Raw genomic sequence first — 56,832 nt, 5'->3', positions numbered from 1 at the left:
GGCGACACGGTCACGCTCGTGGAGGGCGGCTCGTTCTGCGTGTGCCAGTGCGGCGGCGACATCGTCCCCGGCGGCGCGCAGGGCGTCTACCACGCCGACACCCGCCTGCTGTCCCGCTGGATGTTGCGCGTGGACGACCATCCCGTCGAGCCGCTGCAGGTCATCATGGGCGAGCCGTACCACGCCACCTTCCTCGGCAAGGCCCGGCCGCGTCCCGGATGGGCGGAGAGCACGCTGCTCGTCGTGCGCGACCGCTACGTCGGCGGCGGGCTGCGCGAGGACCTCACGCTGCGCAACATGTCCGAGGAGGCCGCGGGCTGCGTCGTGTGCGTGCAGGCCGGCGCCGACCTGGCCGACCTGTTCGAGGTGAAGTCCGAACGCAGCTGGCCCGCCGAGGACGTCGAGATGAACCCCGGCGAGCGCGGCATCGAGGTCTACTCGCCCAGCCGCGCCCGCGGCGCCAGGATCGCCGTCGAACCGCCCGGCACGCCGGTCGTCACCGCGCCGGGCCTGCTCACCTTCGACGTCGTGGTGCCCGCCCGCGGCGAATGGCACGTCACCGTGCTGGTGACGCCGGTCCACGAGGGCGAGGAGTCCTCGGCCCGGTTCCCGGTCGCCCATCCCCCCCACCACGCCGAGCCGGCCCGCCGCCTGGCCGAGTGGACCGCCAGCACCCCCGTCCTGGAGAGCACGAACGCCGCTCTCGTCGAGGCCCTGGCCCGCTCCCGCGAGGACCTGGGCAGCCTGCGCCTGTTCGACCGCGACCATCCCGACGAGCCGCCCGCCATCGCCGCCGGCGCCCCCTGGTTCATGACGCTGTTCGGCCGCGACTCGCTGCTGACCTCCTGGATGGCGCTGCCGCTGGACCAGACGCTCGCCCTCGGCACCCTGCGCAGGCTGGCCCGGCTCCAGGGCGCCAAGGTGGACGCGCTGTCGGAGGAGGAGCCCGGCAAGATCATGCACGAGCTGCGCTTCGGCGTCCAGGACGGCTCCTCGCCGTACGGCGGGCGGGCCTACTACGGCTCGGTGGACGCCACGCCGCTGTTCGTCATGCTGCTCGGCGAGGTGCGCCGCTGGGGCGTGCACCGCGAGGCGGTCGAGGAGCTGCTGCCGCACGCCGACGCCGCCCTGGCCTGGATCGAGGAGTACGCCAGCCGCGACGGCTTCGTCTGGTACCAGCGCAAGACCGACCGCGGCCTGGTCAACCAGGGCTGGAAGGACTCCTTCGACGGCGTCAACTTCGCCGACGGCACCATCGCCCGCCCGCCGATCGCCCTGGCCGAGGTGCAGGGCTACGTCTACGCCGCCTACCTCGCCCGCGCCCACTTCGCCTGCCAGCAGGGCGACGAGGCCGCCGAGCGGCGCTACGTGCAGCGGGCGCGGGCGATCAGGGAGGCGTTCAACGAGCGGTTCTGGCTGCCCGGCCCCGGCTACTACGCCATGGGCCTGGACGGGCGCGGCCGGCCCATCGACGGCCTCGGCTCCAACATGGGCCACTGCCTGTGGGCCGGCATCGCCGACGAGGACAAGGCCCGGCAGGTGGCCCGCCACCTGCTCTCGCCGGAGATGTTCACCGGGTTCGGGGTGCGCACGCTGGCCTCGTCCATGGGGGCCTACAACCCGATGAGCTACCACAACGGCTCGGTGTGGCCGCACGACAGCGCGATCATCGCCGCCGGGCTGATGCGCTACGGCCACGTCGAGGAGGCCCAGCGCATCGCCGTCGGGCTGCTGGAGGCCGCGCACGCCTTCGGGGGGCGGCTGCCGGAGCTGTTCTGCGGGTTCGGCAAGGAGGAGTACGCGCGGCCGGTTCCGTACCCGACGTCGTGCTCGCCGCAGGCGTGGGCCGCCGCCGCGCCCATCCAGCTCCTGCGCACGCTGCTGCGGCTGGACCCGTGGGTGCCGTACGGGAAGCTGTGGCTGGTCCCGGCGCTGCCCGAGGGGTTCGGGGAGGTGACGATCAAGGGCATGCCGGTGGGCGACTCCAGGGTCGGCATCCGCGTCAGGGGCGAGGACGGCACGCCGCTGGTGTCCGGCCTGCCCGACGGCGTCGAGCTGGTCACCGAACCGCGCTGCCCGATCAGCGGCGCCTGCCGCTCCGGCCCCGCCCGCAGGGCGCACGGCCTGCCGGCGCTGTGACGACCGGACCGACACGGGGGAGGTGCTGGAATGACGACGGAGTTCGAGGACGACTGGGAAGGCGCGCTGCGCATCGTGATGGTCGCTCCGCCCTGGGAGGAGGTGCCGCCGCGGGCCTACGGCGGGATCGAGCAGATGCTCGCCGACCTGATCACGGGCCTGTCCGCCCGCGGCCACGAGGTGACGCTGATCGGCGCGGGCAGCACAGGTCTCCCGGCCAAGTTCCTGGTCACCTACCCCGAGGCGCCCTCGGAGCGGATCGGCGAGGGGCTGCCCGAGGTGCTGCACGCCGCCCAGGCCTGGCGGGCGCTGGAAGGGCTGCCCGCCGACATCGTGCACGACCATTCGCTGGCCGGGCCGCTCACCGCCCTCGGCCGGGCGACCCCGACCGTGGTCACCTGTCACGGCGATGCCGGCGGCGAGCTGGGCGAGGTGTACCGGGCGCTGGGCGAGCACGTCAACCTGATCGCCGTCTCCGACGCCCAGCGCGCCGACGCCCCCGACCTCAACTGGATCGCCACCGTGCACAACGCGCTCGACACCGCCTCCTTCCCCTTCCGGGAGCACAAGGAGGACTGGGTGCTGTGGCTGGGCCGCTTCAGCCACAGCAAGGGCCCGCACCTGGCCATCGACGCCGCCCGCGCCGCGGGCCGCCGCATCGTGCTGGCCGGCAAGCTCACCGAGCCGTGCGAGCACGTCTACTTCGACGAGCACGTACGGCCGCGGCTCGGCCCCGGCGTCACCTACCTCGGCGAGGCCGACGCCGGACGCAAGCGCGAGCTGCTGGCCGCCGCCCGCTGCATGGTCTTCCCCATCCAGTGGGAGGAGCCGTTCGGCATGGTGGTGATCGAGGCCATGGCCTGCGGCACGCCCGTCGTCGCCATCGGCCGGGGAGCGGTGCCGGAGATCGTGGTGGACGGCGTGACGGGGTTCGTCCTGCGGGAGGCGGCCGAGCTGCCCGCGGCGATCGAGGCGGCCGGGCGGCTCGACCCGCGGGCCTGCCGCGCCCACGTCGAACGGAATTTCGGCGTGAGCGCGATGGCCGCGGCCTACGAGGCGGTCTACCGCCGCATGCTGGCCGCCCCCCGACCGGCGGGGCTCACCGACGAGCCCGCCGGGCGGTGACCCCGCCGGTCAGCCGGCCGCCGGCACGGTGTACTTCGCGGCCAGCTCCGACACCGCCGCCTCCTTGAGGACGACGGCGCCGCCCACCGCCTGCTTGTCGGGCTTGACGACGTAGGAGGCGCGCGAGGCGGGCCGGTCGAAGACGCTGAAGTCCATCGGCGTGCCGCCCAGCCCGGCCTCCCACGACTTCTGCGACCGGTGGGCCGCGACGATGCCCGCCCGGCTGAGGTCCTTGGCCTGGCACGCCTTGCGCAGCGCGTCGCCGACGATGACCGCCGCGGTCCACCCGGCCGCCACGCCGCTGTCCAGGGGCTGGCCGGCGTACTTGGCCCGGTAGTCGGCGATGAGCTTGGCGTAGGCGGGCAGCGGCGCGCTGATCGGGGCGCCCGCGGTCACGTAGAAGAAGTCCTTCAGCAGCGCCGGCGCGGCCGGGGTGGCCAGGAGCTGCGGGCTGTAGGCCGAGTTGCTGCCGACGAACGGCACGTCCATCCCGGCGGCCACGGCCACGCCGACCAGCGAGGCCGCCTGCCGCGGGCCGACCGAGACCAGCACGGCCCGCACGCCCGCCTTCCTGAACGCCGCCACCTGCGCGGTCATGTCCTGGTCGGTCGCCTTGATCTTCTGCTCGACCAGCGTGAGCCCCAGCTCGCCGGCGGCGTACTTGGACCCGGCGAGGGCGCTCTCGCCGTAGTCGCCCTCGAAGTACAGGTGGCCGATCCGGTCCCCGGCCTTGACGCCCTTCTCCTTCACCAGGAAGTCGACGGCGTTGATCATGTCCACGTCGTAGGTGGTGCCGGTGACCTGGATGGCCTGGCTGCCGAGCAGGCCGGTGGCCCACGCCATGGGCAGGGTGAGGATCTGGTCCGCGGTGATCCGGTCCTTGAGCGCGGTGACCATCGGCGAGCCGATGAACTGCGGGATCGCGGCCGTCTTCGGCGCGACCTCGGCGTAGGCGGCCATCGCCTTCTGCGCGTCGTAACCGTGGTCGCGGACGATGGTCTCGATCTTCCTGCCGCAGACGCCGCCGCCCTGGTTGACCTGCTCGAAGTAGAGCTGCTGCGCCTGGGTGAGGCTCTTGCCCAGCGAGGCGTAGGGGCCGGTCAGGTCGGTGAGCAGGCTGAGCGTGATCGTGTCGGCGGTGACGCCGGGGCCGGTCCTGACGCCGTCGCCGCCGGCGGCGGTGGCGGTCGCCCGGCCGCCGCCGGTGGCCTTGCCGCTGGCGCAGGCGGTGGCCGCCAGCCCCAGCGCCAGCAGCGCGGCCAGGACGGCCGTGCGGTTACGGGACATGTGAGCTCCTGGTCTTCGGGGACGGATCCGGTGACGGTGCAGCGGACGGGCGGCGCCGCCGTGACCGGCCGCGCAGGGCGCGCGGCAGGCCGAGCAGGCCGCCCGGGAGGAAGAGGACGACGGCGACGACGGCGGCGCCGTACAGGATGCGGGCGGCCTCGGCGGGGGACAGGCCGCCGCCGGAGCCGGACGGCGACACCAGGGGGATGGCGTCGCCGTAACGGGTCAGCAGCTGCGGCAGCAGGGAGACGAAGACGGCGCCGAGCACCGCGCCGCCCACCGAGCCCAGGCCGCCGATGACGATCATCGCGAGGTAGTCGAGGGAGAGCAGCATGCCGAAGTAGTCGGGCACGGTCCGCTGGAAGACCAGGGCCAGCAGCACGCCGGCCAGGCCGCCGTACATGGACGACAACACGAAGACGCCGGCCCGGTAGCGGGTGACGGGCACGCCCATCACCCCGGCCGCGATCTCGTGGTCGCGGATCGTGTTCAGCGCCCTGCCGGGCCGCCCGCGCAGCACGCCGCGGGCGAACAGCGCCGCTCCCAGCAGCGCCAGGCCGCCCAGGAACCACAGTCGCTCCAGCGCGCCGAACGGCACGTCCATGACGACCAGCTCCGGCCCGTCGGCGAAGGCGAATCCGAAGATCTCCATCGCCGGCACGGCACGCCCGTTGAACCCGCCCGTGACCGGCCCGGCGTTGAACAGCAGATGCTGCCCGCCGAAGATCAGCGCCAGCGTGGCGATGCCCAGGTAGGCGCCCTTGAGCCGGCCCGCGATCGGGCTGAACAGCCCGCCGGCGACCCCGGCCAGCGCCACCGCCAGCACCGCGGCCACCGGCGCCGGCAGGCCCAGGCCGCCCAGCGACGCGGTGGGCTCGGCGGCCAGGTAGACGTAGGCGTAGGCGCCGACGGCCAGGAAGAACGCGTGGCCCATGGACAGCTGCCCGGTCGCCCCGGTCAGCAGGTTGACGCCGATCGCGCCGATCGCCGCCGCCATCGCGAACAGGCCCGCCTGCAGCCAGAACCCCTCCAGGTAGAAGGGCACGGCGACGAATACGGCCAGAGCCACCAGTGACCCGACGGCCCTAGACACGGGCCCGCTCCCGCGTCCCGAACAGCCCGGCGGGCCGCAGCAGCAGCACGACGACCATGACGAGGAACGGCGCCACGTCGCCGATCCCGCGGCCGAGGAAGGCCAGGTCGTTCTGGTAGCCGGTGGTCAGTGCCTCGGTGACGCCGACGATCAGGCCGCCGGCCAGCGCGCCCGTGGTGGAGTCCAGGCCGCCGAGTATCGCGGCGGGGAAGGCCTTCAGCGCGGCCAGCGAGGAGCCGCGGTCCAGGCCGGGCGTGGGGAAGACGCACAGGAACAGCGCGGCCACCGCGGCCAGCGCCCCGGCCACGGCCCACGCGCTGACCGAGACGCGGCCGAGCCGCACGCCCATGAGCGCGGCCGTCTCGGGGTCCTCGGCGGTGGCCCGCATCGCCACCCCCCATCCGGTGTGCTTGAACGCCAGCAGGAACGCCGCGATCAGCACCCCGGCCACGACCAGCGCGACGACCCGGGTCTCGGCGACCGTGACGGGCCCGAGGCGCAGCACCCGCGAGCCCCACGGGTCGCCCATGGCCAGCACCTCGGTGCCGATCCGCCGGGTGAGCTCGGTGGTCAGCACGATGTCCACGCCGATGGTGACGATGGCCAGCACGCTGTGCGAACCGGCCTTCGAGCGGCGGATGACCAGGAACTCCACCAGCGCCCCGATGACCGCCGCCGCCACGACCCCGGCCAGCAGCGCGGGCCAGAAGCCGAGGTGGGGGTGCAGCCGCGCCACCACGTACCCGCCGGCCAGCAGCAGCGAGGCGTGCGCGAAGTTCACCACCTCGCTCGCCTTGAAGATGACGACGAAGCCCAGCGCGATCAACGCGTAGACGGCCCCCAGCGAGACCCCGTTGACGAGCAGCTCCACAAAGGTGATCACTCGCTCTCCTCCACGCCCAGGTACGCGCCGATGACCGCCGGGTCGTTCTGCACCTCGGCGGGCGGCCCGTCGGCGATGCGGCGGCCGAAGTCCAGGACGGTCACCCGGTCGGCCAGCCGCATGACCATGCCCATGTCGTGCTCGACCAGCAGGACGGACAGGCCAGGCTCTCCCGTACCGACCTGATCAGCCCGGCCATCTCCAGCCGCTCGCCGCCGTTCATCCCGGCGACCGGCTCGTCCAGCAGGAGCAGGCGCGGTTCCATGGCCAGGGCCCTGGCCAGCTCGACCCGCTTCTGCACGCCGTACGGGAGCAGCCCGACCGGCGTGTCCAGCACCGCGGCGAGCCCGGCGAAGGCCGCGATCTCGGCGACCCTGGCGGCGTGGGCGCGCTGCTCGCGGCGCGCGGCCGGCAGGCCGAGCCCGGCGGAGACGAACCCGGCCCGGGTGAGCCGGTGGCGGCCCAGCAGCAGGTTGTCGCGCACCGGCTGGTGCGGGGAGAGCGCGATGTTCTGGAACGTGCGGGCGACGCCGAGCGCGGCGATCCGGTGCGGGCGCAGCGCGGTCAGCTCGCTCCCGCCGAACCTGACGCTGCCCGAGGCGGCCCGGCAGACGCCGGACAGCACGTTGAAGCAGGTGGACTTGCCCGCGCCGTTGGGGCCAATGAGCGCGTGCACGGTGCCGGGCGCGACCGTGAAGCCGACGCCGTCCAGCGCCGTCAGGCCGGCGAAGCGGACGGTCACATCGCGCACCTCCAGGGCGGGCATACCATCCGGTTGGTATGTCGGGGTCACGCGGACCACCTCGACAGCCCGGCCCTGGCCCGCGGGGCCGGGGCGCCGTCGTCCACGCCCAGGTAGCGGCGGCGCACCTCGTCGCCGGCGGCCAGCTCGGCCGCGGGCCCGGCCAGCGCGACCGCGCCGACCTCCAGCACGTACGCGTGGGAGGCCAGCGACAGGGCCGTGGCGACGTTCTGCTCGACGAGCAGGATCGAGGTCCCGGCGGCGTTGATCGCCCTGATCGTGGCGGCGATCGTGGCGGCCGCCCGGGGGGCCAGGCCGAGCGTCGGCTCGTCCAGCAGCAACACCGACGGCTCGGCCATCAGCGCCCGGCCGATGGCCAGCATCTGCTGCTCGCCGCCCGACAGCAGCCCGGCGCGCTGGTGCGCGCGCTCGGCCAGGACGGGGAACAGCTCGCGCACCCGCCGCCGGGCCCGGACGGCGGCCGCGCGCGGCGTGCCCAGGCCGCCGGCCCGCAGGTTCTCCTCCACTGTCATGCGGGCGAACACCCGGCGGCCCTCGGGCACGTGCGTGACGCCGCGCCGCACCACGGCCGCGGTCGGCTGCCCGTCCACCCGCGCCCCGGCCACGGTGACGCCGCCGGCGGCGATCCGGCCCCGGTGGAACCGGAGCGTTCCCGAGACCGCCCGCAGCAACGTCGTCTTCCCGGCGCCGTTCGCGCCCAGCACGGCCACCACCGCCCCGGACGGCACGCTCAGTGACACGCCGTCCAGCGCCCGGACGGGACCGTAGTCCACCACCAGACCGTCCACGCTCAGCTCGGCCATTCGTCTTCCTCACAGGACCCCATGGCGGCCCACCCAAACCGGCGGGCGGGGCCGCCGTCCAGATGCGGCGGCGAAGTCGGGCTCGCTGCCCACCGCGGCCGGGGGCCCGTTGTGCAGCCGCACAACGCGAGGTCACAAAACGCTACAGAGCCTTGTTCTGGAACGGCGGCCGGTGGCAGCCTCGGGGAATGCGTCCCCCTACGGTCGTGGACGAGGACGTCCGCCAGACGTTACGCACCGCAGCCAGGGCACTGCTCGAACGCCTGCCCGAACTGACCGGCGAGCTGGTCGCCAGGACGCGCGGCGGCGACGACGTCTACAGCGCCTGCGTCCCCTACGACGAGCACTGGAAGAGCACCCTCGAAGGCGTGCGCCTGGGCCTGACCGCGATCCTGCAGGAGCCGTCCGAGCGGCGCGACCTGGTCTTCACCCGGTCGATGGCCCAGCGCAGGGCCGAGCAGGGCCTTCCGCTGGAGTCGCTGCTGCGCATGTACCGCCTGGCCGGCCAGGTCACCTGGTCGGCGATCGTGGACCACATGGAACGCGAGCGCCCCGAACGCCTCGACGTCCTGGTCCGCGCCGCCAGCCACGTCTGGCACGCGATCGACCGGCAGTCGCTGGTGGCCTGCGACGTCTACGCCCGGCGCGAGCAGGAGATACTCGGCCGCAGCAAGGAACGCGTCAACGCGCTGCTGGACGCCCTGCTCGACGGCAGCGCCGACGCCGGGGTGGTGCGCGCCGCCGCCGACTCCCTCGGCCTGCCCGAACGCGCCCGCTACGCCGTCGTCACCGTGCGCTTCCCCGGCGGACGGCACCACGACGACGTCCGGCTGCCCGCGACCCTGGGCGCGCTGCGACTGCTGTGGCGCATGCGCACCGGCCACGAGGTCGCCGTCGTCGCGCTCGGCCGGGCCACCCTGGACGACCTGTGCCAGGAGCTGAGCCTCATCGTCAGCGGCGTGGCCGGCGTCAGCCCCGTCGTCACCGGCCTGGACGAGCTGGGCACCGCGCACGAGCTGGCCTCCCTCGCCATGCGCACCTGCGCCGACGGCGGCCCCGAGATCGCCCGCCTGGACGAACGCGTGCCGGCCGTGCTGATGATCAGCCGGCCCGGCGTCACCGGCCACCTCGTCGAAGGCGCGCTCGGCCGGCTGCTCGCCCTCGACCCGGCCGACCGCGACACGCTGCTGACCACCCTGGAGACCTGGCTGGCCTGCGACGGGTCGGCCGCCAGGGCCGCCGGCCGGCTGTTCTGCCACCGCAACACGATCATCAACCGGGTCCGCCGGATCGAGCAGCTCACCGGTCGCTCGCTCACCCGCCCGCGGGACATCGTGGACCTCGCGCTGGCCCTGGACGCGGTCCGCCTGCTGCCCCCGCCCGCCGGGTGAGCGCCGGACGGGCCGTCTCAGGGGGCGACGGACGGCGTCAGGCCGCCCGCGTGCACCAGCGAGATCGTCCGTTCCAGGTCGGGAGTCAGGTAACGGTCGTCGCCCAGCGGCGCGACGTAGCGCCTGAGCTCGTCGTGCAGGGCACGGGTCGCCGTCCCGAGCGGCAGGCCGGCCATCCTCGCCGCGATCAGGTCGATGCCCTGCGCCGCCATCAGGTACTGCACCGCCAGCACGATCTCCAGACGGTCGAGGTTCGCGTGCAGGTCGCGGGCCGAGGCCATCGCCATCGTGTTGTGGTCCTCCTGGCCGTCCTTGACCGGACGCGACAACGTGCCCGCCGGATGGGCCCTGACCTGCATCTCGGGGACCACCGCCGCGGCCACCGACTGCGCCTGCACCATCCCGGAGTTCAGGCCGACGCTCCCGCCGGCCAGGTTCGCCGGCAGGCCGTAGCTCCAGCGGGGCGACAGCAGGCGGCCGGACAACTCCTGCGACAGGACGCCGAGGTCGGTGATCTCGGCGTTCAGGCTGTCGGCGAGATGGCCCATGATCGAGCCGTCCCAGTTGCCGCCCATCACGAACTCGTAGCCGGGGCCGCGCTCCCGCCGGAAGACCAGCGGGTTGGAGGCCGAGGAGTTGGCCTCGCGGGCCAGCGTCCGCCGGGTGGCGGCGAGCACCTGCCGCAGCCCGGCCATGATGTGCGGGGCCGCGCGCACCGAGACCGCGTCCTGCACGCGCGGGGTGTAGTTCGCCGGGTCGAGCCGCCTGCGGCCCTCCTCGGTCATCCAGCCCGAGCCCGCGACCATGGCCCGCAGCCGCGCCGCGACCGCGTCCTCCTCCGGGATGTGCCGCTCGCGGTGCGTGCGCGCGTCCAGCGAGCCGCGCTCGGCCCTGATGGCCTCCATGAACAGCGCGAAGGCCCCCTCCGCCTGGTCGGCGAGCACGGTGGCCCGGTGCACGGCGTGCATCAGCGTGGCGGCCAGCACCGTGCTGCCGCTGACGATCGGCAGCGCCTCCCCGGCCTGGAAGGTGAAGCTCGCCGGCAGCCCGGCCCTGGGCAACATCCGTGAGGCCGGCCCGGTCTCGCCCCGGTAGTGCACCGGCGCGTCCTCGCCCAGCGCGGCCAGCCCGGCCGCCGCCTGCGGCTGCAGGTCGCCGGTGCCGAGCGAGCCGATCTGCGGCATCACCGGCACGACCCCGGCGTTCACCAGGGACAGCAGCCGCTGCGGCACCTCGGGCCGGACGCCCATCTTCCCCCTGGCCATCTGGTTGGCCTTGAGGACCAGGGCCAGCCTGACCACGTCGTCGGGGAAGGCCGGGCCGACGCCCGCCGCGTGCGAGCGCAGCACGTTGCGCTGGAACTGCTCGGCCTCCTCCGGCGAGAGCGGGCGGTCCTTCAGCGGGCCGAGCGCCTGGTTCCAGCCGTACACCCGCTGGCCGCTCAGGGCCGCCAGCGCCCCCGCCCGCGACTGCGCCATGCGGGCCCGCGCGGCCTCCGACACCCGCGCCAGCACCGGACGGCCCGCCAGGATCGCGAAGGCGTCCCGCAGCGCGAACCGGCCGCCGTCCAGCACCAGGTTGAGCACCGGCGCCCGCGCGAGCGCCGGGGCCGCGACCGGCGCTGAACCCGGTGCCGAACCCGGTGCCGCGCCCGGAGGCGGGGCCGGGACGGCGACGGCCCGCTCCGGCACGCACACCGCCGCGAGCAGGCCGACACCGGCGGCCATTCGTCCTACTTTGCTGATCGACACGGCCCCCGGCCCCTTCACGACGAAGATCCACTCCGTTCGGTTATAACCGGCCGGACGGACGGCGCCGGACACGGCTCCGCACCGGGGGACGAGTGCTGACCGGCCCTAGGGCAGGCGCTTACCTCCCGTCCTGGACGCCACCGCGATGTGCGGCCGCCCGGTGATCGGATGCGGCCCCACATGGGCCAGGACGCCGAAGACCTCCTCGATGAAGGCCGGGGTCAGCACCTCCAGCGGCGGCCCCTGCCCGGCGACCCGGCCCTCGCGCAGCACGACGATCCGGTCGGCGTAGGCGGCGGCCTGGTCCAGGTCGTGCAGGGCGGCCAGCAGCGTCAGGCCGAGCGAGCGGATCAGGTCCAGCAGCAGGAGCTGGGAGCCGACGTCCAGGTGGTTGCCCGGTTCGTCCAGGATCAGCAGCGGCGCCTCCTGGGCCAGCGCGCGGGCCAGCAGCACGCGCTGCCGCTCGCCGCCGGACAGCGTGGTCATCAGCCGGTCGGCCGCCCAGTCCATGCCGACCCGCTCCAGGGCCGTGGCGACCACCGCCCGGTCGCCCGCGCTCTCCCGGTCCAGCGCCCGCTTGTGGCTGTGCCGCCCGGCCGCGACGACCTCGGCCACCGAGAACCCCTCTCCGGCCGGGTTGTGCTGCGGCAGGACCGCCCGCCGCCGCGCGGCGTGCCGCGGCCGCATCCGCCACAGGTCGTCGCCGTCCAGCCGGACGACGCCGCCCGACGGGCGCAGCGACCGGTAGACCGTGCGCAGCAGCGTGGACTTGCCGCTGCCGTTCGGCCCGACCAGCGCCACGAACTCGCCGGGCCCGGCGCTCAGCGTGACGTCGGTGACGATGGGCCGCGCGTCGATGCTCGCGCTGACGCCCGCGAGGTCAAGCCGCATCGCCGCCGCCTCCCGCCCGCCGCCTGCGCAGCAGCCACAGGAAGAACGGCACGCCGAGCCCCGTGGTGAAGATGCCCACCGGCAGCTCGTTCGGCCGGTCGGCGATCCGCGCCGCCAGGTCGACCAGGACCAGGAACACCGCCCCGGCCAGCAGCGAGACCGGCAGCACCCGGCGATGGTCGGCCCCGACCACGAACCGGACCATGTGCGGGACCATCAGCCCGATGAACCCGATGCCGCCGACCACGCTGACCACCGTCGCCGTCAGCAGCGACCCGGCCGCCAGCAGCCCGATCCGCAGCGCGGCGACCGGCACGCCGATCGCCACCGCGGACTCCTCGCCGGCCAGCAGCGCGTTGAGCGCCCGCGCCTGCGAGGACAGCCAGGCCACGCAGCACACGACGAGCAGCGCGGGCACCCCCAGGTCCGCCCACGACGCCCCGGCGACGCTGCCCATCAGCCAGAACATCATGCCCTGCAGCTCGGTCGGGTTGAGCTGGAGCTGCACGAACGTGGTGGCCGCCGAGCACAGGTAGCCGACGGCCACGCCGGTCAGCACCAGCCACGAGTCCAGCAGCCTGCCGGAACGCTGGGACAGGACGTACACCACCAGCGCCGACAGCAGCGCGGCGGCGAAGGCGGCCCCCGTGACGCCGAGCGCGCCGGTCAGCCCGGCCAGCGCCCCGCCCCCGAGCGCGGGCACCAGCACCGCCCCCAGCGACGCCGCCGACGACACACCCAGCACGTACGGGTCGGCGAGCGGGTTGCGGACCAGCGCCTGCAACGCGACCCCGGCCACCGACAACGCGGCCCCGGCCAGCGCCGCCAGCAGCGCCCGGGGCGTGCGGATCTCCCACACGACCTGCGCCAGCAGCGGATCGGCCTGCTCGCCCCGCCCGGTCAGGTACGCCCACACCACCCCCCACACCTGGTCCGGCGGCAGGTTCACCGACCCGGCGGAGATGCCGATCACCAGGGCCACGACCAGCGCGGCCCCGAGTCCGGCCAGCAGGAACCCGGTCGCCCGCCCGGACACCGCGTGCGGCCGCCGCGGCGGGACGGGGACGGTGCGGCGCGGCGGCGCGGTCAGCGTGTCAGCCACCGGGATGCACCACCTTGGAGATCTTCTCCACGGCCCAGGCGTTCAGCGGCCCGAGATAGACGCCGTCGGAGACGACCGTGAAGGTCCTGGACCTGGCCGCGGCCCAGTGGGGGTAGGCGGCGAACAGCTTCGCCGCCGCCTCCTCGCCCTTCTCCTCGGGCGTGAACAGCCCGACGACCAGCACGTCCACCTCGGCGGTGGCGAGCTGCTCGCGGTTGAGGGTGCGCGTCATGTCGGCGGTCTGGCCGGCGAAGGCGTTGACCCCGCCGGCCGCCCTGATGACGTCGTCGTAGATGCCGCCGGTCATCACGGCGGGCAGCCCGTTGGCGTTCATCATGGCCATGCCGGGATAGGCGATCAGCACCTTCCTGGGCGGCAGCGCCGCGACGCGGGCCCGTACCGACTCCACCCGCGCCCGCAGCCGCCCGATCAGGTCGAACGCCTCGCGCTGCACGTCGAACACCCGCCCGAGCAGGCTGAGGAACTCCAGCGAGGAGTTGATCGACTGGTTGCGGTAGGCGCGCTTCTCCTGCTCGGTGGCCGCCGGCTTGCCCATCGCGCAGTTGACCGGGTTGACCAGCGAGGTGATGCCGGCCGCGGCGAGCTGCTCGCGGGTGGCGAAACCGCGGGCGGGGTCGAACCCGCCGGACCAGGTGGAGACCACCAGGTCCGGCTTGAGCTTGAGCACCTGCTCGGCGGGCACATCGAAGTTCTTGTTCATGGTCAGCCCGCCGGTCGGCAGCGCCTTGATCCGGGCCGTCATGGACGGGTCGTCGGAGACGCCGTAGCTCTGGGCGTTGGCCAGGATGCTGCGCTCCAGCCCGAGCAGCAGGAAGCTCTCCACCTCGCCGACGCTGGTGCCGTTCAGGATCAGGACGCGCTGCGGCGGCCGGCGGAAGGTGACCCGCGTGCCGCAGTTGTCGAAGGTGAGGGGGTAGACGGTCCGGCCGGCGGCCGCCGGCGCGACGGTGGCCGCCTCCGTGGCGGCGCCGGTCGCCGTGGGCGCGCCGCAGGCGGCGGCCAGCAGCACGAGCGCGAGCGCCGCGGCCCGGCGGGTACGGGAAGGTCTCATGGGTGATGTCCTCTGAGTCGAGTCCGGAGGCGCGCACGCCGGACCGGCCCCACGGCGGGGGCGGGCACGGCGACGAGCCGGGATTGTCGTCGGAGGAACCGCGGCGGACGGGCGCGCGAAGGACCGCGGGCGCGCCTAGGCGGGCAGGCCCACGACCGTCGGACGGACCGGCCCTCGCGGCTCCGGTCCACCCGCGGGCGGCCCCCGCAGCACCAGCACGTGCCGCAGGAACACCCGCACGCGCGCCGTGACGTCGTCGCGCCCGCCCACCGGTGTGCGCGCCGGCGCGGCCCACCCGGCCACGACGAGGAACAGCACCAGCAGCGGGCGCAGCACCCACCCGGCCAGCTCGCGGACCAGGGCGCACAGCCCCGACTCCACCCAGCGCAGCCAGACCGACGTCAGCAGCACGCTCGCCGCGTGCACGAGCAGCATCCCGAAGCCCGGGGCGCCCGTGTCGTGCGCGTGAACCACGTCCACGGGGGTGGCGGCCGGTGCGGGATGGTCGCAGCTCAGGGAGAGCAGAAGGTGCAGGACGACCTGCGAGGCGCCCGTCGCGGGCACGATGGCGGGCAGCGTGCGCTCACGCCCGGTCAGCGCCAGGGCCGGCGCGAGGACCAGCAGGAACCCCGCCAGCAGCGCCCCGGGGTCGAAGCAGCCGCCGCCCGCCAGGTGGGCGAGCGCGGCCAGCGCGGCACACGTGCCGGCGAAGCTCGCCGCACGCAGCCACCGCACCAACGACCATGGACCCATCGAGGCCAGATCCTCCCACACGCCCGGCTCGCCCGTCCCTCACGGGGTGCGGGGCTGGGGGAGGGGTGGGCGCGGGCTGGGGCGGGGTGCTCACCGGTGGGGTGGAGTGGGTGGGCGCGGGCTGGGGGCCGGGTGCTCATCGGTGGGGTGTGCGGCGTGGCCGGGGCGGCGTACGCTCCGGTTGTGACCCTCCGGTTGACCGCTCCGCCGCCCGACGACCGCTCGACGACGAGGGCTCCGTGAGGAGCCGCACATGACCGGCCTCGGCCCGCGCGCCGTCCTCGTCCCCGACCTGGGCGAAGACCTGGCCCGCGCGGTGGGCGAGCTGGAGAGGCTGCTGCTGGTGCTGCGCGCCGCCGAGTCCGTGGGCTCGCCGCTGCCCGGCCCGCTCGCCGGCGGGATCGCGCTGACCGCGCTGCGCCGGCTCTGGCGCGCGATCGGCCCCACGCAGGGCAGGCGCGCCGCCGCCGCCCGCCTGGCCGGTCGCCTGTACGCTCCCGGCGGCCGGGTCGAGCACGTGCCGCTGCGCCTGGTCGACGTCGACCCGCTCGACGTGGCCACCCTGTCGGCGGCCGCGGTGGCGCTCGGCCTCGGCGCGGTCGGCAAGGGCGTGGTCCGCCAGGCCCTCGACGCCGTGTGCACCGGCCTGCCCGCCACCGAGCTGGTGGCCTCCGCCGCCCGGTTCACCGGGCTGCTCGACCTGGCCGACACCGCCGACTCCATCGTGCTGCGCGAACGGCTGGCCGCCGCCGGGCCGGGCGCCGACGTCGTCCTGACGCCGGAGGCCGAGCGCGCCTACCAGGCCACCGCCGGCCGCCTCAACACCATGTGGCCCGCCACCGGCACCGCCGCCTCTCCTTGAACCGCGCGGCTCACGGCGTCTGGGGAGCGGCGGTGGCCCGGTCGTGCGTGAAGGGCCTGGGCAGGCGCAGGCGGGCGCGCAGCGGCAGGCCCGACGGGATGAACGCCTCGGCTTGGAGCGCCGCGACGCCGATCCTGGGCAGGTCGCGGGCGTTCGGGTAGACGACGAAGCGCGGCTCCCAGATCGGCCGGAACTTGGCGTTGAACCGGTACAGCGACTCGATCTGGAACCAGTGGGACAGGAAGACCAGCACCGACCGCCAGGCCCGCAGCACGGGCCCCGCGCCGAGCCGGTCGCCGCGGGCCAGCGCCGAACGGAACATCGCGAAGTTGAGCGACACCTGCGTGATCCCCAGCGACGGCGCGGCCTGCAGCGTCTCGGCGATCAGCAGCTCGTTCAGGCCCGGGTCGGCGTCGCGGTCGCGGCGCATCAGGTCCAGCGAGACGCCCCGGCTGCCCCACGGCACGAAGTGCAGCACGGCCTTCAGGTCGCCGTCCTTGCAGGCGGTGGCCACCAGGCACTCGGCGTCGGCGGGGTCGCCGAAGCGGCCGAGCGCCATCGAGTAGCCGCGCTCGGTCTGGGTGCCGCGCCACAGCCCGGCGGCCCAGCGGATGCCCTCCTTCTCCTCCTCGGGCACGTCGCGGGCGCGGCGCACCCGGCAGACGTACCCCGCGCGGCGGGTGCGGTTGACCATCTGCCGCACGTTGCGCATCGCGCGGCCCTCCAGCGTGAAGCCGTCGACCTCGACGATCGCCTCGTCGCCGATCTCCAGCGCGGACAGCCCGGCGACCTTCGTCCAGACCTCGCCGCCCGTCTCGCCGCAGCCGATGACGGCGGGCACCCAGGCGTGCCGCCGCGCCTCGGCCATGAACGCGACGATCGCGGCCGGCCACGCCTCGCGGTCGCCGATCGGGTCGCCGCTGGCCAGCATCACGCCGGAGACCACCCGGTAGGCCACGGCCGCCTTGCCCGACGGCGAGAAGATCACGCTCTTGTCCCGGCGCAGCGCGAAGTAGCCCAGCGAGTCACGCTCGCCGTGGACGTCCAGCAGGGCGCGCAGACGGCGTTCGTCGTCGGCGGTCAGCTCGGCGGCCGGCCGTTCCGGACGCAGCGCCAGGTAGAGCGTCGTCACGGCGGTCAGCGCGCCCAGCCCGACGAGGGAGAAGTAGACCAGGTCGGAGACGCGTTCCACGGTGAACGTGACCGGTCCCTCGATGCCCGCCAGCCCCAGCGCCACGTGCTCCAGCCGCTCGGCCACGCCCGGACGTCCCACCAGCGCGCCCGGCCGGACGCTCACGATCAGGTAGCCGAGCGCCAGGTCGATCGCGCCGAGCACGAGCAGGTTCCACAACGCCCGCCAGCGCGAGCGCGGGTCGGGCAGCGCCGTGAACTCCCGCCTGCCGGCCACCAGCACGGCCAGCAGCACGACGCTGATCGCGGCGGTCACCGGCCGCAGGTGCAGCACGGCCATGACGGCGCTCACCGGCAGCAGCACCACCACCGCCCGCCAGGCCCGCACCTTCCCCCGGCGCAGCGCGTGCGCGATCATCACCAGCATGATGCCGACCACCAGCGACGTCGCCCGCGCCACGGTCGTCACCGTCCCGGGCAGCAGATCCGACCACTGGCCCATCCGCGTGTGCTCCAGCCGCGGCGCCACGGCCTTGGCGATGTCCAGCAGGCCGATGACCAGCGACGCGTAACCCGCCAGCGCGGGGATCCAAGGACGCTTCACAAACACCGATTGAAGCTCCTGCCGGTTAATCTCGCCGTTAACCACGCGCTTACGCCGGCCGGGATATTCCTGCTGTTCATGGGACTGACCTCGATCGCGCTGCTGGTGACCGCCGCGGCGCTCGCGGTGGCCGGGCTCGCGGCCACCGTCTGGGTGTGGCCGCGGCTGGCCGGGCGGGGCCTGCCGCCGGTGCTGGGCCGGGCCGGCCTGCTGGCGGGCTGCCAGGCGCTCACCGTGGCGGCGCTCGCGCTGCTGGTCAACTACTACTTCGGCTTCTACGCCTCCTGGGCGGACCTGCTCGGCGCCGACACCGGCGCCGGCCAGATCACCGTCGCCGGGGCCGCGGCCGGGCTGCGGGTGCTGGACAGCCGGGCGGTCCCGGGCGGGCGGATCGAGGAGGTCGTCCTGCCGGGCGCGACCACGCGGCTGAGCGAGGAGGCGTACGTGTTCCTGCCCTCGGCCTACTTCAAGGACCCCCGGCGCAGGTTCCCCGCGATCCTCGCCCTGACCGGCTACCCCGGCGACCCGCGCAACCTCATGACCCGCCTCGACCTGCCCGGACGCCTGGCCCACGCCATCGGCCTGCACCAGGTCGAGCCGGCCGTCCTGGTCATGATGCGGCCGAGCGTGGTGCTGCCGCGCGACACCGAGTGCGTGGACGTGCCGGGCGGCCCGCAGGCGCTGACGTACTTCGCCACCGACGTCCGGCAGGCCGTGACCGCGCACTACCGGGCGGCGGCCGGCCGCGACTCCTGGGGCGTGCTCGGCGGCTCGACCGGCGGCTACTGCGCGCTGAAGCTGGCGATGAGCCGCCCCGACGCGTTCTCCGCCGCCGTCTCCCTGTCGGGCTACTACAAGACGATCGTGGACGGCACCACCGGCGACCTGTTCCACGGCGACAAGGCGCTCGCCGACCGCAACGACCTGATGTGGCGCCTGGCCCGGCTGCCCGCGCCGCCCGTGTCCGTGCTCGTCACCAGCAGCAGGAAGGGCGAGTCCGACTACCTGCCGACCGAGCGCTTCCTGAGCGCCGTCAAGCCGCCCATGCGGGCCTCGTCGCTGATCCTGCCCAGCGGCGGCCACAACTTCAACACCTGGAACCGGGAGCTGCCGCAGGCGCTGCCGTGGCTGGTCCAGCAGCTCGCCGTGCCCGCCGCGGCCCCCTAGACGGGCACCGGATCGGGGCGGGGTGGTTCGTCCGCGCGCCCACGGGGGAGTAGATCTCTCCGTGACCGACGTGTACGCCACCGCCGCAGACCTCGACCTCGCCCCGGCCGGGTTCGTCCGGGCCATCGAGGAGCTGCCGCTGGTCGACCACCACGTCCACGGCGTGGTGCCGCGCGACCTGTCGCGCACCGCGTTCGAGGAGCTGATCACCGAGTCCGACCGGCCGGTGCCGGAGTGGATGACGCAGTTCGACTCCCAGACCGGGTACGCCATCCTGCGCCACTGCGCGCCCGTCCTCGGCCTCGAACCGCACTGCACGCCGGAGGAGTACCTGGCCAGGCGGGCCCGGCTGGGCGCCGGCGAGGTGAACCGGCTGCTGCTCGGCGCCGCGAACGTGGCCCACTACCTGGTCGAGACCGGCTACCGGGGCGAGGAGCTGGTGGGCCCGTCCGGCATGGCCGAGCTCACCGGCGCGCCCGCCGACGAGGTGGTGCGGCTGGAGACGGTGGCCGAGCAGGTCGCGGCCGGCGGCTGCGACGCCTCCTCCTTCGCCGACGCGTTCGCCCGGCAGCTGTGGGAGCGCACCGGCGGCGCGCGCGCTCTCAAGAGCGTCGCCGCCTACCGCCACGGCCTCGACCTGGACCCCGAGCCGCCGAGCCGGGCCGAGGTCACCGAGGCGGCCGGGCGCTGGCTCGGGTCCGGCGGCGGTAAGCTGACGGAGCCGGTGCTGCTGCGGCACGTGATCTGGGCCGGGATCGAGCGAGGGTTGCCGATCCAGTTCCACACCGGCCTCGGCGATCCCGACCTCGACCTGCGCCGGGCCGATCCGCTGCTGCTGCGCGGCCTCGTCGAGCGCGCCGAGCCGACCGGGGTGCCGCTGGTGCTGCTGCACTGCTACCCCTTCCAGCGGCACGCGGGGTTCCTCGCGCAGGCCTATCCCAACGTCTACTTCGACGTGGGGCTCGGCGTGACCTACACCGGGGCCCGCAGCGTGGCGCTGGTGGCCGAGAGCCTGGAGCTGGCGCCGTTCGCCAAGATCCTGTTCTCGTCGGACGGGTGGGGGCCGGCCGAGCTGCACCACCTCGGCGCGGTGTTGTGGCGGCGGGCGATGGCGCGGGTGCTCGGCCGGCTCGTGCTGGACGGCGAGTGGTCGGCCGGGCAGGCGATGCGGGTGGCGGCGATGGTCGGGGCGGACAACGCGCGACGCGTCTACGGACTGGGAACACGGGAGGAGAGCACGGGGTGAACGACTTCGGGGGCCGTACGATCAACAGGCCCGTCGACGGAGCCGTCATCGGGACCGGCGGCGTGGACGGCGCCGCCTACGCGGCGCTGCGGGAGGGCCTGCTGCGGGAACTGCCCGCGGCGCAGGCGCTGCGCCGCGAGCTGCATGCGTCCCCCTGCCTGTCGGGCCAGGAGGGCCCGACGCGGGACCGGCTGCTCGACGCGCTGCCCGCCGGGGACGTCGAGCACGTCGCCGGCACGGGCGCGGTCCTGCGCGTCGGCGGACCCGGCCCGGCGGTCGGCGTACGCGGCGAGCTCGACGCCCTGCCGCTGACCGAGCGCACCGGCGTCGAATGGGCCGCCCCCGAGGGCGCGATGCACGCCTGCGGCCACGACGTGCACATGGCGGCCGTGGTGGCCCTGGCCCGGACCCTCGACCGGCTCGGCGCCGACCCGCCCCTGCTGGTCGTGCTGCAACCGCGCGAGGAGGGCTTCCCCTCCGGCGCCTCCGACGTCGTGGGATCGGGCGCGCTGCACCGCCACCGGGTCGGCGCCATGATCGGCGCGCACGTGCAGCCCCTGCTGGCCGACGGCACGGTCGCCTCCGTGCCGGGCGCGGTCAACGCCTCCTCCGACGAGTTCAGGGTGGTCGTCAGGGGAGCGGAGGGCCACGCCGCCTACCCCCACCTCACCAGGGACCCGGTGGTGGCCATGGCGCAGGTCATCGTCACCGCCCAGCAGGTCGTCAGCCGGGTCGCCGACCCGATGACGCCCACCGTCGTCACCTTCGGCACGGTCAACGCCGGCACCGCGCCCAACGCCGTCCCTGGCGAGGCCGTGGCCAGGGGGACCCTCCGGGCGATGTCCGAGAACTGGCGCCAGGAGCTGCACGAACGTTTCACCCAGGTGGTCGAGGACGTCGCCAGGGCGTGCGGCTGCACGGCCGAGGTGACGATCCTGCCTGGGGAGCCGGTGCTGGTCAACGACACCGGGCTGGCCGTACGCGCCGGCGGGCTGCTGCGCGGCCACGGCTGGACGGTGGACGGCGGGCTGCGCTCGTGCGGTGCCGACGACTTCTCCCACTACGCCTCGGTGGCGCCGTCGCTGATGATGTTCGTCGGCGTGGACACCGCCGCCGGCCTGCACACCCCCGAGTTCCTGCCCGGCGACGCGGCCGTGGGCGCGGTGGCCGAGAGCCTGCTGGCCGGCTACCTCGCGGCCGCCTCCGCGCTGCCCGGCCGCGCCGGGGCGAACGGGATCCTGTTCTCCAGGAACGCCTGAGGCCGGGGCCGCCGCCGGTGCCATTCCTCCAACAACCACGGCAGGGAAGTCCAAGCACCACCAGACGGGGCATCGCTGACGGAACCACCATCAAGCCCTACTGTCGGAAGGGATGGATCTCGAAACCTTCGCCCCCGGTTCGGGCCGTCTCGAACCCCGCGCGGCACTCCGCTCCGACGCCCCCGCCCTCGACCTCGACGGCCTGTGGCGCTTCCGCCTCTCACCCGTGGCCGACGTGCCCGACGACTTCGCCCGGCCCGGCTTCGACGACTCCGCCTGGGACGAGCTGCCGGTGCCGGCCCACTGGCCCCTGCACGGCCACGGCGCCCCCGCCTACACCAACGTCTCCTACCCCTTCCCCGTGGACCCGCCGCACGTCCCGGACGAGAACCCGACCGGCGACTACCGGCGCGCCTTCGACCTGCCGGACGGCTGGCGCGGCGGCAGGCTGCGCTTCGAAGGCGTCGACTCCTTCGCCCGGGTCTGGCTGAACGGCCACGAGCTGGGCTTCTCCACCGGCAGCAGGCTGCCCGTCGAGTTCGACGCCGGGCGGTGGCTGCGTCCGGGACGCAACGTGCTGGCCGTGCGCGTGCACCAGTGGTCGGCCGCCAGCTACCTGGAGGACCAGGACATGTGGTGGCTGCCCGGCATCTTCCGCGGCGTCACCCTCACGACGTCGGCCGCCGACGTGTTCGTGCACGCCGCCCACGACGGCCGGCTGTCCTTCGAGGCCGCCGAGGGCCTGCTGAGCATCCCCGAGCTCGGCGTGCGCGACCTGGAACCCGGCGTCGAGATCACCGTCGAGGCCGAGCCGTGGACCGCCGAGACGCCCCGCCTGTACGAGGCCGTCCTCACCACCCCGCACGAGACCGTACGGCTGCGCGTCGGCTTCCGCACCGTCTCCGTCGAGGACGGCGTGCTCCTGGCCAACGGCCGCCCGCTGCTGCTCAAGGGCGTCAACCGGCACGAGTTCCATCCCGACCACGGCCGCGCGGTCCCGTACGAGACCATGCGCGAGGACGTGCTGCTCATGAAGCGGCACAACGTCAACGCCGTCAGGACCAGCCACTACCCGCCGCACCCCGATTTCCTGGACCTGTGCGACGAGCTGGGCCTGTGGGTCGTCGACGAATGCGACCTGGAGACGCACGGCTTCGGCCAGGTCGGCTGGCGGCGCAACCCCACCGACGACCCGCGCTGGGCCGACGCCCTGCTCGACCGCATGCGCCGCATGGTCGAACGGGACAAGAACCACCCCAGCGTCATCATGTGGTCGCTCGGCAACGAGGCGGGCGTCGGCTGCAACCTCGCCGTCATGGCCGCCTGGACGCGCGAGCGCGACCCGTCCAGGCCGCTGCACTACGAGGGTGACCGGTCGTGCGCCCACACCGACGTCTACTCGCGCATGTACGCCACCCACGCCGAGGTCGAGGCCATCGGCCGCGGCGAGGAGGACCCGCTCGACGACCCCGCCCTGGACGCGCGGCGGCGCGCGATGCCGTTCCTGCAGTGCGAGTACGCCCACGCCATGGGCAACGGGCCCGGCGGCCTGGCCGAGTACCAGGAGCTGTTCGAACGGTTCCCGAGGCTGGCCGGCGGGTTCGTGTGGGAGTGGATCGACCACGGCCTGACCCATCCCCGCCACGAGTACGCCTACGGCGGCGACTACGGCGAATCCGTCCATGACGGGAACTTCGTCATCGACGGCCTGGTGTTCCCCGACCGCACGCCCTCACCCGGCCTGCTGGACCTGAAGAAGGTGTTCGAGCCGGTGCGGTTCGCGTTCGGCGACGGCGTCGTGCGGGTGGTCAACCGGCACGACTTCCGCGACCTGGCCCACCTCGACTTCGAGGCCGTCGTCGAGGACGACGGGCTCGAAGTCGCGCGGTTCCCGCTGGCGGTGCCGCCGTCCGGCGGCGAGGTGAAGCTGCCCGCCCTGCCCCCGCCGCCGGACGGCGCCGGGGAACGTTGGCTCACCGCCCGCGCCACCGTGACCGGCGACCAGCCATGGGCCCTCGCGGGCCACGAGATCGCCTGGTCCCAGACCCGCCTGCCGAGCCCCGCCGTGCCCGCGGCCGCCGGTGCGGGAGTCCGGCCGCGGACGTCCGGCGGGCGGCTGCGGCTGGGCGGCGGCGAGTTCGACCCGCGCACCGGCCGCCTGCTGCGCCTGTTCGGCCTCGACGTCGAAGGCCCGCGCCTGGACCTCTACCGCGCCCCCACCGACAACGACCGCTACGGCGGCCTGGGCCGCAGGTGGCGTGAGCTCGGCCTGCACCGCCTCACCCACCGCGTGGACGGCGTGCGGACCGGTGACGGACTCACCGTCGAGACCAGGGTCGCCCCCGCCGCCACCGACCTCGGCATGCGCGTCGCCTGGACGTGGACCGCGCCCTCCGGCGACGCCCTGGAACTGACCGTGGACGTCGAGCCCGAGGGCGAGTGGCGCGACCCCATCCCGCGCCTGGGCGTGCATCTGGCGCTGCCCGGCGAACTCACCCACGTCACCTGGTACGGCCGGGGGCCGGGGGAGGCCTACCCCGACACCGGCATGGCCGCCCGCGTCGGCCGCTGGAGCGCCACGATCGACGACCTCCAGACGCCCTACGTCTACCCGCAGGAGAACGGCCGCCGCGCCGACGTGCGTTGGGCCGAGCTCGGCGGGCCGGCCGGGACGCCCGGGTTCCGGGTCGCGGGCGAGCCGGCGTTCGGGCTGACCGCGCGCCGGTGGAGCACCGCCGAGCTGGAGGCCGCCCGCCACCGTCCGGACCTGGTGCCCGGCGACCGGGTGCACCTCCACCTGGATCTCGCCCAGCAGGGCATCGGCACCGCCACCTGCGGCCCCGGCGCCCTGCCCCGCTACGACCTGCACGCCGCCCCGGCCACCCTGCGCCTGCGCTTCACCCGGGCCTGACCCGCAGGGCGCCGGCCGGGGTCCCGCGACCCCGGCCGGCCCCGCCCTCCAGGACGGGCGCCCTACAGCGGGATCCACTCCGTGGACGTCGTGATCTCCTCCAGCACCGACGGGATCGGCTCGACGCCGAGCCCCGGCCCCGTGGGCACCTCCAGATGGCCGTCCACCAGCTCGAACGGCTCGGTCACGTCGGTCGCGAAGTAGCGGCGCGACCCCGAGGTGTCGCCCGGCAGCGTGAACCCGGGCAGCGCCGCCAGCGCCACGTTGGCGGCCCGGCCGAGGCCGGTCTCCAGCATGCCGCCGCACCACACCGCGATGCCGTTGGCCCGGCACAGGTCGTGGATGCGCCGCGCCTCCAGGTAGCCGCCGATGCGGCCCGGCTTGATGTTGATGATCGAGCACGAGCCGAGCGCGATGGCGGCCGCCGCGTGCTCGGCCGACTCGATGGACTCGTCCAGGCAGATCGGGGTGCGCAGCTGGCGGGCCAGCGTGGCGTGCTGGACGAGGTCGTCGTTGGCCAGCGGCTGCTCGATCAGCAGCAGGTCGAACGCGTCGAGCCGGGCCAGCCGGCGGGCGTCGGCCAGCGAGTACGCCGCGTTCGCGTCCACCTGGAGCAGCAGGTCGTCGCCGAAGCGCTCGCGCACCGCGCGCACCGGCTCGACGTCCCAGCCGGGCTCGATCTTCAGCTTGATGCGGACGTACCCCTCCTCGACGTAGCCCGCCACGGCGTCGAGGAGCTGCGGGATCGAGTCCATGATGCCCACCGACACCCCGCACGGCACCCGGTCGCGGGCCGCGCCCAGGAAATGGCCGAACGACTCGCCGGCGGCCCGCAGCTGCGCGTCCAGCACGGCGGTCTCCAGCGCGGCCTTGGCCATGCGGTGGCCCTTGATCGGTTCGAGGGCGCGGCCGACGCCGTACGCGTCCACGGCCGGCGGCAGGGCGGGCAGCAGGAACCGGCGGATCACCTCGGCGGCGCCGTCGACGTACTCGCTGGAGTAGAGCGGCTCGGACATGGCCACGCACTCGCCCCACCCCTCGGCGTCGGGGGTCACCACCCTGACCAGCAGGACGTCCCGGGCGGTCTCGGTGCCGAACGACGTGCGGAACGGCGCCACCAACGGCATCGCGATCCGGCGCAGCTCTACTCCTGTGATCTTCACACTCTCTCCAACTCGGTCGGCGCGCAGGTGCTCCCTGGCGACCGTACGACATGCGGCGACATCAGGGTTCGTGCCGGGCCACCAAAGGCCGGCGGTTCTTCGTCGCCGAGCCCCACAGCCCCCCGGGAGCCTCAGACGACGATGCCGGGGGTGCGGGCGATGCGGATCCGGCACGGCGTGTCCTCGCTGAGCCGCACCGCCTCCAGCGGCACCGTCACCTCCGGCGTGCGGTACCGGCCGCCGGAGAACGCCGCCGCCAGGCGGGCCCGTACGGACTCGGCCGGCATCTGCCCGTCGATGGAGCTGGTGCCGTCGCGCCCGATCTCGGCCACGCACGCGCCCGGCTGCGTGGCCAGCGCCAGACCGGCGACCGTCGCCCCGGCGAGGGCGGAGACGTCGCGCCTGGTCCAGCCGTAGTGCCACATGCCGGCCGCCACCACGGGCGCGGCCGGGCAGGCGGGCTCGGTGATCACCACGTCGAGCCCCTGGAGCAGCGCGGCGGCGATCTGTTCGGCGCCCCTGAGCGCCCCGGACCCGATCCGCAGGCCGGGCAGCTCGGGCAGCGGGCCGCCGAGCGTGTAGATCAGCTTGATGCCGGTGGCGCAGGGGCCCGGACCGCTGTCGTGCCAGCCACAGGCCACGACGCCGACCGACGGGGCGGCGCCCAGCGTGCCGATCCGCAGCATATGGAAATGACTACCCTCTGCGGCCCCCGATCACACACCGTCAACCCTTCGGTGGACGGATCGGGGCTGGTCAGCGCATGCTCCGGGCGTCGAGGGCGCGCAGCACCCGGGAGACCACCTGGGGGTCGGCCCGCGGGTCGCGGCGGGCGTCCAGCACCGCCTGCCGGGCGGCCGACATCATCTCCTCCTGCACCCGCCGCACCAGCCGGGCCCGCCGCGCCCGCTGCTCGAACGCCTCGCGCCGCTCGTCGTCGGCGGCCTCGGGGCTGATCCGCAGCCCGAGGTCCATCATGCGCCGGCCCAGCAGCTCGACCACCTCCTCGGGCAGGTCCTCGGCCTCGTCGATCTCCCGCAGCCGCCGCTTGGCCGCGTGGGCGGCCCGGATCGCCAGGCGCTTCTCCAGGTCGCGCTCGGCCGCCGTGTCGGCCTTGACGCCGAGCCGCGCCACCAGCCACGGCAGCGTCAGCCCCTGCACCACCAGCGTCACCAGGATGACCGCGAACGCGATGAACACGATCACCGGCCGCTGCGGGAACGGCCGCCCGTCGTGGATGCGCAGCGGGATGGCCAGCGCCAGCGCCACGGACGCCACGCCGCGCATGCCCGCCCACCACATGACGACGGTCTCGCGCCAGCTCATCGGCACCTCGGTGTCCTCGCGCCGCCCCTTCTTGGCCAGCCACGCGGCCGGCAGCAGCCACAGCAGCCGCACCACCACGACGACGGCCACCACGGCGGCGCTCCACCACAGCACCTCGGCGAACCGGCCGTGGACCGTGCCGAACACCGTGTGCAGCTCCAGCCCGATCAGCCCGAACGCGATCCCGGTCACCAGCGTGTCCACCACCTGCCAGAACGTGGACGAGGCGAACCTGCCGAACACGTCGTCGGCGTCCCACATGCGGTCGCTGAGGTAGAAGGCGGTGGTCAGCACGGCCAGCACGCCGGACCCGCGCAGCTCGTCGGCCACCGCGTAGCTCACGAACGGCACCACCAGCGACAGGCCCACCTGCAGCGTCGCGTCGCCCAGCAGCGCCATCAGCTTCCCGGCCGCCCAGCCCAGCGCGAACCCCGCCGCCACCGCCACCCCGGCCGACAACGCGAACTCGCCCAGCGCCCCCGGCCAGGAGAACACGCCGGTGACGACCGCCGCGACCGCCACGTGGTAGAGCACGATCGCGGTCACGTCGTTGAACAGGCCCTCGCCCTCCAGCAGCGACACCATGCGCCGCGGCAGGCCCAGCCGCCCGGCCACCGCCGTGGCCGCCACCGGGTCGGGCGGCGCGACCAGCGCGCCCAGCGCCACCGCCGCCGCCAGCGGCAGGCCGGGGACGAGCGCGTGCGCCGTGGCCGCCACGGCCGCCGTCGTCACGAACACCAGCGCCACCGCGAGCAGGAAGATCGGCTGCCAGTTCGCCGCGAACTGCCGCCAGGACGTACGCCGCACCGCCGCGTACAACAGCGGCGGCAGCAGCAGCGGCAGCACGATGCCCGGCGGGATGTCCACGTTCGGCACGAACGGCAGCACCGCCAGCAGGATGCCCAGCAGCGTCATCAGCACCGGCGCGGGCAGCCCCAGCCGCTCACCCAGCGGAACCGTGACCAGCGCGCCCAGCAGCACCAGCATGAGCAGCACGAACTGATCCACGACGCCCCCCGGTGATCGTCGTCACCCAGCGTAAGCGCAGGCCGCCTCAGCGGTCGAGGACGTGCAGGGTGTGCGGCCGCGTGCCCAGCGGCACCGGCTCGGCGGCCGTGCAGGCCACCACGTCGGCCACCCGGGCGCCGAACAGGTCGGGCACGTAGATGGCCGGTTCCAGGCAGACCGTCATCCCGGGGGCGAACACCGCGTCCTCGCCGGCCCGCGGCCCCTCGTCGTGGCCCAGGCCCACGCCGCGGCCCACGTGCGGGGCGGCGAAGCGGCCGTACCCGCTGGCGTCGATGACCTCGTGCACCGTCCTGGCCAGCTCCGCGAACGGGACCGACGGCCGCAGCGCCGCCAGCGCCGCGCGGTGGGCGGCCAGCACCACCGAGTACATCGCCTCGTAGTCCTCCGGCGGCTCGGCGACGGCGAACACCCGGCCCGCCTCGGCGCAGTAGCCGTCCCAGCGGCCGCACACCGACACCAGCAGCGCGTCGCCCGGGTTGATCACCCGCCCGCCGGGCACGTGCTCGGGCCGCGCGGTGTGCTCGCCCGCCGACACGCGCAGCGAGATCACCTCCTCGCAGCCCGACTCCAGGGCCAGCAGCCGCAGCCGGCGCGCCATCGCCCGCTCGGTCGCGCCGAACCAGGCCAGCTCGGCCGCCTGCGCCAGCACCGCCTCCGCCGCCGCAACCGCCCGCCCGAGCGCCGCCAGCTCGGCGGGGTCCTTGCGCAGCCGCAGCGGCGCCAGCACCGCGGAGGCGGGCACCAGCTCGGCGGCGATCGCCAGCCGGAACAGCTCGCTCGCCCGCATCTCCGGGTCCACCCCCACCCGGCGCGCGGAGGCGGGCACCAGGCCCGCCGGGTCGCGGGTCTCGACGATCGCCTCGGCCGTCACCACGAGGAACACGCCCGGCCCGGCGCCGCCGTCCGGCGAGCCGTCCTCCGGCAGGACGCCCTCAGGGGAGGTGGCCCCGGGGGAGGCGCTCAGGAACCGGAAGTCGGGCGAGGGCCGCAACACCAGCACGTCGATGCCCTCCTGGGCCATCGCCCGCCGCACGGCCGCCACCCGCGCGGCGTGGCTCCGGCTCACGCCGGCTCGTGCAGCCAGCAGGCGACCGGCCCGAAGTCCGGCTCCTTCTCGCGGCACACCTCCATCACCAGCGGGCAGCGCGGGTTGAACCGGCAGCCGCCCGGCGGGTTCGCCGGATCGGGCACGTCCCCGGCCAGCTCGGCGGGCAGCACGCCCATGCCGTCCGGCTTGGGGATGGCCCCCAGCAACGCCCTGGTGTACGGATGTTTCGGGTCGTCCCACACCTCGGCCGTCGCGCCCACCTCGACGATCTTGCCGAGGTACATGACGGCGATCCGGTCGGCGATCAGCCGCACCACCGACAGGTCGTGGCTGATGAACAGCAGCCCGGCCCCGGAGTCCACCGCGAGGTCGCGCATCAGCCGGGCCACCTGGGCCTGGGCGGAGGCGTCCAGCGCGGAGATCGGCTCGTCGCCGATGAGCAGCCGGGGCCGTGCCGCCAGCGCCCTGGCGATCGCGATGCGCTGCCGCTGGCCGCCGGAGAACTCGTGGGGGTGCCGTCCGGCGAACTCGCGCGGCAGGCCCACCCGCTCCAGCAAGTCGGCCGGGTCGGTACGGGTGTCGTCCGCGGTGCGCAGGCCGTCGGCGATCTGGTCGCCCACCCGGCGCCGCGGGTTCAGCGACGCGTACGGGTCCTGGAACACCATCTGGATGCCCGTGAGCTTCCTGCGCCGCAGGCCGAGCGGCGTGACCTGCTGCCCCTCGAACGCGATCGACCCGTGGGTGACCGGGTTCAGCCCGCAGACCGCCCGCGCCAGGGTGGACTTGCCGCACCCCGACTCGCCGACCAGGCCCACGACCTCGCCGGCCCGTACGGTCAGGCTGGCCCCCGCCACCGCCCGCACCACCGGACGCCCGGGGGAGCGGTGCTCGACGACCAGGTCCTCGATGTCCAGCATCAGCCCTCCACGTCCGGAGCAGAATCAGGCACAGAATCAGGGAGCGAGTCCAGCAGCGCGCGGGTGTAGGGGTGCTCGGGGTCGCGCAGCACCCGCCCGCGCGGCCCGGTCTCCACGACCAGGCCCTCCTTCATCACGCTCACCTCGTCCGCGACCGCCGACATGACGCCCAGGTCGTGTGTGACCAGCAGGACCGCCAGGCCCAGCTCGTCGCAGAGCCCGCGCAGCAGCCGCAGCACGCCCGCCTGCACGGTCACGTCCAGCGCCGTGGTCGGCTCGTCGGCGATCAGCACCTTGGGGGAGCAGGCCAGCGCGACGGCGATCGCGATGCGCTGCCGCATGCCGCCGGAGAACTGGTGCGGGAAACGCCCGTACGCCTCCTCGGCGCCCGGGATGCGCACCTTGCCCAGCAGCTCGACCGCCCGCGCCTTCGCCTCGGCCTTGCCCAGGCCCAGGTGGTGGCGCATGTGCTCGGTGAGCTGCCGGCCGATCGTGAGCATCGGGTGCAGGCTGGTCGCCGGGTCCTGGAAGACCATGGCGACCTCGCCGCCGCGCACCTGGTTGAGCTCCTTGGGCGGCAGCGTGAGCAGGTCCCGCTCGCCGAGCCCGATCCGGCCCGAGACACGCGCGCCGTGCGGCAGCAGCCCCAGCACGGCCAGGCCGGTCATCGTCTTGCCCGACCCGCTCTCGCCGGCCAGGCCGTGCACGCGCCCGGCGGCCAGCTTCAGGTCGACGCCGCGCAGGATCTCCTTGCCGTGGATCGACACCTTCAGGCCGGTGATGTCCAGCGTCACAACGCACGCTCCTTGATCGCGCGGGCCGTCCGCGGGTCGAGCGCGTCCCGCAGCGTGTCGCCGAGGAAGTTGAACGCCAGCACCACGGTCAGGATCGCCAGGCCGGGGAACGTCGCCACCCACCAGCTGTCGAAGACCTCCACGCCGGAGGCCACCATCGCGCCCCACTCGGGGGACGGCGGCTTGGCGCCCAGGCCCAGGAACGACAGGCCGGACAGCAGCAGCAGCGCCGTGCCGATGTCGAGCGTGGCCAGCACCAGGATCGGGCCGGTCACGTTCGGCAGCACGTCCACCCGCAGCGAGCGCCACACCGAGAAGCCCAGCAGCCGCCCGCTCAGCACGAACTCCCGCTCGCGCACGCCCAGCACCAGCCCGCGGGTGACGCGGGCGTAGGCGGGCCAGGCCACCACCAGCACGGCCAGCACCGCGTTGCCCAGGCTCGCGCCCAGCGCCGCGGCCACCACCATGGCCAGGATCACCGTCGGGAACGCGAACACCAGGTCCGCGATCCGCATGATCGTCTCGCCGACCCACTTGCCGAAGTACCCGGCGCACGCCCCCAGCAGGCCGCCGACCAGCACCGACAGCACGACCAGCAGCAACGTCAGCGGGATCGACACCCGCGCGCCGTACATGACGCGGCTCAGGATGTCGCGTCCGAGCTGGTCGGTGCCGAACCAGTGGCCGGGCCCCGGGGGCGCCAGCCGCGGCAGGTCCTGGGCCAGCGGGTCGTGCGGCGCCAGCCACGGCGCGGCCAGCGCGATCACCAGCCAGGCCACGGCCAGGACGGCGCCCGCGACGGCCAGCGGCTGCCGCCACGCCTCGGGCAGCCTGCCCAGCAGCCCCTTGCCTCTCATTGCAGCCTCACTCGGGGATCGATGACGCCGTACAGCACGTCCACGATCAGGTTGATGACCAGGTAGACCACGCCCACGACCAGGCCGACGCCCATCACGGCGGGCAGGTCGAGGCTGGTGGCGCTCTTGTAGGCGTACTGGCCGACGCCGGGCCAGGCGAAGATCGCCTCGACCAGGACGGTGCCGGACAGCAGGCTGCCGAAGGCCAGACCGGCCACGGTGATGATCGGGACCAGCGCCGAACGCAGCACGTACCTGAACAGGATCACCCGGCCCGGCAGCCCCTTGGCGCGGGCCGCCCGGACGTAGTCCTGGCCCAGCACCTCCAGCACCGCGGAACGGGTGAAACGGGTCAGCAGGCCGATCGTGTACAGCGCCAGCACCAGCGCGGGCGTGATCAGATGGCCGACGGCGGAGGTGAAGATGTCCCACCGGCCCGCCAGCAGCGCGTCGACCGTCTGCAGCCCGGTCACCGCCGGCGCCGAGCCGAGCGCCGCGTCCACGCGGCCGCTGCCCGGCGTGATCTGCAACCGGAAGAAGAACACGTAGAACGCCACCAGCGCCAGCCAGAACGTCGGCACCGAGATGCCGACCAGGCTGACCAGCCGCAGCACGTGGTCGGACAGCCGGTCCCTGCGCAGCGCGGCGACCACGCCGAAGGCCACGCCCAGCACCAGCGAGATCAGGATCGCCGCGCCCGCCAGCTCCAGCGTCGCCGGGACGAACTCGGCCAGGTCCTGGCTGACCGGGCGGTGGCTCTGCTGGCTCATGCCCAGGTCACCCTGGACCAGGCCCTGCAGATAGATCGCGTACTGCTGCCACAGCGGCTTGTCCAGGCCGTGCTCGGACCGCCACTGCGCCACGATGGCCGGGTCGCCCAGCGCCCGCTGGCCCAGGTTGGCGGCCACGGGGTCGCCGGGCACCAGGTTCGTCAGCAGGAACGTGACGAGCGTGATGCCCCAGGCCAGCAGCACGGCGATGAGGATGCGCCGGATGAGGAAGCGCGCCAGCGGGTGCACCCCCCGCCGCCGCGTGCCCGCGGCGGCCGCCTCGACCGGGGAGCCGGCGCCGGGGCGCGGCGGTGAGCCCGCCGCGCCCAGGTTGTCGGACACCTGCCGGTCTCCTTACTTCGCGCCGAGGTCGGCGACGTCCACGGTCCAGACCGGGTGGTACTCCAGACCCGTCACGGACCCGGCCGACACGATGTTCTGGCTCGGCTGGATCAGCGGCACGAACGGACCGGAGGTGTTGAGCTTGGTCTGCAGGTCGGCGTAGGCCGTCTTGCGCGCCTCGTCGCCGATCGCGGTCGCGGCCTTGTCAGCGGCGGCCTCGATCTCCTTGGCCGCGCCTTCCTTCCAGCCGGCCCGCAGGCCCACGGTCTTGCCGGGCGCGAAGGCCAGGTAGTCGCTCGGGTCCGGGTAGTCCGGGCCCCAGTACCACAGGCCCATCTCCTCCTTGCCGTTGCGGTAGTTGTCCAGCGCGGTCGTCACCGGCGCGGGCTGGAGGTCCACCGTGATGCCGACCTCCTTGAGGTTGGCCTGGATGCGCTCGGCCAGCGGCTGGAACGACAGGCCGTTGACGGTCAGCTCGCTCGGGAACTCCAGCTTGACGGTCGGGTTCGACACGCCGCTGGCCGCCAGGGCCGCCTTGGCGCCCTCGACGTCCCGCTTGGGCGCCTGCTCCGGCGGCAGCGCGCCGAGCAGCTGCGACGGGATCACGCCCGGCGCCTGCGCCGAGCCCTCGCCGGCCAGCTCCAGCAGGCCCGCGTAGTCCACGCCCTTGCGCACGGCCTCGACGAACTTGGCGTTCGGCGTGGTCTTGCTGACGCCCGAGTCCTGGTTGGCCAGCAGGAAGATGACGTTCGCCGAGGCGGTCTTCTTCACCTGCAGGGTGGAGGGCATGTTGGTGACCTGGTCACCGGACAGGTTCAGCGCCACCTGGCTGTCACCGCGCTGCACGTTGAGCTTCTGCGTCGCGGCCTCGACGTTGCGGATGACGACCTTGTCGTAGGCCGGCTTGGTGCCGTAGTACTTGGGGTTCGCCTTGAGCGTGACCTGGCTGCTCACGTTGAACGACTCGATCGTGTACGGGCCGGACCCCGCCGAGGAGGCGTTCAGGTACTGCTCGGCCTTGTCCTGGGCGTCGGCCGTCGCGCCGTGCTCCTTGGCGACCTTGCTGTTGAGGATGCCCAGCGCCGGGTTCGGCAGGATGTAGGGCAGCGCCGGGTTCGGCGCCTTCGACGTCAGCGTGATCGTCGAGTCGTCGGTCTTGGCCACCTCGACGCCGTCCAGCAGGAACGACGGGGTGCCCTTCATGTCACGCACGCGGTTGAGCGAGAACACCACGTCGTCGGCGGTGATCGGCGAGCCGTCGGCGAAGGTGGGGCCCTTCTTGAGCTTGAGCGTCAGCGTCTTGCCGTCCTCGCTCAGCTCGTAGGACTCGGCCAGCGCCGGGACCGGCTTGGTCACGTCGGAACCGTCGAAGGTCAGCAGCGTCTCGTAGACGGCCTTGCCGACGATGAGCCCGGTCGGCTCGTAGGTGCGGCCGGGGTCGGCCGTCTTGAGGTCGAACGACGTGTCGATGACGAGCGTCTTCCCACCGCCACCGGAGGCCGCCGGGGTCTGCGAGGTGCCGCCGCTTCCGCAGGCGGCGAGGGCGAGCGCACCGGCGAGCAGCACTGCCGCCGTCTGCGAGCGGGTCGCCATGGGGTCCTCCAAATTGGACGTTCGGGAGAAGGATGTCGAGGATTGTCCGGCAGAACGTCCAGGTCATGTGCGGTCCGCGAGACGGATATAAATGGTCGAGGTGTAATGATGAGTGATATTTCCAGAAATGGTGCCAGCGGCAGCGGTCAGCCTGGACGGATCGGCATCGGTCTCGAGCTGGACGACGTCCACATGAAGATCCTTGAGGTCCTGCGCGAGAACGGCAGGATCTCGGTCGCCGCGCTGGCCGAACGGGTGGGCATCTCCCGCGCGAACGCCTACACGCGCTTCGAGGCGCTGCGCGCCGACGGCGCGATCAAGCGCTTCACCGCGGAGATCGACCACGTGCGCGCCGGGCTCGGCATCACCGCGCTGATCTTCGTGACCGTGCGCCAGCAGATGTGGAAGCAGTTCAGGGCCGAACTGGCCCGGATGCCCGAGGTCGAGTACTGCGCGATCACCACCGGCCAGCACGACGCCATGATCCAGGTACGGGTCTCGGACGTGGCCGCCGTGCACACCATGGTGACCGACCGCCTGGCCAACATCCCGGCGGTCAAGGCCACCGAAACCGTGTTCATCCTGGACGAAGTGCTCAGGCGGCCGTACGTGCTGCCGTCCGACCGGGACGCCTCCCGTCCCGCGCGCCGCACGCCCCAGGAGACGCAAGGGGACGTGCCGCTCGGCAAGATGCGCTTCGTCGGCGCGGCCGAGGGACGCGCCGCCCTCCGCAAGGACGGCTAGCCACCGCCCTGCCGCAAGAAGGGCCGGCCGCCTCGGCGCAGGGTGGCGGGGCGGCCGGGTGGCCGGGTGGGCGGTGCGTCGTCCGCTTCCGGCCGATCGGCCCCCGGCCTTACGGCTTCCCGTCGAAGGGCCGGTCAGGAGGCCGGGACCTCGGCGCACACGCTGACGTGCAGCGTGTCGTCGCCGTCGAACCGGAACTCCTCGACCAGCCGCAGCAGCCCGTCCTCACCCTGCTCGACGCGGCTGCTGCTCTGGCCGCCCGCCTTGCCGCCCGCCTTGAGCGCGTGGGCGTAGGAGATGGAGACGTCGGCGCCGTCGCGCGTCCCGACGAAGCGGCCGTGGGTCACGGTGTCGCCCGTGTAGCTGCCCCAGACCACGCCGTCGGCCTCCCAGTACTGGAACTCCGTCGGGCTGTCGGGGTCCACCGCACTCGCCGTCGAGCTCACCATCACGAATTTACGGCCGTTGAGATTCACGCCGTCCATAGTCACCATTTTTCTGGATCATCACCGACCGGCTGGACGTTTGGTCAGAACACCCGGTCATGATCAACGATCCGTCCAGCGGCGGCGCCGCCCCGGACCCCTGCGCGAGCAGGTTCTCGACCTCCCTGGGCCGCCCCCGGCTGTGTCCTCCGCCGACCTCTCTGCGGCCGACACGCTTGCCGCGACTTTACCTGCCGGTAGCTGACACCAGCGTTGCATAGTGTGATAGTCATGTAACACTGTGTATTCGAGAAGATTTGGGAGATCTTCATGTGGGCGTACACGCTCTCGATCGTGGCGGCCGTGGGCGTGGTGGCGCTCACCGCGCTGGTGTTCCGGCTCACGAAGAAGGGCAGCGAGGATGCCGAGCCCGACGGGGTCTCGGCCGGTCACGCCGGGTCGATGTTGTCGGCCCTGTTCCTGCTGGTGTTCGCGATCGCGATCATCGTGCCGTGGACCACGGCCGACGCCGCCCGCCAGAACGCCCAGGCCGAGAGCCAGGCCGCGATCGACGCCTACTGGGCCGCGGCCGACCTGCCCGGCACCGCTCAGCAGACGGTCCGCACCGCGCTGCGCGACTACGTCACCTTCGTGGTCAGAGACGAGTGGCCGCTGATGGCCGAGGGCCGGATGGACCCGGTCGGCGCCGCCCGGCTCGACGCCATGCGCAGCCGGGTGAGCGCCGTCGCCGCCAAGACCGACGACGACAAGGACGCCCGCGACGCCGTGCTCGAACGCGTCGCCGCGATCGCCGCCGCCCGTTCCCAGCGCTCGATGGACGCCGCCGCCACCCCGCCCCAGGGGCTGCTGTTCCTGACCGTGCTCACCGGCCTGCTGGTCGTCGTCTTCCCCTACCTGGCCGGCGCGCGGCCACGCGGCCTCGCGGTCCTGCCGCTGCTCGCGATGGCCGCGATGCTCGGCTTCGGCACCTATCTGACCTGGGACATCTCCCACGCCTTCGCCGGGCCGCTGGCGGTCGGGCCCCAGGCGTTCCAGGGCGCGCTGCAGGAGTTCTCCCGCATCGCCGGGGGAATGTGACCGTGGGCGTCAGGCGCGCGCCGCTGCTGCTGGCCGCCGCTCTGCTCGCCGCGAGCGCGGCCGGCCCGGCGGCGGCCGACCTGCAATCCCCGGCCTCCGGCACCGTGCGCGTACGTCCGTCGCAGCTCCCGAGCCCGGGGATCACGATCCACGGCGGGCGGGGGCACGACGGCCGTACCGGGCCGGTGGTGTCGGTGCCGGGCGCGCAGATCCGGGAGGACGGTCCGGGGCCGCGCGTGTCGGTGCCGGGCGCGCAGATCTGGGACGACCCTGAGCCGCGGGCGCCGGCGCCGACTTCGGAGGCGATCCGGCCCGGCGGGCGGGCGCCGCGAACCGGCGTCCCCGCGCCGCGCGTGTCGATCGGTCCCGGCTCGGTGTGCGTGTACGGGCCGAGCGGCAGCGTCGAGGTGGGCGACTGCGACGTCCGCCCGTCCCCGCCGCCGTCCCCGCCTCCGCCGCCTCGCTCGTCGCCACGGCCGACACCGCGCCCCACGCCTCCGCCCACTCCGCCGCCGCCCACGCCGAGGCCGGTGCACCATCCGACGCCCCGGCCGGTGCGCGTGGCGCCTCCGGTGCGGGTGCCCGTCCAGGAAGTCACGCCGACGCCCAAGCCCACCCCGAGGGTCGCGGTGCGCAAGCGGGTCAAGCAGGTCCAGGCGCCGCTCCGGCGCAAGAACCCACTCGGCACGGTCCTGGTCATGGTGGTCCTGGTGACAGCGATCGCCTCCACGACCGCCGTCGCCTTCAGACCCCGCTGACGCCTCCCTCCCGGCGGGGTCGGGGCTCGACGGCGGTGGCCGGTGCGCGGCCTGATGGCGGGGTCCGGGCTCGACGGCGGTCGCCTCCACGACCGCGGTCGCGTTCAGGCCCCGCTGACGTCTCCCTCTCGGCGGGTCCGGGCTCGACGGCGGTGGCCGGTGCGCGCCGGGATGCGAGGATGGCGGGCGTGTCCGAGGGTGACGAGAAACTGCTGACAGGTGGCGGCCCTGACGGGGAGCGGGTCGCCGGGGGCGGCCGTCCCGGCGAAGGCTCGCTCAGCGGGGGTGGGTGTGCCGAGGAGTTGCTGGCCGGTGGCGGTGTCAACCTGGTGGTGCGGATCGGTGCCACCGTGCGGCGGCCGATCGGCCCCTGGACGCCGGCCGTGCACGCGCTGCTCGCCCACCTGGCCGCCCGCGGCTTCACGGGCGCGCCGGCCGGGCACGGGATCGACGCTCAGGGCCGGGAGGTGCTCGACTTCGTCCCCGGCGAGGTGCCCGGTGATCCGTTGCCCGCCTACGCCCGTTCCGACCAGGCCCTCGGCGACGTCGCTCGACTGCTGCGCCGCTATCACGACGCCACCGAGGGCTTCCGGTCCACCACCGGGGCCGCCTGGTACTTCCCGCCGCGCGAACCCGCCGAGGTCATCTGCCATGGGGACGTAGCGCCGTACAACTGCGTGTTCCGCGACGGGCGGCCGGTGGCCCTGATCGACTTCGACACGGCCCACCCGGGGCCGCGTGTGTGGGACGTCGCCTACGCCGCGTACCGGTTCGTCCCGCTGAGCGATCCCCGCCACGACGGGGCCGACCCGGTGCAGGAGCAGGCACGCAGGCTGCGACTGTTCGCCGACGCCTACGGCCTGGCCGAAGGTGACCGTTCGGCGCTGCCCGCCACCGCCGCCGATCGGCTGGCGCACCTCGTACGGCACATGCACGAGCGCGCGGCGGCGGGGGACCAGGCCTTCGCCACGCACATCGCCCGCGGCGACGATGTGTTGTACGGCGCCGACCGCGAGCACATCCTGCGCCACCGCGCTCTGTTCGCCACGGCGCTGACGGAGCCGCCACCCGCCTGATCCGGTGGGGTGTCGCCGCCGGACCGGCCGGGCGTCGTTTGCAGGAACGGCCCCGGCGTCGCTGCCTGAGGGGCCGTGTGTCGCCACTGGACCGGCCAGGTATCGCCGGCGGACCGGCTGGGCGTCGCTGCCGGAAGGGGTGGGTGGCGCCACAGGACCGGCCGGGCGCTGCTGCGGGTCGGCTGGGTGCCGCTGCTGGGACGGCCGGGTGGGAAGAGCGGGCGGGTGCGTGGGGTTGCACTCGACCGTGGAGACGACCGAGGTTGTGGTGATCGGGGCCGGGCAGGCGGGGCTGTCCAGCGCGTACTTCCTGCGGCGATTCGGGATCGGGACGACCGTGCTCGACGCGGCCGCGGGGCCCGGGGGCGCGTGGCGGCACCGGTCGCCGTCGCTGACCATGGACAAGGTGCACGGGATCTTCGACCTGCCCGGCGTGTCGGACGGGGTGGTGGCGGCCGGTGACCGGCCGGCGGCGGAGGTCGTCCCGGAGTACTACGGAGACTACGAGCGGCGAGTGGGCCTGGAGGTCCTGCGGCCGGTCAAGGTGACGGCCGTCCGGGAGGGTGAGGACGGGCGGCTGGTCGTGGCGGCGGACACGGGGGAGTGGGCGGCCAGGGCCGTGGTCAACGCGACCGGCACCTGGACCCGTCCGTACTGGCCGTACTACCCGGGCGCCGGCGACTTCCTGGGCGAGCAGCTTCACTACGCGGGTTATCGCGGGCCGGCGGCGTTCGCCGGTCGGCGGGTGGTCGTGGTCGGGGGCGGGGCGTCGGCGATGCACGTGTTGTCGGAGGTCGCCGGGGTCGCCGCCGGCACCGTCTGGGTCACCCGGCGTCCGCCTGTCTTCAGGGGCGACGACTTCGGCGAGGACGCCCGGCGCGAGGCCGTCGCCCTGGTGGAGGCGCGGGTGCGGGCCGGGTTGCCGCCGCAGAGCGTGGTCAGCGTCACCGGGCTCGGCTACAGCGTCGTCGTGCGGGAGGCGATGGCCAAGGGGGCGCTGGAGCGGCTGCCGATGTTCCGCCGCCTCACCCCGTACGGCGTGGAGTGGGCGGACGGGCGGCAGACCGCGGCGGACGTCGTCGTGTGGGCCACCGGCTTCCGGTCGGCGCTCGACCACCTCGCGCCGCTGCGCCTTCGGGAGCCGGGCGGCGGCATCAAGGTGGACGGGACGCGGGTCGTCCGGGAGCCGCGGCTGCAACTCGTCGGCTACGGGCCTTCGGCCAGCACGGTCGGCGCCAACCGCGCGGGCCGCACCGCCGCCCGCAACATCCGCACCCTCCTGACCCCACGCCCAGCCCTCCCGGCTGCCTGACTTCGCGCCCGGCCGTTTGCGCGGCGCGACCCATGCCTGATCCATTTCGGGGCCTGATCTGGCGCCCGGTTGTCCTGGCCGCTTGACCTTCGCGTCTGGCTCTTCCCGCGGCGCGATCCATGCCCGGCCCATCCCAAGGCCTGGCGGGTTCCGGCTGCCTGACCCTTCCCCTGGGCTCGCCCATGACCGACCCTTCTCAGAGCCTGACTTGCGTGTTCGGTGCTGTGCGCCGCCTGACTTTGCGCTGGTTTGCCCGGACTTCGCGCAGCTTGGCGCGGTGGGTCAGTTCTCGGCGACGCCGAAGGCGGTCCAGCCGAGGTCGGGGAAGCCCGCCGCCTTGGCGACGGCGGCCGAGGCGGTGTTGCTGACCGCGTGCATGTACGTCGGCACCGCGCCCTCGTCCAGCACCCGCCGCGCCGCCTGCGCCACCAGCCGTCTGGCCAGGCCGCGCCCCCGGGCCTCGGGCGCGGTCACCACCGACAGCTCCCGGCCGAACCGGTCGTGCCGCTTGATGCCCACCCCGGCCAGGTGCTCGCCGGTCTCGGGGTCCACGGCCACCAGCACCTCGCCGCCGAACACGTGCAGCCATCCGGGGACGGCCTCGTCCGTCGCCGGGACCCACTCGCCGGCGTCGGGCAGGGGCGCGGGGTCGGTGGTCCACCGAAAGACGGCGTCGAACCAGCCGCGATCCTCATATCCGATCAGCCCGGGGATCTCCCGGAGCGTCCGCGCGGCTCGTACCCGGGCGACGTGCTCGGGCGGCACCGACAACACCGCCCCCTCCGGGGTGCCGACGCCGACGGCCGGGTGCACGCGACCGTCCCAGGCGGGCAGCGTACGCAGCGGCGAGCCCGTGACGTCGAGGTTTCCCGTGGGCGGCCAGGCCCCGAGCCATTCGCGCAGATGATCGGTGAGAGCCACGGACCTACTATAGGAAGTAGGAAAAATACCGATTGCGACAGGGGGTCGGTTACTCCAGCGAAGGGACTCGACACGGCCTGTTACCTTCGGCTAGCGTCCTGACATAAGGATCTTTATCCGGTCAGGAGGCCCCACATGGCTGTTCCCGGTTACACGGAGATCCGGGAACTCGGTCACGGAGGAACCGGCCGCGTCATGCTCGCCGTCCGTGACTCCGACGGCTTACCGGTCGCGATCAAGCACCTGTCCGAGTCTCTGCGCGCCGACGGCGAGTTCGCCGCCCGCTTCCGCGCCGAGGCACGGGTCATCAGCGAGATCGACAGCCCCCATACCGCCCGCCTGCTGGACTACGTCGAGGCCGGGGGCACGTCCGCGATCGTGATGGAACTGGTCGACGGCGTCACGCTGCGCCGCCTGATCGCCGCCGAGGGCGGCACCGGCGTGGAGGCCGCGCTCACCCTGCTGAAGGGGGCCCTGCTCGGCCTCGCCGAGGCGCACCGGCGCGGGGTGGCCCACCGCGACTTCAAGCCCGAGAACGTCATCGTCACCCCGGACGGCGACAGCAAGCTGGTCGACTTCGGCGTCGCGACCCGGTTCGGCGAGACCGGCGCCCTGGCCGGCACCCCCGCCTACATGTCCCCCGAGCAGTGGGAGGACGCCCCCGCCGGCCCGGCCTGCGACGTGTACGCCGCCGCCCTGGTGTTCTACGAATGCCTCACCGGCCGCCGCCCGTTCACCGCCGCGAACCTGGCCGCCCTGGCCTTCCAGCATCAGCACATGCCGCCCCCGCTGGAGCATGTGGACGGACGCCTGCGCGGGCTCGTCGAGCACGGCCTGGCCAAGGACCCCGCCCACCGGCCGGCCTCGGCCGAGGCGTTCCTGGCCGAGCTGGAGGAGGTGGCACGCGGGACGTACGGCGCGGGATGGGAGCTGCGCGGGCGGTCCGGCCTGGCCGTGCTGGCGATGCCGTTCGCCGCGTTGCTGCCGTCGGCCGGGACCGGCGGAGGGATGGGCGAGGGCCTCGGCGGCGGGATCATCGGGAGGAGCGGTGCGGAGAACGGCGTCGCCACGGGCACCAGCGTGGTGCGCAGCTCGTTGGGACCGCCGGCCAAGCTGGCGGTGACCGGCGGGCTGGTGCTGGCGACGGCGGCGGCGGTGGCGTCGACGTTCGTGATCTGGAGCGGCTCGCCCTCGCCCGGCAGCGGCATCGCGATGCCGCCGGAGTCCACGGAGAGCTCGTTCACGACGCCGCCCGTCTCACCCGATCCGGAGCTGCCCGGGCCGAGCGAGTCAGGGACGGTCCCGCCGTCCTCGACGGCCACGGCCGGGCCCAGCGGAGATCCGACCGCGGCGACCGTGCCGACGGTGCCCGGCGTGCCGACCGCGGGGCCCGCGTCGTCCGCGCCTCCGGCGCCGCCCGTCACGAGGGCCCCCAGCAGCCGCCCGCCGAGGCCGACCAACGGGCCGTCGGAGTCGGGGCCGCCCAGGTCCGGGCCGCCTTCTGTGCCCCCGAAGTCGGAGCCGCCTTCGGGGGCGCCGTCCACGCGGCCGTCGCCGACGTCCACCCGGCAGTCCGCCACCGGCGGCCCGGTTCCCAGACCGCCCGCCACGAGCGCCCCCGCCCCGGAGCCCTCCGCCAAGCCGCCCGCCAAGGGCCACGAACCGCTCCTGTCGGTCTCGGTCGGGTTGTCGCTCGGCGGCTCGCTGCTCGGCCGCGGCGGGGGCGGGCTGCTGGACGCCGACCTCGACGTCGGCCTGGGCTCCAGCCTGCTCGGCATGCTCGTGGTGCCCGGATCTGCCCTGCTCGGAGGCCGTATCGCGGTCAGACGCGCACGAAAATCACGTAGTCAGGAAAAGTCATGAGTTGCGGGGAATGAGGCTTGATCCCCTACTATCAGCGTCGGAAAGAGGGCGTCCCGGACTCTGATTAGCTCCTGACCGGAACCTGCCCTGCGGCTCAGGCTAAGGAGGACAGTGGCGGTCGCCCCCTCCGCTGTGGGCCACGTGGCGCGGGCCGTGCTCGCCGTACTCGTCGCCATGGTCGCCACGGTCGCCGGGCCGCCGATGACGGCGGGCAACGCCTCGGCCGGGCGCGCGGCTCCCAAACCCTCGGTGAAGCAGCTCAAGAAGGAGCTGGCCGCGCTGAGCAAGGAGTCGGACCGGCTCATCGAGGAGTACTACAACAGCCGCCGCGCCCAGCAGCAGGCCGAGAAGACGGAGAAGAGCGCGCGCGAGCGGCTGGCCGCCGCCCAGGAGGTCTACGACCGGGAGTCCCTCCAGCTCAGGACGCTGGCCGTGGCCCAGTACATCGGCGGCGAACCCAACCAGATCGCCCTGTTCACCGGCAGCCAGAACCCGGACGCGCTGCTGAGCCGCCTGGCGCTGAGCCGCCACCTGATCGACGTCCAGGACGCCCGGCTGCGCGGCTACGCCAAGGTCAGAGACGAACGCCTCAAGGCCGAGCAGGAGGCCGCCGCCCGCGCCGAGGAGCTCGGCACCGCGGTGGCCGACCTGGAGGGGCGCAAGAAGAAGGCCGAGAAGCTGATCGTGAAGATCAGGGACCGGATCGACAAGCTCTACACGGCCCCGGGCGTGCGGCGTCCGGACGGCACGTGGGTGCCGCAGCTCCCGGACGGCTCCGAGAACATCACCCCCCGCATGCGCCTGGTCAAGACGCTGATCAAGGAGCGGTTCGTGGTGCCGTACGGGATCGGCTGCTACCGGACGATCCAGGACGGCGGCGAGCACCCGCTCGGCCGCGCCTGCGACTTCATGCTCAGCCACGGCGGCGCGATGCCGTCGGCGGCCGAGGTCAAGCGCGGCTACGAGATCGCCGAGTGGGCCATCAAGAACTCCCGGCGCCTCGGGATCATGTACATCATCTACCGCCAGCGCATCTGGCACGCCAGAACGGGTACCTGGCGGACGATGTCGAACCGCGGCGGCACGACGGCCAACCACTTCGACCATCCGCACATCTCGGTCTACTAGCGCGTCTCCGGGCGTACCCGTCCGCGCGGCTTCAGGCGGATGGAGGGCAGCGCCGGGGCGGGCAGCGGTTCGCCGTCGAAGCCCTCGACCGCGCCGAAGCCCTCGCCCTCCGCCCACTCCTTGCGGAAGGCGGCGATCTCCTCGTGGGAGCGCCCCACGAAGTTCCACCACATGACGATCTCCTCGCCGAACGGCTCGCCGCCGATCAGCAGCACCCGCCCGCGGCCCGACAGCGGCAACGTGCCGGCGCCCGGCGGCAGGTAGCGCAGCGCCCCCGGCACGGCCTGCTCGACCTCGCCGTCGAGCAGCAGCAGCCCGTGCTCGAAGGCGGGGTCGATCGGCACCTCGCCGGTGCCGTTGACCGTCACCTCGGCGCCCACCAGCGGAGTGTAGGTGGTGGCGGGGGAGGTCACGCCGCCGAGCGTGCCCATGATCACGGTGGCGTCGAAGCCCGGGCCGGACAACACGGGCAGGGTGGCATGGTGCTCGAAGGCGGGGGCCGTGCGCCGGTGGGCCTCCGGCAGGGCCACCCAGAGCTGCACGCCATGCAGCGTCGTGCCGGGCGACTCCTCCGAGTGGGAGATGCCGCGCCCGGCCGTCATCAGGTTGAGCCGGCCGGGACGCACCGTGCTCAGGCTGCCGACGCTGTCGCGGTGGAGCACCTCGCCCGCCACCAGCCAGGTCACCGTCTGCAGGCCGGTGTGCGGGTGGGGCGGCACGCGCATCAGCGCCGGCTCCGGGCCGTAGGCGTCGACGAAGCACCAGGCGCCGATCATCCGCCGGTGCACGCCGGGCAGCGTTCTGCTCACCCGCATCGCGCGCGGGCCGCCCAGCGGCACCTCGCGTCCGGTCAGCACCTCGCTCCGGTCGCCGCCGTCGGCGGCGCAGCGGAGTTCGCTGGGGTCACGTTCCATGTTGCTCACCCCACGACTGTAGGGGGCCGTACGGCCCCCCACACCCGGCGTCTCCCGGACGTGATGGCTGTCCGGGGTTTTCCGATCGGCCGTCCATGGACGTGGTGGCTGTCGCGGGGTCTTCGGCCGGCTGTCCATGGACGTGGTGGCTGTCCCGGGGCCTCCGACCGGCCGTCTACGGATGGGACGGTTATCCCAGGGTCTCCCACCAGCCGTCCACGGACGGGGCGGCGGTTACGTCGACGCCCTCGCCCGGGCGGGGCACCACGATCTCGACGTCGCGCGCCTTCGCCTCCCGCCACAGCCGGTCCACCGGCTCGGCCCACGGGTGCAGCGCCAGCGTGAACGTCGCCCAGTGGACCGGCAGCAGCAGCTTGCCGCCGAGGTCCAGGTGGGCGTTGACGGCCTCCTCCGGGTTCATGTGGATGTCGGGCCAGGCCGGGCTGTAGGCGCCGATCGGCATCAGCGTCAGGTCGAACGGCCCGTGCGCGGCCCCGATGCCCCGGTAGCCCTGGAAGTATCCTGAGTCGCCGGCGTAGAACACCCGCTTGTTCGCCCCGGCCACCACCCACGAGCCCCACAGGGTGTCGTTCCTGGTGAAGGCCCGCCCCGAGAAGTGCCGGGCGGCGGTGGCGACGAAGCGCAGGCCCGCCACCTCGGCCTCTTCGTCCCAGTCGAGCTCGATGATCCGGTACAGCGGCACGCCCCATCGTTCCAGGTGCGCCCCGATGCCCAGCGGGACCAGGAACGGAGCCTTCTGGGTGCGCGTGAGCGAGCGCACGGTGGCCATGTCGAGGTGGTCGTAGTGGTCGTGCGAGATCGCGATCGCGTCCACCTGCGGCAGGTCGCCGATGTCCACCGGCAGGGGGTGGTGCCGCTTGGGGCCGACGAGCTGGGACGGCGAGACCCGGTTGCTCCACACCGGGTCGAACAGCACCCGCTTGCCCTCGATCTCCACCAGGGTGGAGGCGTGGCCGTACCAGACCGCGCGCAGGCCGTCGGCCGGCGGCGGGCCGGACGGCGGCAGGCGCAGCGGGATGGGCCCGGCGGGATGCCGCTGCTCCTTGTTCCTGGCCATCTCGGCCAGCAGGCCCACCGGCGGCGTGGTCATCAAGGCGGTCGGCTCGGACATGGGGTTGACGAACGTGTCGCCCCTGAACTGCGGCGAGCGCCGCATCCTGCTCACCCGGTCCGGCCCCGACGTCAAAGGCCGCACGCCCAGCTCGGCCGGTATCCCGCGCAACGCCCACCCGGCCGCGGCGGCGAGCGCGCCGCCCGCGAGGATCCGCCGTGCGGTCCGCATTCCTGCCATTGCCCACACTCCCCTGGAGATGATGTCCATCCCGCCCAACCGGGCGGGATTCCCCGGTGTTCCCGTTCTACGATATATCGCGATAGTTCATACCGTCTTGATCGCTCCGCCGTCGATGACGTAGTCGGCGCCGTTCACGCTCCCGGCGTGCGGCGAGGCCAGGTACGTCACCAAGGAGGCGACTTCTTCCGGTTCGACGAACCTACCGGTCGTCATTCCGGTGGCCGACGGCAGCCCCGCGAGCAACTGCTCGTGCTCCATGCCGAGCGAGGCCGCCAGGGCGGCGCCGTACCCGTCGGGGGCCTCCCACAGCGAGGTGCGCGCGGCGCCGGGGGAGACGGTGGCGACCCGCACGCCACGCGGGCCGAACTCCTCGGCCAGGGCCTTGCCGAACGCCGTCAGCGCGGCCTTGGCGGTGGTGTACACGACCGGCCCCATGTGCGGCACGCGGGCGCCGTTGGACGAGACGTTGATCACGGTGCCGCCCCGCCGCAACAGGCTGGGCATCGCGGCTCTGGTGGCCCGCACGGCGCTGAGGAAGTTCAGGTCGTACGACTGGCGCCAGGCGTCGTCGTCGAAGCCGAGGAAGCCGTTGACCTGCCCTTCGCCGCTGTCGCCGCCGCCCACGTTGTTGACCAGGAGGTCGATCTCGCCGAGCTCGGCCAGCGCGCGTTCGACCAGCTCGGCCGGGCCCGCCGCGGTGGACAGGTCGGCGGTCACGGTGATCGCGCCGGTGCGCTCGAGCTCGGGGGAGATCGTGCGGGCTGCGGCCACGACGCGCATGCCTTCAGCCGTCAGCGCCTCGACGATCGCCAGCCCCAGCCCCCTGCTCGCCCCGGTGACGACGGCGGTCTTGCCGGTGAGTCGCATGTCCATGTGAATCGCCCTTCTTGCATCAGCGGTGATGCGACGACTCTAGAACTTGCAACACTGATGACGCAACTTCGATTCGAAGGGGAACTGTGCTGTACCCTCTGAGGTGTGAGTGGGACTACGCGGGCCCTGCGGTCCGACGCAGAGCGGACCGTCCAGGCGATCCTGGAGGCCGCCGAACGGGTGCTCAGCAGGAACCCGGCGGCCAGCATGGAGCAGATCGCCGAGGCGGCCGGCGTGGCGCGCACGACCGTCCACCGGCGCTTCGCCTCCCGGGAGTCGCTGGTGGAGGCGATGACCGAATGGGCCACCCGGCAGTTCGCCGCCGCCGTGGACGCCGCCCGTCCCGAGCAGGCACCGCCGCTGGTCGCGCTCTACCAGGTGACGGCGAACGTGCTGCGAGTGAAGATCGACTGGGGGTTCGCGATGAGCCGCGGGCCGTCGGCGGGAGCCGAAGTGGCCCGGGTGCACTCCGAGGTCGAGGCGAGGTGTGAGCGGTTGTTCCAGCAGGCGCGGGCGGCCGGGGTGCTGCGGGAGGACGTGGAGCCGGAGTGGGCCCGGCGGGTGTACTACGCGCTGATCCACGAGGCGGCGCAGAGCCGCGACGGCGAGCCGGAGGCGCTGGCGGGCCGGCTGGTGGACACCTTGTTGCGCGGCGTGGGCCCAGGCTCCGGCCTGCCCTCCACTCCGCTTGCCGCGCCGAGCCCTCCCTCTGGGGCGCCCGCCCCTGCGAGTTCTCCCTCTGTGGCGCCTGCCGCTGGGAGTTCTCCGTCTGCGGCGCCCACCGCTGGGAGTTCTCCTCTGTAGCGCCCGCCTCCGCGAGTTCTCCGTCTGGGGCGTCTGCCTCCGCGAGTTCTCTCTCTGCGGCGCCTGCCTCCGTGAGTCCTCCGCCCGCTTCCGCAAGTCCTTCGGAGTAGGAGGTTCGCGGCTCTCGGGCTTGCGGGTCCCGCCTTCTGTCAGGGGTTGCGGGTCAGGGCGTCGCGGCGCTCGTCCGGGCGGCGTTCCGGGTGGGGCCACGGGTTCGGACGGCAGCGGCCCAGCGACTTCGACTGCTGGACCATCACCGGAGCCGGCAGGCCCGGCCCGGGGCAGGCGCGGTGGCCGTGTCCCAGGCTGTGGCCGACCTCGTGGCTGATGAGGTAGTCGCGGTAGGCGGCCAGGTCACCCTCGTACTGCGGGACGCCGTCGGCCCAGCGGAGCGCGTTGATGACCGAGCGCGTCCCGTTCCAGCACGACAACGTGCCGCCGGTGCGCAACGGCAGGCACTGGCGGACGGTCAGCCCGGGGCTGGACAGCGCCACCCGTACCCGTACCGGGCCGTGGTCGACGCGCTGGAAGCGGGCCCAGCCGCGCGGGTCGTTGAGGGTCCGGTGCACGGCGGCCGCGAACACGGTCCCGTCGATCGGCAGGCCGCGTTCGACCTCCACCAGGTACCGCACCACCTCGCCCTCTCCCGGCCGGGCGGGCGCGCCGCCGGGCACCACGGCGTACGAGCCGGAGGCGGCGTACGGGACCTTGACGTGCGCGGCGGGGAGCGGGATCGGCGCGGGGACCGAGGGGCGCGGCGGAGGGGTGACGGCGGGAGCGGCCCGTTCTGTGGGGCTCTGGGGGCCTTCCGCCGGTTCCGGGGCGGTGGCGCATCCGGCGGCCAGCAGCAGCACGATCAGCAGCGCGAACAGCGGCAACGCGGCCTCCCCACGAGATCACGGTGGGGAGAAATCCACCATATCCGCGCAGTACAACCTGGATCAGGCCGGGGTCTCGCTAATGCCGACTTGCCGCCAATGCCCAGCAGCCGGACGCGGCAGGACCGCCGCTGGCCGCCCTTTGAGCTGGTTCAGCCTGCTGTCTGGACGCGGTACGGCTGGCCTTCGTCGTGAGGCGTGCCTGCACTTTGGGTGGGGAGTGGTTTCGCTGGGCCGCTCTTCTCGTGGTTCGGTCTGCAGTCTGGATGCGGCATGGCTCCGCCGGCGGCTGTCGTTCCTGGGCCGGCCTGCCGTTTGGGGGCGGTGTCGTCCTGCTGGAACGCTCTGGAGCGGCGGCCGATGGGTGCCTTTCCTTCAGCGCGGGACATTCGTCCGGTTGGGCCTCACCGGACTCCACGGGCCGGCCTGGCCGGCGCGCGGCCCGCGCCGGCCAGGCCGGTCGGTCAGGCGGTGCGGGGTGCGTAGGGGGTGAGGTCGATGGGGGGTTGTTCGTCGAGGGCGAGCTTGGCGACGAGTTCGCCGGTGAACGGGCCCGCCGTCAGCCCGTACGCGCTCAGCCCCGTCGCCACCACCACCCGCGGCGTGAGCCGCCCGATGAGCGCTGGGCCGGGGGCGTTGACCGGCCGCAGGCCGACCCTGGTCTCCGACACCGTCGCCCCGAACAGGCCGGGCGCCACCCGCAACCCCGCCGCGATCACCTCTTCGAGACCACCCATCGTGACCCGGGGCGCGAACCCGACGTCCTCCACGGTCGCGCCGATCACGACCCGCGATCCGGGGAACCCCAGCAGGTACGGCCCGCTCCTGGGCAGCACGATCGGCCAGAACGCGGTGTCCACGCCGTCGAGGGTGGCGTGCAGGATCTGTCCGCGCCGGGGGAACACCGGCAGTTCCACCCCGAGCGGACGGCACACCTCGCCCGTCCACGCCCCGGCCGCCACGATCACGACGTCCGCCTCCAGCGGCACGCCTTCGCCGGCGGGCACGCGTTCGGCCACGGAAGGGGCGACGGGTTCGGCCGGTGGGACGGGCACGTCCGGCTCCACGGGCGGGACGGGCGCGGGGACCGGGGCCGGTCCCTCGGGGGAGCCGTCCGGAGGGCCGCCGAAGGGGGCGTCGCCCGCTGCGCCGACCGGTCCCTCGGCGGACGCCTCAAGGGGGCTCTCGGTCAGGTCGCCGGTGGCGGACGGCGGGTAGTCCGGCGCGAGGGGAGCGGCCTGGCGCCAGGAGGTCGTCCGGCCGCTCACCGCGCCGGCTCCCGGCCCCGGCTGGGCCCACTGCGGCCCGCTCCCCGCCGGGATGTCCTCGTCGGCGGCGTGCAGGCGCACCTGCCCGTCAGGGGTGAGGACGGCGCTGCCGTGCAGCACCTCGGCGCCCCGGGCGACGGCGGCCCGCAGCAGCGCGTCGCGCACGGCGCTGCCGTCCACCCGGGCGGCGCCCGGCACGAGGAGCGCGCTGAGGTCGTCGGACAGCGGCGGGAACAGGTCGGACGGCGTCAGCACGTCGGTGACCTCGCCCATCTCGGGCGCGTCGGCGTAGCGGCGGCGCAGCAGGGCCCGCACCGGTTCGAGGTCGACCGGGTCCTCCGCCACCAGCAGGGCGCCGACCTTGGCGTAGCCGATGTCCTCGCCCAGGGCCTCGACCAGCCTCGGGTAGTGGCGGGCGCCCTCGCTGGTCAGCCGGTACCAGGAGTCGTCCTCCGGATGGTCCACCCAGGGGCACACGATGCCCGCGCCCGCCTGGGTCGCCTGGCCCTGGGAGCCGCTGTCCACCACGGTCACGGCCACGCCGCGGCCGCTCAGGTAGTAGGCCGCGCTCGCCCCGACGATCCCGCTGCCGATCACCACAACACGCATGCACCCATGATCGCAGGCGCGGGCGATCTCGGACGATGACCGGATCGTGCGCTTACCATCCGGATACTCCCTCACGCCCATCCCGGGAGCTACGGGCCCACCCGCCGTAACGGACCACCCGCCGTAACGGGACGACCCACCGCAACGGCACCACCCACCGCTACAGGACCGCCTGCTCTGGTGACGGGACCGCCCGCTGCTACAGGACCGCCCGCTCTCGTGACGGGACCGCCGCCACTGCGGGCGCGGGCAGGGGCGGTGCGGGGAGGATCGGTGCGGGCGTGGGACGGCACGGGCGCGGCCGTACGTGGGTCAGCCCACGCCCCACCCGTGCGTCTGCATGAGGACGGAGGCCACCCGCGCGAACCGGTCGCCGTCGAGAACCGCGCCCTCGCGGCGGATGTCGTCCTCGTCCAGGACGAAGACCCGGTCGAGCCGCAGGTACGACACCCGCCCGTCGCGACCCCACGCGCCGATCTCCAGCCAGTCGGAGCCGTCGTCGCCCTTGCTCGACAACATCATGCCGAGAAGCCTGCGCCCGGTACGGCCCACGATCAGCAGCGGCCGGTCCTTGCCCCGCGACGGATCCTCCTCGTACGGCACCCACGCCCACACGATCTCTCCGGGATCGGCCAGGCCGTCGAGGTCGGGGGAGTAGGCCAGAGTGACGGGACCGTTGAGCGAGTGGACCTCGCGTACGACGCCCCGGGCGGGCCGGGGGTCCTCACCTGCATCATGCATTGGGGGAGCTTACGGTGGCAGGCGACCCGAAATCCACCCGTCCGTGGGGAGCGGAGGAGGCCAGCAGGCGGCGTAGGACCGCCGGGGTGTGGCCGACGTGGCGGCGGATCGTACGGGTCAGGTGGGCCTGGTCGGCGAAGCCGAGGTCGGCGGCGAGCGCGGCCAGGCCGGTCTCGCCGTTCTCCAGCCGGTCGAGCGCCCGGCTCACCCGCACCCGGTTGCGGTAGTGGGTCAGCGAGACGCCCAGCTCGCGGGTGAAGGCCCTGCTGAGCCGGTAGGGGGAGACGGCCAGGAACTCCGCCAGCGGCAACAGCCCGGCGGCCGCCGGATGGTCGGCCGAGATCGCCTCGCGGGCGGCGTCGGCGATGGCCGCGGTGGAGCGGACGGGGGACGGGGCAGGCCGGCGCGCTCCGGCCGCCCCTTCTGCGGCGGCCGGGGTGGCGGGCCCGGCCAGCTGGGTGAGGGTGGCGCCGGTCAGCGACAGCAGGGATTCGACCAGGGCGAAGTCGGGGTCTCCCGCGCGGGCGGCGGCCAGCAGGCGGCGGTGCGCGAGCTCGAAGCGGGCGTCGACGTAGACCGTCGAGCGGGCGAGGCGGGTGGTGTCGCCGGCGAGTGTGCGCCAGAGGGAGGGGGACAGGGACAGGGAGGTGCAGACGTCGCCGCCCGCCGGGTGCGCGAAGCGTTCCTCCTCGCCGGGCGCGCCGAGGTAGGCCATCGTCGAGTCGACGGCGGCCTGGCGGCCGTCGGTCATGCGGCGGAACGCGCCACGGTGGACCAGCACCATGCGGTGGGCCCGGCCCACCTCGGGCCGCGACCAGCCGCGGTGGTCGTCGACGCAGGTCACCAGGTCGAGGGTGAAGCCCTTCCCACGGGCCAGCAGCTTGGAGGATCGCACCCGCCGAACGCTACGCCCCACCACCGACAATCTCCCCGCCGGCCACGGCCCGAGCCTCCCGTGCCCCCTTCGGCCTCCGGGGTTACAGCGTCGGAGGGGGATCGCGGCGGAGGCACGGGCCGGCGCGGTGAGGCCCAAAGCGGAGGCATGGGGCGGCGGGCGGAAGCGGTGAGGTGTGCGGCGGAGGCATGGGGCGGCGGGCGTAGGACGGGGGCGCGGCGAGGGGTGGGTTCAGGGGTAGGGCCGGGGCGGCGGTGGGGTGCAAGGATGTTCAAGACCTCCGACGGGGGTCAGCGGCAGGGTGGGGGCATGACAACAGTGATGTCCTCCATAGTTTTCGACTGTGCCGACCCCGTCGCCCTGGCGGCCTTCTACGCCAAGGCGACCGGCTGGCAGGTCGGCGACTCCGACCCCGGCTACGCCACCGTCACCGGCGGCCCCGTGCCGCTGGCCTTCCATCGGATCGACGGCTACCGGGGGCCGGGCTGGCCCAACGACGGCAAGCACGTGCACCTCGACCTGACCGTCCCGGACGTCGAGGAGGCCAGGCGGGCGCTGGTCGCCCTGGGCGCCACCCTGCCCGGCCACCAGCCGGGCGGCGACGACTGGACGGTGCTGCTCGACCCCGAGGGCCACCCGTTCTGCGTGATGCCCGGCTAAGCAAGGTCACCACAGCGCGGCCAGTGCGCGGCCAGTGCGCGGCCAGTGCGCGGCCAGTGCGCGGCCAGAGCGCGGCTAGAGCTCGGTGAAGAACGACCTGACGTCCTCGGCCAGCAGGTCGGGGGCCTGCAGGGCGGCGTAGTGGCCGCCGCGCGGCGGCTCCGACCAGCGCACCACGTTGTGGGAGCGCTCGGCGTAGCGGCGGACCGTGCTGTCGCCGGGGAAGACGGCCACGGCCGTCGGCGTCCTGCCGGGCTCGGCGGGCGGCCCCCAGTCGCCGCCGCTCTCGCGGTACAGGCGCGCGGAGGAGCCGGCGGTGCCGGTCAGCCAGGTGATGGTGACGTTGGTCAGGACGTCGTCGGGGGCGACGCCGCCGGGGTCCTGGCCCCAGCTCGCGAAGGCGTCCAGGTGCCAGGCGAGCTGGCCGGCCGGCGAGTCGGCCAGGGCGTAGGCGAGGGTCTGCGGCCTGGTGCTCTGGATGGCGGCGTACCCGGAGAACTCGCGGTGCCAGCGCTCGATCCGCCGCGCGCGTTCGGTCTCGGCCTCGGTCAGGCCGGACAGGTCGTCGGAGACGAACGCCGTGAGCGCGTTCAGGTGCACGCCCGTCACCCGGTCGGGGGCCATCCGGGCCAGGGCGGGCGAGACGAGCGAGCCGAAGTCGCCGCCCTGCAGGCCGTACCGGTCGTAGCCGAGGCGGTCCATGAGCTCGATCCAGGCGGCGGCGACCCGGCGCACACCCCAGCCGGTCTCGGTGGTGGGGCCGGAGAAGGCGAACCCGGGCACGGACGGGATGACGAGGTGGAAATCGCGGCCGAGCGCCTCGGCCACCCGGGAGAAGTCGGCGAACGTGCTCGGCCAGCCGTGCGTCAGCAGCAGCGGCAGCGCGCCCGGACGCGGCGAGCGCACGTGGGCGAAGTGCACGCGCTGGCCGTCGATCTCGGTGGTGTACTGCGGCAGCTCGTTGAGCCGCGCCTCGTGCGCCCGCCAGTCGTAGCCGTCCAGCCAGTACGCGGCCAGCTCGCGCACGGCCTCGGGCGGCACGCCGTACGACCAGCCGACCCCCTCCAGGGCGTCCGGCCAGCGCGTACGGTCCAGCCGCGCCCGCAGGTCGTCGAGCGCGGACTGCGGGATGTCGATGACGAATCGGTTCATGCCGCCCACGCTAGGCAGCATTGCGGCCAGGATCGGGCCACAATGGACCCGTGCTCGACACCTCGGCGCGGCTCCTGCGCCTGCTCTCGCTCCTGCAGACCCGGCGCGAGTGGCCCGGCGCGGAGCTGTCGCAACGGCTCGGCGTGGCCCCGCGCACGCTGCGCCGCGACATCGACCGGCTGCGCAGCCTCGGCTACCCGGTGGGCTCCACGCCGGGGGTGGCCGGCGGCTACCGGCTCGGCCCGGGCGCCGAGCTGCCGCCGCTGCTGCTCGACGACGAGGAGGCCGTCGCGGTCGCGGTCGGCCTGCGCACGGCCGCCGGCGGCACGGTCACCGGCATCGAGGAGACCTCGCTGCGCGCCCTGGCCAAGCTGGAACAGGTGCTGCCCGCCCGCCTGCGGCAGCGCGTCAACGCCCTGCAGACGCACACCGTGCGCGTCGGCGGCCAGGGCCCGACGGTCGACCCCGAGCTGCTGACCCGCATCACCGCCGCCTGCCGCGACCGCGAGCAGCTGCGCTTCGACTACACCGATCACGAGGGCGCCGTCACGCTGCGCAGGGCCGAGCCGCACAGCCTGGTCAGCAAGGGCAGCCGCTGGTACCTGGTCGGCTGGGACGTCGACCGCCGCGACTGGCGCACGTACCGGGCCGACCGGATCGAGGTGCGCACGCCCAACGGCCCGCGCTTCGCCCCGCGCGAGCCGCCGGAGGCCGACGTCGCCGCCTGGGTGCGGCACCGGCTCGGCCACCAGATGTGGCCGGTCCAGGCCCGCTTCCTGATCCACGCCCCGGCCGGACGGCTGGCCGGCCGCATCGGCGGCGAGGTCGAGCCGGTGGACGAGACCGCCTGCGTGCTCACCATGCGCGGCGACGACCTGCGCCTGATGGCCGTGGCCGTGGCCTTCCTCGACCTCGATTTCGAGGTGCTCGAACCGGCCGAGCTGAAGGAACATCTGCACGCGCTGGGACGGCGGCTGCTCGCTTCCAGAATATGATTCGGTGATGGCGACGTCAGCGTTCTTCACGCGCAAGGAGGGCGAGTTCGTGCCCGCCCCGCACGCGCGCAGCCCCTGGTCCCCCGACATGCTCCACGGCCGTCTGCTCGGCGGCCTGGCGGCGAGCGCCCTGGAGGAGCGGCACGGCGAGCCCGGCCTGCACTTCGCCAGGCTGACCGTCGACCTGTTCCGCAACAGTCCCATGCTGCCGGTCACGGTGGAGACCACCCTGGTCAGGGACGGACGGCGGATCCGGGTCGCCGACGCCGTGCTCTCCACCGAACAGGGCGTGATCGGCCGGGCCTCGGCCGTGCTGCTCCGGCAGGGCGAGCAGCCCGCCGGCCGGCTGCCGCACACGCCCGCCTGGGACGAGCCGCCGCCCGCCGGCGACCCGGCCGAGGGGCAGGGCTGGAAGCCGCCGTTCGACCTGTGGCGGCTGACCGATTGGGGACAGGGCGGCCGCGACCGGGTCTGGCTGCGGGAGACCTGCCCGCTGGTGGACGACGAGCCGCTGACGCCGCTCACCCGCGCCGCCCTGGCCGCCGACTTCGCCAGCCCGCTGGCCAACGTCGGCTCGGCGGGCGTCAGCTTCATCAACGCCGACTACACGCTGACGCTCGCCCGGCTGCCCGAGGGCGAGCTGATCGGCGTCGAGGCCACCGGCCACCTCAGCGCCGACGGCGTCGCGACCGGCCAGGTCACCCTGCACGACGCGGCCGGCCCGATCGGGTTCTGCGTGGTCACGGCGGTGGCCAACCCGGTCGCGCTGACCGGCCGCTGAACGGGCGCTGACCGGCCGCCGGGCCCCGGCGGGCGGTCAGGCGGGGTGCTCGGCGCGGTCGCCCGACCAGTCGGTGTGGAAGGCGCCCTCCCGGTCCACCCGGTGGTAGGTGTGCGCGCCGAAGTAGTCGCGCAACCCCTGCACCAGCGCGGCCGGCAGGCGGTCGCGGCGCAGCCCGTCGTAGTAGGCCAGCGCGGAGGAGAAGCCCGGCGTCGGCACGCCGATCCGCACGGCCGTGGTCACCACGCGCCGCCACGCCTCCTGCGCGGCGTTCAGCGCGGCGGCGAAGGTCGGGTCGGCCAGCAGCGTCGGAAGCTGCCGGTCGGCGTCGTAGGCGGCGCGGATGCGGTCGAGGAATTTGGCCCTGATGATGCAGCCGCCGCGCCAGATGGTGGCCATGGCGCCCGGGTCGACGTCCCAGCCGTACTCCTTGGAGGCGGCGGCGATCTGGTCGAACCCCTGCGCGTAGGCGACGATCTTGGACGCGTAGAGGGCCTGGCGCACGTCCTCGATCAGCTCGCGGCCGCCGACGCCGGACAGCTTGGGGCCCTCCAGCGAGGCGGCGGCGGCGCGCTGCTCGGGGTGGCCCGACAGCGCGCGGGCGAAGACCGCCTCGGCGATGCCGGTCACCGGCACGCCCAGGTCGAGGGCGCTCTGCACGGTCCACCGGCCGGTGCCCTTCTGCTCGGCCTGGTCCACCACGACGTCCACGAACGGCTTGCCCGTGGCCGCGTCGACCTGCTCCAGCACCTCGGCGGTGATCTCGATCAGGTACGAGTCCAGGTCGCCCCGGTTCCACTCCCTGAACACCTCGGCCAGCTCGGCCGGCGTCGCCCCCAGGGCCTGGCGCAGCAGGTCGTAGGACTCGGCGATGAGCTGCATGTCCGAGTACTCGATGCCGTTGTGGACCATCTTCACGAAGTGCCCGGCGCCGTCGGGGCCGACGTGCACCGCGCACGGCACCCCGTCCACCTTGGCGGAGATGTCCTGCAGGATCGGGCCCAGCGCCTCCCACGACTCCTTCGAGCCGCCCGGCATGATGCTCGGGCCGAGCAGCGCGCCCTCCTCGCCGCCGGAGATGCCGGTGCCGACGAAATGGATGCCGCGCTCGCGCAGCGCCGCCTCACGCCGCCGGGTGTCCTGGAAATGCGCGTTGCCACCGTCGACGATCATGTCGCCCGGCTCCATCAGCTCCGCCAGCTGGTCGATCACCGCGTCGGTGCCGGGACCGGCCTTCACCATGATGATCGCCCGGCGTGGCCGCTTCAGCGACGCCACGAAAGCGGCCAGCTCCTCGGCCGGCACGAACGTGCCCTCCCCGCCGAACTCCCTGATCAGCTGCTGGGTGCGGGCCGTCGTGCGGTTGTGCACGGCGACGGCGTACCCGTGCCTGGCCAGGTTCCTGGCCAGGTTGCGCCCCATGGTGGCCAGGCCGGTGACGCCGATGTCTGCCAAGTCCATCTCAATGCTCCTCTGTGGGGGATACGCACGATCAAGCTGGGAGGTTCGGCGAGATATTCCCCCCCTCGCTCAGGACGGGGAGCGCACGC

The 56,832-nt window shown here is 74.0% G+C and carries 51 protein-coding genes and 1 pseudogene (2 of these 52 running past the window's edge); 19 read left to right on the top strand and 33 right to left on the bottom strand.

Annotated elements, in window-relative coordinates; genetic code table 11:
* Together ACFYYW_RS22185 and ACFYYW_RS22180 are read left to right on the top strand one after the other, a co-directional pair.
* On the top strand, positions 1-2,139 hold the 3' portion of the coding sequence (locus tag ACFYYW_RS22185) for a glycogen debranching N-terminal domain-containing protein (RefSeq protein ID WP_387650977.1). The gene continues 39 nt to the left of window position 1, outside the view; only the last 2,139 of its 2,178 coding nucleotides appear in the window; the start codon falls outside the window, past its left edge; the stop codon is at positions 2,137-2,139.
* Positions 2,140-2,169: 30 nt separating this feature from the next.
* Positions 2,170-3,264, top strand: a complete 1,095-nt coding sequence (locus tag ACFYYW_RS22180) for a glycosyltransferase family 4 protein (protein ID WP_387650975.1) — start codon at positions 2,170-2,172, stop codon at positions 3,262-3,264.
* Between the two features lie 9 nt (positions 3,265-3,273).
* Here ACFYYW_RS22180 and ACFYYW_RS22175 read toward each other — a convergent pair whose 3' ends face one another.
* The 5 genes and pseudogenes from ACFYYW_RS22175 to ACFYYW_RS22155 all read right to left on the bottom strand — a co-directional run bounded on the left by ACFYYW_RS22175 (position 3,274) and on the right by ACFYYW_RS22155 (position 8,093).
* Entirely contained in the window at positions 3,274-4,551 is a 1,278-nt protein-coding gene (locus ACFYYW_RS22175; protein ID WP_387650973.1) for an ABC transporter substrate-binding protein, read from the bottom strand.
* Positions 4,541-5,644 (bottom strand): branched-chain amino acid ABC transporter permease, encoded by a 1,104-nt coding sequence (locus ACFYYW_RS22170; protein ID WP_387650971.1) that lies wholly within the window; start codon positions 5,642-5,644, stop codon positions 4,541-4,543. The genes ACFYYW_RS22175 and ACFYYW_RS22170 overlap by 11 nt, the downstream gene beginning before the upstream one ends.
* Positions 5,637-6,527: a branched-chain amino acid ABC transporter permease gene (locus ACFYYW_RS22165; RefSeq protein WP_352330127.1), complete on the bottom strand. Its 891-nt coding sequence runs from the start codon at positions 6,525-6,527 to the stop codon at positions 5,637-5,639. The genes ACFYYW_RS22170 and ACFYYW_RS22165 overlap by 8 nt, the downstream gene beginning before the upstream one ends.
* Positions 6,524-7,293: pseudogene (locus ACFYYW_RS22160) on the bottom strand (ABC transporter ATP-binding protein). Before ACFYYW_RS22160 ends, ACFYYW_RS22165 begins: the two are co-directional and overlap by 4 nt.
* Positions 7,294-7,316: 23 nt before the next feature.
* Positions 7,317-8,093, bottom strand: coding sequence for an ABC transporter ATP-binding protein (locus tag ACFYYW_RS22155; RefSeq protein ID WP_387650969.1), 777 nt, complete (start codon positions 8,091-8,093; stop codon positions 7,317-7,319).
* Between the two features lie 188 nt (positions 8,094-8,281).
* Between ACFYYW_RS22155 and ACFYYW_RS22150 the strand changes: the two genes are divergently transcribed.
* A complete protein-coding gene (locus ACFYYW_RS22150) occupies positions 8,282-9,484 on the top strand; it encodes a helix-turn-helix domain-containing protein (protein ID WP_364390471.1) in 1,203 nt (400 codons plus the stop codon).
* 17 nt (positions 9,485-9,501) lie between these two features.
* Here the strand turns inward: ACFYYW_RS22150 and hutH are convergent, their stop codons facing one another.
* From hutH to ACFYYW_RS22125, 5 genes are all read right to left on the bottom strand, one after another.
* Entirely contained in the window at positions 9,502-11,211 is a 1,710-nt protein-coding gene (gene hutH, locus ACFYYW_RS22145) for a histidine ammonia-lyase (protein WP_387650968.1), read from the bottom strand.
* Between the two features lie 129 nt (positions 11,212-11,340).
* Entirely contained in the window at positions 11,341-12,126 is a 786-nt protein-coding gene (locus ACFYYW_RS22140; protein ID WP_387650966.1) for an ABC transporter ATP-binding protein, read from the bottom strand.
* Complete coding sequence (locus tag ACFYYW_RS22135) at positions 12,116-13,228, bottom strand: FecCD family ABC transporter permease (protein ID WP_387650964.1); 1,113 nt, start codon at positions 13,226-13,228, stop codon at positions 12,116-12,118. The genes ACFYYW_RS22140 and ACFYYW_RS22135 overlap by 11 nt, the downstream gene beginning before the upstream one ends.
* Complete coding sequence (locus ACFYYW_RS22130) at positions 13,221-14,300, bottom strand: ABC transporter substrate-binding protein (protein WP_352328202.1); 1,080 nt, start codon at positions 14,298-14,300, stop codon at positions 13,221-13,223. Before ACFYYW_RS22130 ends, ACFYYW_RS22135 begins: the two co-directional genes overlap by 8 nt.
* 135 nt (positions 14,301-14,435) lie before the next feature.
* A complete protein-coding gene (locus tag ACFYYW_RS22125; protein ID WP_387650962.1) occupies positions 14,436-15,035 on the bottom strand; it encodes a hypothetical protein in 600 nt (199 codons plus the stop codon).
* Between the two features lie 271 nt (positions 15,036-15,306).
* Between ACFYYW_RS22125 and ACFYYW_RS22120 the strand changes: the two genes are divergently transcribed.
* Complete coding sequence (locus tag ACFYYW_RS22120) at positions 15,307-15,915, top strand: hypothetical protein (protein ID WP_387650960.1); 609 nt, start codon at positions 15,307-15,309, stop codon at positions 15,913-15,915.
* Positions 15,916-15,925: 10 nt separating this feature from the next.
* On the opposite strand, the gene ACFYYW_RS22115 is transcribed toward ACFYYW_RS22120, so the two are convergent.
* The gene (locus tag ACFYYW_RS22115; RefSeq protein ID WP_387650959.1) at positions 15,926-17,650 is read right to left on the bottom strand and encodes a phosphatidylglycerol lysyltransferase domain-containing protein; all 1,725 of its coding nucleotides are present in this window, start codon (positions 17,648-17,650) and stop codon (positions 15,926-15,928) included.
* A gap of 78 nt (positions 17,651-17,728) precedes the next feature.
* On the opposite strand from ACFYYW_RS22115, the gene ACFYYW_RS22110 reads away from it, so the two are divergent.
* From ACFYYW_RS22110 to ACFYYW_RS22095, 4 genes are all read left to right on the top strand, one after another.
* Positions 17,729-18,817 carry an alpha/beta hydrolase gene (locus ACFYYW_RS22110; protein ID WP_387650958.1) on the top strand — a complete coding sequence of 363 codons (1,089 nt, stop codon included), beginning with the start codon at positions 17,729-17,731 and terminating at the stop codon, positions 18,815-18,817.
* A gap of 61 nt (positions 18,818-18,878) precedes the next feature.
* Positions 18,879-20,063 carry an amidohydrolase family protein gene (locus ACFYYW_RS22105; protein WP_387650956.1) on the top strand — a complete coding sequence of 395 codons (1,185 nt, stop codon included), beginning with the start codon at positions 18,879-18,881 and terminating at the stop codon, positions 20,061-20,063.
* Positions 20,060-21,322 (top strand): M20 family metallopeptidase, encoded by a 1,263-nt coding sequence (locus ACFYYW_RS22100; protein WP_387650955.1) that lies wholly within the window; start codon positions 20,060-20,062, stop codon positions 21,320-21,322. The genes ACFYYW_RS22105 and ACFYYW_RS22100 overlap by 4 nt, the downstream gene beginning before the upstream one ends.
* 112 nt (positions 21,323-21,434) lie before the next feature.
* The gene (locus ACFYYW_RS22095) at positions 21,435-24,233 is read left to right on the top strand and encodes a glycoside hydrolase family 2 TIM barrel-domain containing protein (protein ID WP_387650954.1); all 2,799 of its coding nucleotides are present in this window, start codon (positions 21,435-21,437) and stop codon (positions 24,231-24,233) included.
* Between the two features lie 62 nt (positions 24,234-24,295).
* On the opposite strand, the gene menC is transcribed toward ACFYYW_RS22095, so the two are convergent.
* The 10 genes from menC to ACFYYW_RS22045 form a co-directional block, all read right to left on the bottom strand.
* Complete coding sequence (menC, locus tag ACFYYW_RS22090) at positions 24,296-25,396, bottom strand: o-succinylbenzoate synthase (protein ID WP_364390462.1); 1,101 nt, start codon at positions 25,394-25,396, stop codon at positions 24,296-24,298.
* A gap of 131 nt (positions 25,397-25,527) precedes the next feature.
* Complete coding sequence (locus tag ACFYYW_RS22085; protein ID WP_387650952.1) at positions 25,528-26,082, bottom strand: acyclic terpene utilization AtuA family protein; 555 nt, start codon at positions 26,080-26,082, stop codon at positions 25,528-25,530.
* Positions 26,083-26,152: 70 nt separating this feature from the next.
* Complete coding sequence (locus ACFYYW_RS22080; protein WP_387650950.1) at positions 26,153-27,730, bottom strand: Na+/H+ antiporter; 1,578 nt, start codon at positions 27,728-27,730, stop codon at positions 26,153-26,155.
* Between the two features lie 46 nt (positions 27,731-27,776).
* Positions 27,777-28,817: a M24 family metallopeptidase gene (locus tag ACFYYW_RS22075; protein WP_387650949.1), complete on the bottom strand. Its 1,041-nt coding sequence runs from the start codon at positions 28,815-28,817 to the stop codon at positions 27,777-27,779.
* Complete coding sequence (locus ACFYYW_RS22070; RefSeq protein ID WP_387650947.1) at positions 28,814-29,716, bottom strand: ABC transporter ATP-binding protein; 903 nt, start codon at positions 29,714-29,716, stop codon at positions 28,814-28,816. The genes ACFYYW_RS22075 and ACFYYW_RS22070 overlap by 4 nt, the downstream gene beginning before the upstream one ends.
* The gene (locus tag ACFYYW_RS22065) at positions 29,716-30,510 is read right to left on the bottom strand and encodes an ABC transporter ATP-binding protein (protein WP_387650945.1); all 795 of its coding nucleotides are present in this window, start codon (positions 30,508-30,510) and stop codon (positions 29,716-29,718) included. The genes ACFYYW_RS22070 and ACFYYW_RS22065 overlap by 1 nt, the downstream gene beginning before the upstream one ends.
* Entirely contained in the window at positions 30,507-31,367 is an 861-nt protein-coding gene (locus tag ACFYYW_RS22060) for an ABC transporter permease (RefSeq protein WP_352328927.1), read from the bottom strand. Before ACFYYW_RS22060 ends, ACFYYW_RS22065 begins: the two co-directional genes overlap by 4 nt.
* A complete protein-coding gene (locus tag ACFYYW_RS22055) occupies positions 31,364-32,479 on the bottom strand; it encodes an ABC transporter permease (RefSeq protein WP_387650943.1) in 1,116 nt (371 codons plus the stop codon). The genes ACFYYW_RS22060 and ACFYYW_RS22055 overlap by 4 nt, the downstream gene beginning before the upstream one ends.
* Positions 32,480-32,491: 12 nt before the next feature.
* On the bottom strand, positions 32,492-34,072 hold the full coding sequence (locus ACFYYW_RS22050; protein WP_387650941.1) for an ABC transporter substrate-binding protein: 1,581 nt from the start codon (positions 34,070-34,072) through the stop codon (positions 32,492-32,494).
* Between the two features lie 63 nt (positions 34,073-34,135).
* Positions 34,136-34,264 carry a hypothetical protein gene (locus tag ACFYYW_RS22045; protein WP_352325338.1) on the bottom strand — a complete coding sequence of 43 codons (129 nt, stop codon included), beginning with the start codon at positions 34,262-34,264 and terminating at the stop codon, positions 34,136-34,138.
* On the opposite strand from ACFYYW_RS22045, the gene ACFYYW_RS22040 reads away from it, so the two are divergent.
* Complete coding sequence (locus tag ACFYYW_RS22040) at positions 34,265-34,816, top strand: Lrp/AsnC family transcriptional regulator (protein WP_357987270.1); 552 nt, start codon at positions 34,265-34,267, stop codon at positions 34,814-34,816. It begins immediately after the preceding gene.
* Positions 34,817-34,950: 134 nt separating this feature from the next.
* Here the strand turns inward: ACFYYW_RS22040 and ACFYYW_RS22035 are convergent, their stop codons facing one another.
* A complete protein-coding gene (locus ACFYYW_RS22035) occupies positions 34,951-35,301 on the bottom strand; it encodes a hypothetical protein (RefSeq protein WP_352325341.1) in 351 nt (116 codons plus the stop codon).
* A gap of 270 nt (positions 35,302-35,571) precedes the next feature.
* Here ACFYYW_RS22035 and ACFYYW_RS22030 point away from each other — a divergent pair, with 270 nt between their 5' ends.
* The 4 genes from ACFYYW_RS22030 to ACFYYW_RS22015 all read left to right on the top strand — a co-directional run bounded on the left by ACFYYW_RS22030 (position 35,572) and on the right by ACFYYW_RS22015 (position 39,485).
* Positions 35,572-36,339, top strand: a complete 768-nt coding sequence (locus tag ACFYYW_RS22030; protein ID WP_352325342.1) for a hypothetical protein — start codon at positions 35,572-35,574, stop codon at positions 36,337-36,339.
* 2 nt (positions 36,340-36,341) lie between these two features.
* Positions 36,342-37,097 carry a hypothetical protein gene (locus ACFYYW_RS22025; RefSeq protein ID WP_387650939.1) on the top strand — a complete coding sequence of 252 codons (756 nt, stop codon included), beginning with the start codon at positions 36,342-36,344 and terminating at the stop codon, positions 37,095-37,097.
* 188 nt (positions 37,098-37,285) lie between these two features.
* Positions 37,286-38,173 carry a phosphotransferase enzyme family protein gene (locus ACFYYW_RS22020; protein ID WP_387650937.1) on the top strand — a complete coding sequence of 296 codons (888 nt, stop codon included), beginning with the start codon at positions 37,286-37,288 and terminating at the stop codon, positions 38,171-38,173.
* Positions 38,174-38,402: 229 nt separating this feature from the next.
* Positions 38,403-39,485, top strand: a complete 1,083-nt coding sequence (locus ACFYYW_RS22015; RefSeq protein ID WP_387650935.1) for an NAD(P)-binding domain-containing protein — start codon at positions 38,403-38,405, stop codon at positions 39,483-39,485.
* A 282-nt stretch (positions 39,486-39,767) separates the two neighbouring features.
* Here the strand turns inward: ACFYYW_RS22015 and ACFYYW_RS22010 are convergent, their stop codons facing one another.
* Positions 39,768-40,406 carry a GNAT family N-acetyltransferase gene (locus ACFYYW_RS22010; RefSeq protein ID WP_387650933.1) on the bottom strand — a complete coding sequence of 213 codons (639 nt, stop codon included), beginning with the start codon at positions 40,404-40,406 and terminating at the stop codon, positions 39,768-39,770.
* Positions 40,407-40,541: 135 nt separating this feature from the next.
* Between ACFYYW_RS22010 and ACFYYW_RS22005 the strand changes: the two genes are divergently transcribed.
* Both ACFYYW_RS22005 and ACFYYW_RS22000 read left to right on the top strand, forming a co-directional pair.
* Complete coding sequence (locus ACFYYW_RS22005; protein ID WP_387650931.1) at positions 40,542-42,269, top strand: protein kinase; 1,728 nt, start codon at positions 40,542-40,544, stop codon at positions 42,267-42,269.
* Between the two features lie 111 nt (positions 42,270-42,380).
* Positions 42,381-43,397 (top strand): coiled-coil domain-containing protein, encoded by a 1,017-nt coding sequence (locus tag ACFYYW_RS22000; RefSeq protein WP_387650930.1) that lies wholly within the window; start codon positions 42,381-42,383, stop codon positions 43,395-43,397.
* On the opposite strand, the gene ACFYYW_RS21995 is transcribed toward ACFYYW_RS22000, so the two are convergent.
* The 3 genes from ACFYYW_RS21995 to ACFYYW_RS21985 all read right to left on the bottom strand — a co-directional run bounded on the left by ACFYYW_RS21995 (position 43,394) and on the right by ACFYYW_RS21985 (position 46,499).
* Positions 43,394-44,320, bottom strand: coding sequence for a pirin family protein (locus ACFYYW_RS21995; protein ID WP_387650928.1), 927 nt, complete (start codon positions 44,318-44,320; stop codon positions 43,394-43,396). The genes ACFYYW_RS22000 and ACFYYW_RS21995 overlap by 4 nt on opposite strands.
* Positions 44,321-44,501: 181 nt before the next feature.
* Positions 44,502-45,623 (bottom strand): MBL fold metallo-hydrolase, encoded by a 1,122-nt coding sequence (locus tag ACFYYW_RS21990; protein ID WP_387650926.1) that lies wholly within the window; start codon positions 45,621-45,623, stop codon positions 44,502-44,504.
* Between the two features lie 87 nt (positions 45,624-45,710).
* Positions 45,711-46,499 carry an SDR family NAD(P)-dependent oxidoreductase gene (locus ACFYYW_RS21985; protein WP_387650924.1) on the bottom strand — a complete coding sequence of 263 codons (789 nt, stop codon included), beginning with the start codon at positions 46,497-46,499 and terminating at the stop codon, positions 45,711-45,713.
* A 105-nt stretch (positions 46,500-46,604) separates the two neighbouring features.
* On the opposite strand from ACFYYW_RS21985, the gene ACFYYW_RS21980 reads away from it, so the two are divergent.
* Positions 46,605-47,303, top strand: a complete 699-nt coding sequence (locus tag ACFYYW_RS21980; protein ID WP_387650922.1) for a TetR/AcrR family transcriptional regulator — start codon at positions 46,605-46,607, stop codon at positions 47,301-47,303.
* Positions 47,304-47,452: 149 nt separating this feature from the next.
* On the opposite strand, the gene ACFYYW_RS21975 is transcribed toward ACFYYW_RS21980, so the two are convergent.
* The 4 genes from ACFYYW_RS21975 to ACFYYW_RS21960 all read right to left on the bottom strand — a co-directional run bounded on the left by ACFYYW_RS21975 (position 47,453) and on the right by ACFYYW_RS21960 (position 51,694).
* Positions 47,453-48,181 carry a DUF3152 domain-containing protein gene (locus ACFYYW_RS21975; protein WP_352325355.1) on the bottom strand — a complete coding sequence of 243 codons (729 nt, stop codon included), beginning with the start codon at positions 48,179-48,181 and terminating at the stop codon, positions 47,453-47,455.
* A gap of 464 nt (positions 48,182-48,645) precedes the next feature.
* Positions 48,646-50,058 carry an NAD(P)/FAD-dependent oxidoreductase gene (locus ACFYYW_RS21970; RefSeq protein ID WP_387650920.1) on the bottom strand — a complete coding sequence of 471 codons (1,413 nt, stop codon included), beginning with the start codon at positions 50,056-50,058 and terminating at the stop codon, positions 48,646-48,648.
* Positions 50,059-50,370: 312 nt separating this feature from the next.
* Entirely contained in the window at positions 50,371-50,799 is a 429-nt protein-coding gene (locus ACFYYW_RS21965) for a type II toxin-antitoxin system PemK/MazF family toxin (RefSeq protein ID WP_387650918.1), read from the bottom strand.
* Positions 50,792-51,694 (bottom strand): helix-turn-helix transcriptional regulator, encoded by a 903-nt coding sequence (locus ACFYYW_RS21960; protein WP_387650917.1) that lies wholly within the window; start codon positions 51,692-51,694, stop codon positions 50,792-50,794. Before ACFYYW_RS21960 ends, ACFYYW_RS21965 begins: the two co-directional genes overlap by 8 nt.
* A 309-nt stretch (positions 51,695-52,003) precedes the next feature.
* Here ACFYYW_RS21960 and ACFYYW_RS21955 point away from each other — a divergent pair, with 309 nt between their 5' ends.
* Entirely contained in the window at positions 52,004-52,354 is a 351-nt protein-coding gene (locus ACFYYW_RS21955) for a VOC family protein (RefSeq protein ID WP_387650916.1), read from the top strand.
* A 75-nt stretch (positions 52,355-52,429) separates the two neighbouring features.
* Here the strand turns inward: ACFYYW_RS21955 and ACFYYW_RS21950 are convergent, their stop codons facing one another.
* Positions 52,430-53,506, bottom strand: coding sequence for an epoxide hydrolase family protein (locus tag ACFYYW_RS21950; protein WP_387650914.1), 1,077 nt, complete (start codon positions 53,504-53,506; stop codon positions 52,430-52,432).
* Between the two features lie 50 nt (positions 53,507-53,556).
* Between ACFYYW_RS21950 and ACFYYW_RS21945 the strand changes: the two genes are divergently transcribed.
* Positions 53,557-54,501: a YafY family protein gene (locus ACFYYW_RS21945; RefSeq protein ID WP_364390451.1), complete on the top strand. Its 945-nt coding sequence runs from the start codon at positions 53,557-53,559 to the stop codon at positions 54,499-54,501.
* Between the two features lie 7 nt (positions 54,502-54,508).
* On the top strand, positions 54,509-55,282 hold the full coding sequence (locus ACFYYW_RS21940; RefSeq protein WP_387650912.1) for a thioesterase family protein: 774 nt from the start codon (positions 54,509-54,511) through the stop codon (positions 55,280-55,282).
* A gap of 36 nt (positions 55,283-55,318) precedes the next feature.
* On the opposite strand, the gene gndA is transcribed toward ACFYYW_RS21940, so the two are convergent.
* Positions 55,319-56,743: an NADP-dependent phosphogluconate dehydrogenase gene (gene gndA, locus ACFYYW_RS21935; RefSeq protein WP_387650911.1), complete on the bottom strand. Its 1,425-nt coding sequence runs from the start codon at positions 56,741-56,743 to the stop codon at positions 55,319-55,321.
* Between the two features lie 69 nt (positions 56,744-56,812).
* Positions 56,813-56,832, bottom strand: the final stretch of a protein-coding gene (locus ACFYYW_RS21930; RefSeq protein WP_387651264.1) for an HAD family hydrolase. 673 nt of this gene lie beyond the right edge of the window; the window shows 20 of its 693 coding nt (coding positions 674-693); its start codon lies beyond the right edge, outside the window; the stop codon is at positions 56,813-56,815.

The sequence above is a fragment of the Nonomuraea sp. NPDC001831 genome (assembly GCF_042892035.1).
Taxonomy (GTDB): Bacteria; Actinomycetota; Actinomycetes; order Streptosporangiales; family Streptosporangiaceae; genus Nonomuraea.
Note: the sequence above shows the minus strand (reverse complement) of the source record. Positions and strands in the feature narration are given on the sequence as shown.

What these genes read in the sequence shown, in the direction of transcription:
- ACFYYW_RS22180 (WP_387650975.1), top strand. Translation starts at nt 2,170, where the DNA reads ATGACGACGGAGTTCGAGGACGACTGGGAAGGCGCGCTGCGCATCGTG.
- ACFYYW_RS22175 (WP_387650973.1), bottom strand. Translation starts at nt 4,551, where the DNA reads ATGTCCCGTAACCGCACGGCCGTCCTGGCCGCGCTGCTGGCGCTGGGG.
- ACFYYW_RS22155 (WP_387650969.1), bottom strand. Translation starts at nt 8,093, where the DNA reads ATGGCCGAGCTGAGCGTGGACGGTCTGGTGGTGGACTACGGTCCCGTC.
- ACFYYW_RS22150 (WP_364390471.1), top strand. Translation starts at nt 8,282, where the DNA reads ATGCGTCCCCCTACGGTCGTGGACGAGGACGTCCGCCAGACGTTACGC.
- hutH (WP_387650968.1), bottom strand. Translation starts at nt 11,211, where the DNA reads ATGGCCGCCGGTGTCGGCCTGCTCGCGGCGGTGTGCGTGCCGGAGCGG.
- ACFYYW_RS22140 (WP_387650966.1), bottom strand. Translation starts at nt 12,126, where the DNA reads ATGCGGCTTGACCTCGCGGGCGTCAGCGCGAGCATCGACGCGCGGCCC.
- ACFYYW_RS22130 (WP_352328202.1), bottom strand. Translation starts at nt 14,300, where the DNA reads ATGAGACCTTCCCGTACCCGCCGGGCCGCGGCGCTCGCGCTCGTGCTG.
- ACFYYW_RS22120 (WP_387650960.1), top strand. Translation starts at nt 15,307, where the DNA reads ATGACCGGCCTCGGCCCGCGCGCCGTCCTCGTCCCCGACCTGGGCGAA.
- ACFYYW_RS22110 (WP_387650958.1), top strand. Translation starts at nt 17,729, where the DNA reads ATGGGACTGACCTCGATCGCGCTGCTGGTGACCGCCGCGGCGCTCGCG.
- ACFYYW_RS22095 (WP_387650954.1), top strand. Translation starts at nt 21,435, where the DNA reads ATGGATCTCGAAACCTTCGCCCCCGGTTCGGGCCGTCTCGAACCCCGC.
- ACFYYW_RS22085 (WP_387650952.1), bottom strand. Translation starts at nt 26,082, where the DNA reads ATGCTGCGGATCGGCACGCTGGGCGCCGCCCCGTCGGTCGGCGTCGTG.
- ACFYYW_RS22070 (WP_387650947.1), bottom strand. Translation starts at nt 29,716, where the DNA reads ATGCTGGACATCGAGGACCTGGTCGTCGAGCACCGCTCCCCCGGGCGT.
- ACFYYW_RS22060 (WP_352328927.1), bottom strand. Translation starts at nt 31,367, where the DNA reads ATGAGAGGCAAGGGGCTGCTGGGCAGGCTGCCCGAGGCGTGGCGGCAG.
- ACFYYW_RS22050 (WP_387650941.1), bottom strand. Translation starts at nt 34,072, where the DNA reads ATGGCGACCCGCTCGCAGACGGCGGCAGTGCTGCTCGCCGGTGCGCTC.
- ACFYYW_RS22040 (WP_357987270.1), top strand. Translation starts at nt 34,265, where the DNA reads ATGAAGATCCTTGAGGTCCTGCGCGAGAACGGCAGGATCTCGGTCGCC.
- ACFYYW_RS22035 (WP_352325341.1), bottom strand. Translation starts at nt 35,301, where the DNA reads ATGGACGGCGTGAATCTCAACGGCCGTAAATTCGTGATGGTGAGCTCG.
- ACFYYW_RS22030 (WP_352325342.1), top strand. Translation starts at nt 35,572, where the DNA reads ATGTGGGCGTACACGCTCTCGATCGTGGCGGCCGTGGGCGTGGTGGCG.
- ACFYYW_RS22005 (WP_387650931.1), top strand. Translation starts at nt 40,542, where the DNA reads ATGGCTGTTCCCGGTTACACGGAGATCCGGGAACTCGGTCACGGAGGA.
- ACFYYW_RS21990 (WP_387650926.1), bottom strand. Translation starts at nt 45,623, where the DNA reads ATGGCAGGAATGCGGACCGCACGGCGGATCCTCGCGGGCGGCGCGCTC.
- ACFYYW_RS21985 (WP_387650924.1), bottom strand. Translation starts at nt 46,499, where the DNA reads ATGGACATGCGACTCACCGGCAAGACCGCCGTCGTCACCGGGGCGAGC.
- ACFYYW_RS21970 (WP_387650920.1), bottom strand. Translation starts at nt 50,058, where the DNA reads ATGCGTGTTGTGGTGATCGGCAGCGGGATCGTCGGGGCGAGCGCGGCC.
- ACFYYW_RS21965 (WP_387650918.1), bottom strand. Translation starts at nt 50,799, where the DNA reads ATGCATGATGCAGGTGAGGACCCCCGGCCCGCCCGGGGCGTCGTACGC.
- ACFYYW_RS21955 (WP_387650916.1), top strand. Translation starts at nt 52,004, where the DNA reads ATGACAACAGTGATGTCCTCCATAGTTTTCGACTGTGCCGACCCCGTC.
- ACFYYW_RS21950 (WP_387650914.1), bottom strand. Translation starts at nt 53,506, where the DNA reads ATGAACCGATTCGTCATCGACATCCCGCAGTCCGCGCTCGACGACCTG.
- ACFYYW_RS21940 (WP_387650912.1), top strand. Translation starts at nt 54,509, where the DNA reads ATGGCGACGTCAGCGTTCTTCACGCGCAAGGAGGGCGAGTTCGTGCCC.
- gndA (WP_387650911.1), bottom strand. Translation starts at nt 56,743, where the DNA reads ATGGACTTGGCAGACATCGGCGTCACCGGCCTGGCCACCATGGGGCGC.